The organism is Deinococcus sp. AJ005 (assembly GCF_009017495.1).
Taxonomy (GTDB): domain Bacteria; phylum Deinococcota; class Deinococci; order Deinococcales; family Deinococcaceae; genus Deinococcus.
Map to the genome: position 1 here is coordinate 205,001 of NZ_CP044990.1, position 55,737 is coordinate 260,737.

Genomic DNA, 55,737 nt, shown 5'->3' on the forward strand with positions numbered 1-55,737 from the left:
CCGATCCCTGGAAGCGCGGTGATCTGTCCAAGTCCCATGACTACCGCGCGCGTCCAAACGGCTTCTATCCAGTTCATGACCCTCAGCAGGACGTCTGGTACGCTCCCAATCCCAAGCGGGTCTGGGCTTTCGCCTCCGAGCAATTTGTAAAGCCGGGCCAGAAGCTGCGGCGTGAGACGATGGAGCAACTGATCCGCGAGGGACGGGTGATCTTCCCAAAAAAGGACCGCACCGCCTGTTACGCCACACTGGAGGAATTGCGCGCGGCCATCTACGAGGGACAGGCCCCGCACTTTCTGCAACTGGGTCTGTACAACACCCGTGAGGAAGAAAACGCCTATCTATCGCAGTACGTCGGTAAACGCATCGGCTACGGCACGCCCGGCTACAAGCGCTTCCGCTCGCAGATTAGACGGGCCGGCAAGCCGATTTCGAGCTGGATCGTAGGCCTCAAAGAGGATGACGGGGCAGAGGACCGAACCGTTTTACACAGTGGCCTGAATGCTGAGGGAACCACCCTGCTGGGGCAGATGCTGCAATCGGCGGGCGTGGGCTTCAGCTACCCCAAACCATTGTCGCTGGTGCAAACGCTGATCGCACAGGCCACCGGCCCGGACGACACTGTGCTGGACTTTTTTGCGGGGAGCGGGACCACTGCACACGCTGTCCTGGCACTGAACGCTGCTGACGAAACCTCGAATCGCCGCTTCATTCTGGCGTCTTCTACCGAGGCCACGCCGCAGGAACCGCAGAAAAATCTGTGCCAGTCGGTGACGCGCGAGCGGGTCAGCCGGGCCATCCAGGGCTACGGCCACCGCACGCGCTCCGGCCCGGTGCAGGTGCCTGGGCTGGGCGGAGACTTCGCTTATCTGCGTGCCACCCAACTTCCAGCAGGGGAGACGGCCCATGAACAGGTCTGGTTCGCCCTGCAACTACGTCATCTTCAGGCGTTGGGTGAATATCGCCCGGACTGCGACTTCCAGCAGCACTGGGCCGATGAGCTGGTCCTGTTCTATCTGACCGCAAGCAGCCCTGAAGTGCTGGATGAGGTTCGGCGGCTGACTGAGGCGGCGGGGCGGCCCGTCATCGTCTATAGCTGGTCATCGGTAGCAGTGGACTTCGAGTTGGAGAACGTGACCGTCTGCGCCGTCCCAGCAGAGCTTCGTGAAGCGTTTGGAGGAAAATGCCCCTGACCGCTGCAGATGCCATTCCTCTACGCGATCTGGTATCCGAAACGATGGTTCAGACGGCTGCCATCACCTGCGCGCGGCTGCTGCCGCATGTGCGGGACCGCGCCGACTTGCATGGCCGCGATCCGCTGGAGAAGTACCACAACCTGCTGATGGGCGAGATCGCCGAACTGGCGGTGATCGCGTACCTGACCGCGCAGGGTAAATATGCCGTCTCAGCCGTGGATAAAGAAGCTGCGACGCCCGACGCGGGCCACGACATTCTCGTGCGCCGCAGGGACGGCACCCCGGCGAAATGCTCGGTGAAGTCCTCGCTGTCGTATAGGCATGGTATTGGGGCGATTCCGGGGCAGTTCCGGCCCGCTTTCAACCGCCGGGAGCCGCGCGACATCAATATTCAGGTGTATTTCCATTACCGGCTGGAGGGTGAACCGAGAACCACTGTGGCTGCCTCGACCCACGCCTACATCATCGGCTGGGCCTCCGAAAAGAAATTGCTGGATTCGGGATTTATCGTCTATAACGGTGAGAAACGGCGGGTGGCAGACCTGAAGCTGGCCGATCTGTCACCGCTGGCCGAACTGCTGCCGCTGCTGTCGTAAAGACTTTGCCGTGGCCAGCCCCACATCCTGGCCCGGCTTTTCGCCGTAGCCTGGGGGGCATGGACAGGCCGTTGGTGTGTGTAGGGGCGTTGGTGTCGGATGGGGACGGGCGCGTGTTGCTGGCCCGAACGACGAAATGGCGCGGGCTATGGGGCGTGCCGGGCGGCAAGGTGGACTGGGGCGAGACTCTGCTGGACGCCGTGGCCCGCGAGTTCCGCGAGGAAACCGGGTTACTGCTGCGCGATATCGAATATGCCCAGACTCAGGAGGCAGTCCTCTCACCGGAGTTCCACAAGCCCAGCCACATGCTGCTGTTCGATTATTTTGCCCGGACGGACAGCACTAAAGTTGCGCCCAACGAGGAAATCGAGGAATGGGCCTGGGTGACACTGGAGGAGGCTACCTCTTACCCGCTCAACACCTACACGCAGACGCTGGTGGCCCTGGCGCAGCGCCGGACAGGATGAAGGGGACGGCGCTGGTCACCGGCTCGGCCCACGGCATCGGGCGGGCGCTGGCGCTGGCTCTGGCGCGCGAGGGCTACCACGTCGCCGTGCATTACCGGGGCAGCGCGGATCAGGCTGAGGAAACCGCGCAACGGTGCGAGGAGGCCGGGGTGCAGGCCGTGACCTTGCAGGCCGACGTGGCCGATCCCGTCCAAGCCCGCGAACTGGTGCGCCGGGCGCACGCTGCCTTTGCCGGATCGCCGCTGGCCGTGCTGGTCAACAACGTGGGGAACTACGTGAACAAACCGCTGCTGGACACAAGTGACGCCGAGTGGGCCGAGATGCTGGGCAGCAACCTCACCTCCACCTTTGCCACCTGCCAGGAGGCCGCACCGCTGATGCGCTCTGCGGGATTCGGGCGCATCGTCAATCTGGGCTATGCGGGCGCACACAACCTGACGGCGCGCCCCGGCATCGTGCCGTACGTGATCGCCAAGACCGGGGTGCTGCAACTGTCGCGCTCGCTGGCGGCTGTACTTGCAGGCAGCGGCGTCAGCGTGAACGTGGTCAGCCCCGGCGTGATCGAGACCAGCGTGTCACAGCCCCTGCGCGAGATTCCTGCTGGGCGTGCGGGAACGGTGGCCGAACTGGTGGACGCCGCGCTGTATTTCGTGCGCGCCAGCGACTATGTGACCGGGCAGGAGCTGGAAGTGGCCGGAGGCTGGAATCTGTAAATGGCGGTGCCCGACAGAGAAGAGGCCGGGACAGTCGCTTCCGGCCTCTTCTCATTACTCTGTGTCGCGGTTGCCCTGGCTCAGCGCACCGTCACGGGCACATTCAGTGTGACCCGCACGCCGTCCGGTAGCGCCGTATCCGTGCTGGAGTACAGCACCTTGCCGTTTTTGTCGGCAATGGTGGCCCGCACCGCGTACTTGTGCGCGGCGTTCAGGCGAACTGGGTTGTAGACCATCTGGTACGGCGTAGACAGCCGGGTGGTGCTGAATTTAATATCCACCAGCGATTTGGCGGCGGTCAGGTCCACCAGACGGACCATGATCTGGCTGCCAGCGGGCAAGCGCAGGCCCTCGCTGGGGCCGATCACTCGTCCCCTGACCTCGCGGTAGCCTTTGGGGATGGACTCGCGGTTGTAGTCGTCCTGGTTGCTGGTGGCTGGCGCGGTGGCCGCAGGCTTGATCGGGGTCAGGGTCACGCCGCCGATCTGGGTCTGGGCCAGGGCAGAGGGAGCCAGCAACATGCCACAAAGGCTGAGGCTGAGGGAAAAGGAAACAGGGCGGCTCATATCTTCATGGTGGGGGCTGGGGCTGATTTCTTTGTGATCGGATGTTGATTTGATCTTCAGAACCCGGCACGGCATCGCCGAAAAAGGTGGCCTGAGGCTATGCCGGCACACTTAGGGGCGTTATGCCAAAGCCGCTATGTGATGCTACGTATTTAGTTGTGGACATAATTGACCGAGTCTGTCACAATGGCAGTTATGTCTCATTCTTTTTCCGTGGATCTCGGCGGACTCATTGATCTGCTGAGCGAACACCTGTACAGCGGTCCCGAGGTGTATGTCCGCGAATTGATGCAAAACGGCATCGACGCCATCCGCGCCCGTCAGCAGGGGTTCGGCGAGGCGTTCTCGCCCGCGCTGGGCTTTGAGATCAGCAATGAGACCCTTACCTTCACCGACAATGGCGTGGGCCTGACCCCGGACGATATTCACACCTTTCTGGCGACCATCGGGCGCAGTTCCAAGCGCGGCAACATCGAGCTGATCGGGCAATTTGGTATCGGCCTGCTGGCATGCTTTCTGGTCAGCGAGGAGATTGAGCTGGTCAGCCGCAGCGCTTCCGGCACGCCGCCCCTGCGCTGGCTGGGCCGCGCCGACGGTTCCTACACCCTGGAAGACGGCCCCGCCGATACGCCCATCGGCACCCGCGTCACGCTGAGCGCCCGTGAGGGCCGCGCCGAATACCTGCTGCCAGAGCGGGTCTCGGAGTGGGCAGGCGATTTTGGCGGGCTGCTGCCCTTCCCCGTGGCGGTGAATGGTGTGGCGGTCAACGGGAAGGGCGCACCCTGGCTGGACACGTCGCACGGTGAGGAAGCGAGGCGCGCGGCGGTGATGGCCTACGGCGCGGAGCTGCTGGGCGTGCCGCCGCTGGATTTCGTGGATATCGACACCGGGGCCGGACAGGTGCGCGGGGTGGCCTTCATCCTGCCCTGGACGCCCACGCTGGAGCGGCGCGGGCAGCACCGCGTCTACGTGCGGCACATGCTGCTCTCGGACAGGGAAGAGGAATTGACGCCGCGCTGGGCTTTCTTTATCCGGGCAGTGCTGGATGGCCAGGGGCTGCGGCCCAACGCCGCCCGCGACGCCCTGCGCGACGACGGCGATCTGTGGGCCGCCCGCGAGGAAATCGCCGGGCAACTCCGCGCTTACCTGGTGGAGCTGGCCGCGCGTGACCCCGCCGCGCTACGCCGTCTGATCGAGCTGCATTTTCTGAGCATCAAGGCGCTGGCCGCCGAGGACGACGCCTTCTTGCAGCTCTTCATGCCCTGGTTGCCCTTCGAGACCAGTGCGGGTTCGCTGGCCCTGCCCGAATACCTGGCGCTGGGCAGCCAGGAGCATCCCGAAATTCGCTTCTCGGGCGATCTGAACCTGTACCGTCAGGCCGCGCAACTGGCCCTGCCTGGGCAAACGCCGATTGTCCGGGCCATCTACACCTACGACTCTGCGCTGCTCTCGCGCTACGCCGCGCTGAATCCGGGTGTGCGCCTCACGCAACTCAGCCCCAATGATCTGGTGCAGGAATTCAGCGCCCTGACCCCGCAGGAACTGACCCAGACGGCCACGCTGCGCGAGGTGGCCCGCGACACGCTGCTGCCGCTGGACGCCGAGGCCCGCGTGAGCCGCTTTGACCCTGCCGAATTGCCCGCGCTGGCCTTCGCGCGCCCACACCGCGAACTGGCCCGCACCCGCGAGAAGATGGGCGGCGCGGGTGGTGGCCTGTGGGCGGACCTGCTGGGCGACCTGGGGGCCGGGGGTCAGGAGGCGGCGATTGAGGTGCATTTCAACATTGCCCACCCCCTGATCCAGCAGGCCGCGCGCCTCCCCGACGCTCCTCTGCTGCGGCGGGTGCTGGGCATGCTGTATGTCCAGGCGCTGCTCCTCGGCCAGCACCCTCTGACCACCCGCGAGCTGGCCCTGCTCAACGGCGGCCTCGCCGATCTGATTGGCGACGCCCTGGCCGGGGCCGGGCTGGGCGAGCGGGAAAGCGTCTCGCGCCTGAACTGAGCGGGCGGCATCTGAAAGCACTCAGGCTGGATAGAAGCGACTTGACCCTGCCTGCCCCTCCTTTCATCTCTCCACCTGTGGGATGGGTACAGCCCGGCACGAGAGGGACGCTGCGAAGGCGGCGGGGGTAAGGCGGCCACCGGGCAGGCCACTCCCGCAAACAACTTGCAAGTACCTCATTTTCATCTCAGCTTCCATCCCCACCAAAAGGAAACTTCCCATGTCCCAACAACTTCAAGACCTGTATGACCGGATCGACGATTTGCCCCGCTGCCCGGAGGAACTGGCGCTGATCGAGGAAGCGTCGCGCCTGACCGATCTGATGCAGGACGAGGCCGAGGGCTACCGCGTCCGCCGCATGCTGATGGACAGCGCCCATGCGGTGGGCCAGAGCGAGAAGATGCTAGTGGCGTTCGGCTGGTGCCGCGATTACGCGGACCGTCACCCGGAGGCGCTGGACGAGGGCGAGCAGCAGGATTTGCTGTGGCACCACCGCTGGGTGGTCAACGCCGGGCGCACCTTTCCGCAGATTCCCACACCGCGTCTGATGGCGCTGTACGAGGACTACGCCCGCCGGATGCGTGATCTGGGCCTCAGCAGGCACAACGAGGCCTTTGTGGGGTTGCTGTACGCCATGCACACAGGTGACGGCGCGGCAGCCAGCGGGCATTTTGAACGGCTGACCAGCACCGTGCGCGACGAGCTGAGCGCCTGCCCAGCCTGCGAAGCCGAGATCGAGGCCGATTACCATCTGTTCTGCGGTAATGACGAGGCCGCGCTGGGGCAGATTCAGCACATTCTGGACAGGCGCATGACCTGTGCCCATATCCCCACCGGCACCCACGCCCTGGCCCTGGCCCCGCTGATACGCCTGGGCCGCTGGGACGAGGCCGGGGAGCATGCCGCCCGCAACCGTCAGAGCGTATCGGGCGATCCCGATCACCTGTGGGCGCAGGCGCGGCACCTGGAATACCTGGCGCTGACCAGCCCTAACGCGGCCCTGAAGTGGTACGCCCACCACGTCGCCTGGGCCGAGCAGACACGGGAACTCGGTGCGGCCCAGACCTTCCACGCCGCTGCCGCCGTGCTGTTTACTGTCCTCTGGAACGGCGATCAGACAAAGACCTACGCCATCAGGCTCGCGCCCACTGTCTCAGGTTATGCCGAGGACGGACAGTACAGCGCCGGGGAGCGTATGAATCACCATCTTGGTGAGGCGCAGCGCCTTGCCAGTCTGTTCGATGCCCGCAACGGCACCGCGCAGCAGCGGCGGGAAGTGGACATGGTGCTGGCGCTGGCGCGGATTGCACCACCAGCAAAAGCGTGAGCCGCAGATTGCCATTCAGAAGAGTCGGCTTTTGGCCCAGATTAGTAGCCCAAACCTGTAACGCAGTCTTCAAGGAGGCCCCACCATGACCGACCCCTACGAACTTCTGGAGCAGCAAGAGGACATGGACTACGGCCCGGAGCGGGTGGCCGCCGCCGAGGAAGCGGTGCGCCTGGCTGACCTGAGCGGCGACGGGGAGGCCAGCTATGACGCCCGTATCGCCCTAATCGAGGCGGCCACCATGTCGGGGCAGGCTGAGAAGATGTTCCCGGCCTTCGCGTGGTGCCAGCATTACGCGGCGCAGCACCCGGACGAGGTGGACGACTTTACGCTGGCCTGGGATCACAAGTGGGTGCTGAGCGCGGCGCAGCAGTTCCCGCAGTTTCCGCTGGGCCGTGTCCATGAGCTGCACGCCAGCTACGCGCAGTACGCCCGCAAGTTGGGAGCCGGGGCCAGCAGCATCCCGTATATGCAGATGCAACTGGCGATGCACACGGGCGATCACGCGGCGGCGCAGCGGGCCTTTACCGTGTGGCAGTTTGCCAAGGACGACCTGCTGAGCGACTGCTCGGCCTGCGAGGCACAGACCCACGCGGAATATCACCTGTTCATGGGCGATGACGCGGCCTGTCTCAAGCAGGGCCAGGCCATCCTGAAGAAGAGAATGAGCTGCGCGGAAATCCCGCACCTGACGTACGGCACGCTGCTTCAGCCCCTGCTGCGTCAGGGTGAACATGAACTCGCTCTTGGGTATGCGGTCAAGGGCCGCAAGATGGTGGAGGGGAACCCGGATTTTCTTCGCACCCAGGCCGAACATCTGGAATTTCTGGCCCTCACGGACACGTCTGCCGGGCTGGACTGGTACGCCCGCCATCTGCCCTGGGCCGAGCAGAGCCGCGAGTGGCTTTCGCAGATGAACTACCAGGCGGCGTCTGCATTGCTGTTCAGCAAGCTGGAGGGTGAGACGGTCACGCTGGCGCTTCCGCCTGAAGCCGAGGGCTGGCAGCAGGGCGGCGAGTACTCGGTCTCTGAGCGGCTGTTGTTGCATCTGAGCAAAGCATGCTCCCTGGCGGCGCAGTTCGACGGGCGCAACGGCACGCCCTATTACACCCAGAAGCTGGCGCAAACGATGGGTGAAGGCGCTTGAATACGGGCGTGCCCACTCCTGTGCCGCTGCTGCATCACGCCGACGCTGCCGCGCACCTGAGCGGCGATCCCACCATGCAGGAGCTGATCGCCCGCAACGGCGAATTGCCTGTGGTGACGCCCACGCCCGATCCCTTCAGCACCCTGATCCGCAGCGTCAACGGCCAGCAACTCAGCGTGAAGGCCGCCGCCAGCATCCATGCCCGTCTGCTGGAACGTCTGGGCACGCTGGACGCTGGAACACTGCTGCAAACCCCCGGCGACGATCTGCGCGCGGCGGGCCTGTCGTGGGCCAAGGTGCGAACCGTAACAGCGATTGCCGAGGCCGCCCAGACGGGCACGGTGGATTTCGCCCACATCGCCACGCTGCCCGACGAGGAAGTTATTGCCGCCCTGGTTCCGCTACCCGGCATTGGCCGCTGGACCGCTGAGATGTTTCTGATGTTCGCCCTGGCCCGCCCCGACGTGTTCAGCATCGGCGATCTGGCGCTGCGGCAGGGGCTGGCGCGGCTGTACCCGAATGCGCCAGCCGACGAGGTGCTGGCCGGGTGGACGCCGTACCGCACGCTGGCTGCCCGTTACCTATGGGCCGACAGCCACCGGGTCAAGGCGGGTGGGGAACCGATTGGCTGACACGAGGCGGCTCAGTCTTTAGAGCTTTCCTGTTCCTGCCACTGGGCATACGTCATCCGCCCAATCTCAAACACGTCGCGTGTGCGCGTGTAGCCGCCGCGTCCGCCCATGCGTCCGATCAGGTCCAGCGCTGCCGTATCCACATACTGCTGTGCCTCGTCCAGCACGGCGTCGGCGCGTAGGCTCAGGCCGATGACCTGGCCCAGCACGATGCGGGTGTTACCGATCTGTATCGTCTGGACTTCCAGGCATTCCAGCGTGACGGGGCTGGCCTGCACACGAGGGACCGCGATTTTGACGCCGGGTTCCATCTGGATGTCCAGCTTCGTCGTCTCGGCCACGCCGTGCGGGAAATCGGTGGCCGTGTCACTCATGACCTGCGCCAGGGCCGCGCTGACCAGATTCACGCTGAACTCGCCGCCGGGCTTGATGTTCAGCGCCGTGTCCTTGGGCGTGCCGTCTGCGCGGTTGCCAGGGGCGAAGGCCACGATGGGCGGATCGGACCCCATCAGGCCGAAGAAGCTGTAGGGGGCCAGATTGGGTGTGCCGTCCGCACCCAGTGTGCAGACCCACGCGATGGGCCGGGGAACGACGGTGGCCGTCAGCAGCTTGTAGCGGGCGGAGTTGGGGAGTTCGGTCAGGTCAAAATGTTTGAAACCAGTGGGCAGGGCCATTGCCCCACCCTAGCGGGCGCTAGCATGGCAGGCCATGAGCGCCGATACACAGACCTCCTACCGCGACGCCTATGCCCGCCTGTCGCGGATTGCCGCCGAGCTGGAAACGGGCGAGGCCGATCTGGACCGCGTGCTGCCGCTGCTGGAGGAGGCCCGCGAAGCCTACGCGCAGTGCCGGGAACGCATTGAAGCGGTGCGGGCCGTGCTGGCAGGTGATTGGGCGGATGGGGGAGAGCCGGAAGAAGACGAGGAGTAGACTTTCACCGCGCACTTTTCCCCCCGCCCAACACGTCTAAACTAGGCCCCGATGCTGCCCACCCGTTCCCCGTTCGCCCGCCTGGAGGGGTTTCTGCGCGACACCCTGGGCGGCGGCGCGACGCGGCTGCACGAGGAAGAGGCCGCCCCCGCCCGCACCGTGGGAGTGGACGAACTGGGCTGGTCTGCAGGCGTGGCGCGCGGCTTCGGCTTTGGTCAGGTCTACGCGCATCAGGCCGAGACGTACAAATTGATGCGCGAGGGCAAGCACGTCATCGTGACCACCCCAACGGCCAGCGGCAAGACCGGGGCCTTCTTTCCGGCGGTGTTTGATCGGCTGGAACGCGATCCACAAGCCACAGCCCTCTTCGTTTACCCACTCGTGGCGCTGGGCCAGGACCAGCGTGACAAGCTGCTGGCCTTCAAGGAAAAGGGCGGCTTCGGCTGGGATATCGGCGCGTTTCAGAGCAGCGCACAGGCCGCCGATGCCTTCGCGGATGGTGTCCGAATGGTCACTGCCACCCCGGACAAGCTGCACTGGTCCCTCACCCATCCGCGCGTGCGAGAGTTTCTCAAAAACCTATCCTTTATCGTGCTGGACGAGGCCCACACCTACCGGGGCGGCTTCGGTTCGGAGGTGGCCGGGATGCTGCGCCGCCTGCTGGAGCTGTCGCGGGCGCTGGGGGCCGATCCCCAGGTGGTGCTGAGTACCGCCACCATCGGCAACCCCGCCGAATTTGCCCGCGAACTGATCGGCGTGGACGCGGTAGAGGTCAGCGAATCGGGCGCGGCCAAGCCCGGCAAACGCTTTTATCTGGCGGATCACAGAGGGCAGCCTCGCCGTTTCTGGAATGCCGTGATGGAGGCGTCTCAGCGCTATGACCTGAAGGTGCTGGCCTTTTTCCGGGGCCGCAGTCGGGCCGCGCGGCTATACGGGACGTACCGAACGCAGCCCGCTTACGCTCGTCACGCCCACCTGTACATGGCCGGAACCAGTGACCGCGAGGGCCGCCTGACCGAGTTCCGCCGCACGAACAGTGGCGTGATGTTCGCCACCAACGCGCTGGAAGCCGGGGTAGACATCGGAGACTTGGAGGTGGTGATCATCGACGGCTATCCAGGTTCTCGCATGGCCTTCCGGCAGATGGCGGGCCGCGCCGGGCGAATCGCGCCGGGGCTGGTGCTGTATCTGCCCGCGCTGAACGAGCAGGGCGTGCCGCAGCCCGCAGACGCCTTTTACAGCAACTCTGGTAACTTTCTGGAATTGTTGACTGGCCCGATTGAAAAGGCGGTGGTGGAGTCGGCCAATCCGTATCTGTCACCCCGGCACCGCGCCCGCCAGAACGAGGAATATGGCGCGGCGGGGTTGCCGGGGCCGCATCTGGCCGCCGTGGAAACGCAGAAATACTGGAACCTGCGCGGCGAGGGCAGCCTGAAATACGCCGTGGTGGAGGCTGCCGACTGGGAAAAGTTGGGCGTGAAGGCGCTGGACGCCCCGCTGGAATCGCCCAGCCAGCATTACGCCCTGACCGAGAAGCACGAGGGCGCGGTGTTCACGCTGGACGGCCAGGGGTACAAGGTGCTGCGCTGGGAAAAACACCCCGTCGGAACCGCGATTGTGGTGGAGCGGTTCAGTGCCGAGAACCTATTCACGCGCGGGTTGTACAGCATTGAGGTCACGCCGGGCCAGATGACACCGTGGCAGCGGCGTGGGCCTCTGGCGTACCGGCACGGCGAGGTCAGCATCCGCCGCCGCTATACCGGGTATCAGATGCTGCGGCAGGTCTTCGAGCGCGTCTGCGTGGGCTGTGACCGCGATCCTGGCCCCGCCGAACGCACCTGCGTCCGCTGCGGGGGCCGCATTCAGGATCGGATGCAGGACCACAAGCTGTCCGAACACTTGTACGACGCGCCCACCGAGTTGCCACCCTTCCGCACCAGCGCGCTGGAAATCGGCCTTGACGCGCGCGCCACCGAGCGTCCCAGCGCGGTGGCCCATACCCTCAAGCACCTGTTACAAAAAGTCACGCCGGAGCGGGTGGCCTGCGATGAGAACGATCTGGCCGGAGCCTTCCGGGGCGGCCATGACGCCTACTTCTTTCTCTACGACGACTGGCTGGGTGGCCTGGGCGTCTCGCGCCGCGCCTACGAGCAACTAGACGATCTGCTGGTTCGTGCGCTGGCCCTGTGTTCTAAAACATGTTGCAAGAACGCGGAAGGCTGTTACGAGTGTATCGCCGTGTCGCGCTGCTACTCGCCGTATCTGCCCAGTGGAGAGCGACGCCCCACTGACAAGCACGCCACAAAGTTGTTTCTGGAGAACTTGCTGGGCGTGCAGCCTACACCGGAAGCAGAAGCCGCCACCCCCGAACCCGTTCCCGAACTGGCCCCGTCATGGCCCCTGCAAGCACGCGAGTTGCTGGACTTGCACGGCTTGTCTCTGCCCGAAGTCAGCGCCCGCCTAGGTATTCCCAGCCGCGAACTCCAGCGAGCGGTCAGCAGTACCCAGCCGCTGAGGTTGCATCACGCCAAGTTCGGCGATGGCGTGTTCATGGGCGGCTTCCATCAGGGCGAAAAGCGTGAGGTGCTGGTCTATTTCCCCGGCGTGGGGCAGAAGCGGTTGCTGCTGAAGTTTGCGGGGCTGAGCGTGATTGAGCGGGGGCCGGGAGTGGGGGCGGGGTAGTTTGCCGAGTTACTTTCCGCTGACAGCTATTTGATTCACTTCCATCCCCGCCAGCAGCCCTGCCGCCTGCACCAGAACCTCCGGCGGTTGCACCAGAGCAAAGCGCACAAAGCCCTCGCCGCGCGATCCGAAGGCACGTCCGGGGCTGACCACCACGCCGGATTCCTCGGCGGCACGCACGGCGTAGGCCACGCTGTCGGTCAGGCCCGGCACCCGCGCCCAGGCATACATGCTGGCCTGGGGCCACTGAACTTCCCAGCCCAGAGCGCGTAAGGCGGGAACCAGAGCGTCACGGCGGGCCTGGAAGATGGCGGCTCCGGTGCGGCCCACTTCATCCGGCAAGCCCAGGGCGAGGGCAGCGGCACGCTGAATCCCCAGGTAGGGGTGAAAGTCCACCGCGCCCTTGACGCGGGCCAGCGCGGCAATTGCTCCGGCGTCCCCGGCGGCGAAGCCCACCCGGAAGCCGCCCATATGGTGCGTCTTGCTTAGCGAATGCAGTTCCACCACGCCGTCCAATCCCGCTTCCAGGGCGCTGGGGGCGCGGTAATCGTCGTAAGTCAATTCAGCGTAGGGATGATCGTGAATCAGCAGGGTGCCGCGCGCCCGGCACCACGCAGCGGTCTCGGCAAAAAAGGCCGTATCTGCCACGGCTGAAGTCGGGTTGTTGGGATAATTCAGTAGCAGGGCGCGGGGCCGCAGATCGGCTGGAAGGGCATCCAGATCGGGGAGGAAACCGCGCTCGGGGAGCAGTGGCAGCGGCACGGTTTTCAATCCAGCCACCGCCGCCGCGCCCAGATACGGGGGATAGCCTGGATCGGGCAGCAGCAGCGTGTCACCGGGATCGGTCACGGCCAGCAGCAGGTGGGCCAGCCCTTCCTGCGCGCCGATCAGGGCCAGCACCTCGGTTTCGGGATTGACCCTGACTCCGAAGCGGCGCAGCAGATAGGCGGCGGCAGCCTCGCGCAGCGGCGCGGTGTCGCTGAACAGCGGGTAACGGTAGGTCAGCGGATCGCGGGTGGCCTCGCGCAATGCTTCCAGGACCACTTCGGGGGGCGACTGATCGCTGCTGCCGATGCTCAGGTCAACCACATTCAATCCACGCGTCCGCGCCCGGCTTTTCGCCGCGTCCATCAAAGCAAACACACTGCCTGGCACATCGGCGGCCCGTGATGACATCCACATGGGGGTAGGCTAGAGCATCCGGGCCATCAAGGTCAGGGCAACAGTATCGGCGGGCAGACAGTTCAGCCTGCCTCTAAAGAACGTCCTGCCCCGTCCTCACGCACTCCAGCCTGCCCAGCCGCTAGCGTGCAGCCATGCAAATTAGCCGCACGATGAGCCTGGACCCCATTCTGGAGCGCATGGGCCGCGAGGCCACCAGCCTGCGCGAGGCCGAGGCTATGCGCGAGGTTCTCTCTGAGCATTACGCGGGTCAGGACGTGACCGCCATCAACGAGAAAGACTGGCTGGAAGCGGTGGGCCGGATGGAGCTGATCAAGCAGACGGGCAACGCAGGTATGGAATAGGGGGGGAGTGCCTGCTCAGCCCTCGCGTTCAATCAGCGTTCCCTGCGTATCAATCGGAAAGTCCATGACCCGCCCGTCCAGGCCGTTTTTGTGCATCACGCTAGTTAAGTAGGTGTGCAGCGGCGCGGTGCTTTCGCGGGTGTCGTGAAAGCACAGCACGGTTGGCCCAGCGCCGGACAGCGCCGCCCCGAGTGCGCCGTGTCGCCACGCATCCTCCAGAATGTCGCTCAGCCCCGGCACCAGCGGCGCGCGCCAGATCTGGTGGATGTAGTCCTGCATGGCGTGCCGCAGCAGGTCCAGACGCCCCTGAGACAGTGCGGCGGCCAGCAGCGCAGAGTGAGACAGCGCGTGGACGGCATCAGCGCGGCTGTACTCGCGGGGCAGCACGGCGCGGGCCTTGCTGGTACTCAGCTCAAAATCGGGGATCAGCACCGTTACGCCCAGATTCGCGGGGGGGTCCAGCCGCACGTAATGCGTGCCCAGTTTGTCCAATGTCGCCACCACGATGCCGCCGAACAGCGCCGGGGCCACGTTGTCGGGGTGGCCTTCCTCGCGGGCGGCCACGTCCAGCACGGCGTCGGTGTCCAGCGGGCGGCCCAGCAGCTCGTTGGCGGCCACGATCCCGGCCACCAGGGCGGCGGCGCTGCTGCCCAGGCCGCGTGCCAGCGGGACTTCCGTGGTGATTTCCACGCGGGCAGGCGGCAGGGTCAGTCCTGTGCGCTTGGCCACCAGCAACATCGCCCGGTACACGTAATTGCTCTCGTCGGCGGGCGTGCCTTCCAGCTCTGGGCCGTGCGGGACCACCTCGGTTACGTCGCCCGGCGTCACCTTCACGGTGGTATACAGCGGCACGCTCAGGCCCAGGCTGTCGAAACCCGGTCCCAGGTTGGCGCTGCTGGCCGGGGCGCGCACGGTAAAGGCGGTCATGATGGACGGTCAGGGCTGAGGGGTGCGGGCATAGCGGTGGGGGCCTCCAGAAAAAGTCGCGGGGCCACGCTGGGCCGGGCGGATGTGTGCGCCCATGCTAGCCGTCCCCGGCAGACAGGTGGACGCAGAGGTAAGACAAATGCCTGTGCCCCTCCTATACGACACACTGAGCGGGACTCGCAGGGCTGCACCACAGAGGGGTGACGTTCTCATGGGGGCTTGTTGACGGGTCCGGGCAGCTCACGGCAAGAGGGTGGCTGGCAGACCACCGATTGCCGACAGGACAAACCGCCGCTGGTTTTTTTCGACAGCGCTTGGCATCAAAGCAGGACGGTCTTGACCCCCGTAGCCGATCCCCTGAAACGTCAAGGCAACATCAGAAATGAGCGGCGCATGACTGATATCTGAGAAGACAGCTTAAGCGGACTTGAATAGTCAGGCGTTTCACCTTTTCGGCACCTTCAGAATGTATGACCAGATTCAATTGGGCTTTCCATACAGTTTCATGCTTCAGCCACAACGAGCGTTTCACGTTGGAAATCTAACGACTTTAACAGGAGGTCACGAACATGGGTTGGATCATCACTATTCTGGTAGGTGCGCTCTGCGGTTGGCTGGCAAGCATGATCATGAACACCAACGCGCAACAGGGCGCAATCGCCAATATCCTGATCGGGATCGTCGGCGCAGTGCTGGCCCAGTGGATCTTCGCTGGCCTGCTGAACATCGGCGGCGCAAATGCGGCGGGCGGCGGCTTTAGCTTCTGGAGCATTATCTGGGGCGTGGTCGGCAGCGTTATTCTGATCGCCATCCTCAAGGCCGTCAAGGTTCTGCGCTAAGCCTTCACTCCAATTGACCGGACATCCAAGTGGTGTCCGGTTTTTTTATGCCTCCATCTCCTCAATTCAAAAAAGCTTTCGCAGATCATTCCCATCGGTTCTTAAAGGGGACACCTGCCTTCCGTAGAAATGTCAGAATTAGTACGGACAGGGAGGATCATCATGCTTCATGAACAGATCTGTACCACTCAGGCCGCCGCCATCCCACCGCCGCGCTATCTGTTGCGCTCGCTGGGAAACGCCGATGTGATCGTGGACGGCGTGAGCGTGGTGTGGCCTGCCCGCAGCGCCGAGGAATTGCTGTGGTATCTGCATGCCTATCCGCAGGGGCGCTACCGCCACGACATCCTGGCCGAACTGTGGGATCTGGAGGACACCCCCGCCGCCGCCAACCGCTTCCGGGTGGCGCTGCATCGCCTGCGCACCGCGCTGGGCCGCCCCGACGCCGTGGTGGACGAGCGGGGCCGTTACACCCTGCACGCGGAGTTGATGGCTGCCAGCGATACCCATGCCCTGCATCACGCGCTGGAGGCCTCCAGAACCAGCGCCGAGCCGCGCCAGCAGGAGGAATTGCTTCGGCAGGCCCTGGCCAGTGCCGACGGCGAATACCTGCCGCATCTTCAGGGCGAGTGGGTGGAAGCCGCCCGCAGCCAGCACCGCGCCGCTGTCGTGGAGGGCCACCTGACCCTTTCGATGCTGCACTGCGCCGCGCGTGAATGTCCGCTGGCCGCCCTCTCGCTGGTCCGCGCTGCCGAGACGGACCCGCTGATCGGTGAGGACCACCACCAGCGTCTGATGGTCTGCCTGACCATGAACCGGGATAAATACGCCGGCATCGAGCATTACCGCCGTTACCGCCACTATCTGGCCGAGGAAGTCGGCGACACCCCCATGCAGGACACTGTGGATCTGGCCGAACGGCTGAAAGCTGGTGAGCGTCCCTGCGATCACGGGCCGTACCTGCTGACCGGGAAATAGTTCTAAATTTTCCATTGCCGGGCGCTGCTAAACTCATGGGTACATGTCAGGCGTTCAGGAAAGGATTCGGGAGGCGGTAGAGGCCATCCAAGGCTGGTTGGCGGACGCCACCAAGCCTGGCGAGGCCGTGGTACGTCAGGCCATCGTCTTGCGTCTGCTCCATGCTGCCGGATTCGACATCTGGAACCCGGCGGAAGTGGTGCCGGAGGAAACCAACGGTAACGGCAATCGTTCGGATTTCCTGATCCGTGCAGGTAAGGGAAAGTTTGCACTGGAGTTGAAGGGTGCGGGCATCTCACTGAAAGGCAAGCCCTATGAGCAAGTGGTGACTTACGCTGCTGGCGAGGGAACTCGCTGGGCGATGCTGACCAACGGCAGGGTTTGGGTGGTATTAGACCGGATGCATAATCCAGGCGGCACATTTGAGGATCATGAGGTGCTGAAACTGGAACTGGATCAAAAATGGCAGACTTTCGCCGATGATCTGGTTGCGCTGCTGGACGCAGAGATGTGGCGTGCAGATGCTTTCGCTGAGGCCGTTCAGGGCATTAAAAACCGTCAGCAGCAACGGCTGGACGAGGCGCGCATTCTGAAGGAGAAAACGCCGCTGATTCAGATCTTTCAAAAAGAACACGATATGGGTTCGTTTGAGAGTGCCGTCAAATTTGCCAAACAACTTGGCCTCATTACAGAGACTGAGCGGGACGTGCTGCTGGGGATTGCCGTGCAGAAAGCGGAGTCAACAAACTCTTGCAAGCTGCTCAAGCCCCAGCCATTACAGAAAGCTCAGCCATCAGCTACTGATGCCGGAGAAATCCACTTCACCTACTGCCTTCTTGGGGCCGAAGCCCACGCTGTCTATAAGCCCGCCGATGGAAGTTGGACTGTTAAGGCGGGAAGTACGGCTCTAAACCGCGTGCTGGGCGAAAACGGAACTAATGCGAAGGGCATTCAAGGCCGCAGGCAAAGCAGCCTGGAGGCTGGACAACTCGTTGAGAAAAACGCTGAACTGCTGGAATACGTGAAGGATGTGGTTTATGGGAGTGCCAGCATTTCAGCCGTGGATATTGCCGGAGCTTCTCGTAATGGTTGGGACTGCTGGAAAGACGCCCAGGGCCGCCCAGCCCAGGATTACCGTCCCAAACCCGTTTAAGCCTCCCGCACCCGCCTCGAAACTGTGCCCGTAAACAGCGCCAGCACATCGCCCTCCTCGCCTCGCCGCACCTCCACGCGGTAGGTGGCCAGGGTGCGGCCCACGCGCTCCGGGGTGGCGACGGCCACCAGTTCGTCGCCCACTTTCGCGGCGCGGAAAAAGCTCAGGTGGGTGTCCACCGCTACCGCCTGCGCCTCCAGATTGCTGATCACCGCGAACGCCTCGTCCGCCAGACTGAAGATCAGGCCGCCGTGCGCGGTACCGTGCATGTTCAGGCCCGCAGCAGTCACAGATGCGCGCACGCGGGTGCGCTGTGGCGTGGCCTCCAGCACGCTCAGTCCCAGCAGATCGGCGTAGTTCATATGGGTTGGCTCATGCAGGCAGGCTAGAGCATGGCGCGTTACCCTGGGCGGCATGAAACGGCCTCTGAAATTCCTGCTGGCGCTGCTGCCCTTTTTACTGGTGTCGGGCGCGGCGCGTCCTCTCAAGCGCACAGGGGTTGACCGTGCGGAGTAAAACAGACGTGCTGATCGTCGGTGCGGGGCTGGCGGGGCTGGCGCTGGCCCACGAGTTGCAGGGCCGGGGCCTGGGCGTGCGGGTGCTGGACAAGTCGCGCGGGGTGTCGGGCCGCGCAGCCACCCGCCGGACCTCGTCGCCCGAGGCCCAGTTTTCAGAGGCCCGGCTGGACCACGGCGCACGCTATTTCACCGCCCGTCATCCCCGCGCCGTGGCCCTGGCTGAGGGCGGCGTGGAGGCAGGCTGGAACCGTGTCTGGGCGCGGGGCTTCGCAGCCTGGGAGGATGGCCAGACCACGCCCCCGCCGCAGGACGGCCACCCCCGCTACGCCCCGCCTGCTGGAATGAGTACGCTGGGTCGGGAGCTGGCGCGCGGGCTGGACGTGCAGACCGGGCTGGAGGTCAGCAGTCTGGAACGCCTGCCCGGCGGCTGGCGCGTGCATTCACGCGACGGCGTAGCAGGGGAGGCCGCGCGGCTGGTGCTGAACCTGCCTGCCCCGCAGGTGCTGGCGTTGCTGGAACCGCTGCTGCTGGGCGGCGCGGACGATCTGGAGGAATTGAAGACGGCTGCCGAGAAGATGCGCCGCGTGGCCTACGCCCCATGCTGGGTGGCAGGGATGGTGCTGGAGCAGGAGACTAAAGCCGACTGGCCTGCCCTGAGTCTCAAAAACCATCCTGTACTGGAGTGGATCGCCCGCGAAGACACCAAGCGTGCCGCAGGCCACCCGCCCGCGCTGATGCTGCAAGCTTCGGCGGCGTGGTCCCGCGCCAATCTGGAACGCCGTCCCGAAGAAGTCCTGCCCGAACTGCTGGCAGCGGCGGCGGACGTGCTGGGCGAGGAAATCAAGATGGCCCATGCCTTTGCCCACCGCTGGCGCTACGCCACCCCCGAACGCCGTGCCTCTGGTCCCTGCTTCTGGGACGCCCCACATGGCCTGGGTCTGTGCGGTGACGGCTTCACCCCCGACGATCACGGCCCGCGCGTGGAAGCGGCATTGCTGAGCGGCTGGGCACTGGCGGCGCGCATGAACGGCGATGCTTAAACCGTTTCGTTCCATGCTGTATGTACCGGGCGACAAACCCCGCGCCATCGAAAAAGCCCGCACCCTGGCCGCCGACGCCGTGATTCTGGATCTGGAAGACGCCGTGGCCCCAGAACACAAGGCCGAGGCCCATGCGAACGTGCGTGCGGCCTTGCTGGCGGGCGGCTGGCGTGTTCCCGTGCTGGTGCGGGTCAACGGCCTGGGAACCCAGTGGGAACATGAGGACCGTGAAATGGCGCTGCTGTCGGGCGCGTCTGGTCTGGTGCTGCCCAAGGTGGAGGACGCCCGCGCCGCGCAAGAACTGTCACTGGGCAGGCCGCTGTGGGCCATGATCGAGACCCCACTGGGCGTGCTGAACGCCCCGGCCATCGCCGCCGTGCCGGGGGTGGCGGGCCTGCTGGTGGGCGCAAACGATCTGGCCCGCGCGTTGCGAACTGGCCCACACCCGGAGCGTTTGCCCCTGCTGCACGCCCTCTCGGCGGTGGTGCTGGCGGCCCGCGCCCACGGCAAACTGCCGCTGGACGCCGTCTTCAACGATGTGCGTGACCCGGCGGGTTTTGCCCGCGAATGCGAACAGGGCCGCGCGCTGGGCTTCGCTGGAAAAACCGTGATCCATCCGGACCAGATTGCCCCCGCCAATGCCGCTTATGGCGTCACCGACGAGCAGGCGCAGCAGGCCCGCGCGTTGCTGGACGCCTGGGAAGAGGGACGGACTGCTGGCAAAAGCGTCGTGACTTACGACGGCTCACTTGTTGAGCAGATGCACGCCGATGAGGCCAGAGAGATTCTGGCGCTGTGGGCAGGCAACCAGGACAGCGCATCAGGAACGGGTCATTGACCGTTCAGACCACCAGCACTGACAATTCCAGACATATTTGAACTGCGTCCAACACCACCAAGCCTGTCCGCAGGAGGCGTAGGCTAGTTCTATGAAGCGTCTGACCTTCGCCCCGCGTGAACCCGTCAACGCCCTGACCCACTGGGGCGGCGCGCTGGCCGCGTTGATCGTGCTGGGGCCGCTGCTGTGGTGGGCACACTCGCGCGGGCTGGCGCTGTGGCCCTTCGTGGTGTTCGGGGTCAGCATGGTGGCGCTGTACTCGGCCAGTGCCAGTTACCACTCCTTTGGCCGCAGCGAACGCAGCATGCTGTGGCTGAGAAAGCTGGACCACGCGGGCATCTTTTTGCTGATCGCGGGCAGTTACACGCCGCTGGCGTATTTCGGGCTGCATGGCGTGTGGCAAAGCGTGGTGCTGTGGGTGGTCTGGGGCATTGCCCTGACCGGTATTGCGCTGAAGCTGGTCACCATGCGCCTGCCGCGCTGGGTCAGCACGATGCTGTACCTGGTCATGGGCTGGCTGGCCGTGATCTTCCTGCCGCAACTGGTCCACAATCTGCCCCCCCCCGCGATCTTCTGGCTGGCGACTGGAGGCGTCCTCTATACGCTGGGCGCGCTGGTCTACGGGACCAAGCTGATCAAGCCGCGCGAGAAGGGCTTTATGCGGTACTGGGGCTTCCACGAGGTCTGGCACCTGTTCGTGCTGGGCGGCACCACAGCGCATGTGGCGATGATGTTCAGCCTGCGGTAAGCGTGAATTCCCCGCCAAGTTCTCTCCTGAGTGAGAGGGCTTTTTGCTGAAATCGAACCAGCAGAGGGGTCAGGCGTGGGGGCATCCCCCTAATCTCCCCACCTCCAACGCAACCCGCCTCACATCCCCCCGCTCCTGCCCCTGTTAACCTGTTTTGTTCGAGTGGGGCCGCCCTTTGTCGTGTCGAAACAGGTGTCCCTCAGCAGCAGGCCAGCTTTTATACAGGCCAGAGGGGTGATTTTCTTTGACCATACCAGTGACCGCACAAGCGAAACAACCCATGCCAGACGTTTTTCCCGCGCCTATCAAGTCCGTCGAGGCAGGCAGCGCCGCCGCAAAGGCAGGCGTGCGCCCCGGTGACGTGCTGATGCGCGTGAATGGCGAGGCCGTGACCGACGTGCTGGCCTACCGCCACCTGCTTTCACAGGGGAAAGCGACGCTGGAAATTGCCCGCCCCAAAGAAGCTCCACGCGCCATGACTGGTGTTGCCAGCACCACGCAGGACCACCACCGCCTGCAACTGAGCGCGCCGCCCAGCCTGGAAGACACCTTCACCTTCGACGTGGAATGGGAAGACCCCGGCCTGGAATTTGAAGAAGTCCTGTTTGACGGCATTCACCTGTGCGCCAACAAGTGCGATTTCTGTTACGTGCATCAGATGCCGCGCGGCTTTCGCAAGAGCCTGTACATCATGGACGACGACTACCGTCTGTCGTTCCTGTACGGCTCGTTCGTCACGCTGACCAACCTGTCCGAGGGCGACATTAACCGGATTCTGGATGAAAACCTCTCGCCGCTGTACGTGTCGGTCCACACCGCCAATCAGGACCTGCGCAAGGACATGATGAAGTGGTGGAAGCTGAAGGTGAAAGACGAGAAGGCCGTGCAGATTCGCGGCATGATCGAGCGTCTGGAAAGCATCGACCTGTACACCCAGATCGTGCTGGTGCCGGAGCGCAACGACGGCGAGAATCTGGACGACACCGTGGACTACCTGAGCAGCCGCCCCAACGTGATCAGCGCGGCGGTGGTGCCCATCGGTCTGACCTCGCACCGGACCAACCTGCCAGACGTTCGGACCTTTAATAAGGAAGAGGCCCGCGACAGCCTGCGCCGCCTGAACATCTGGCGCAAGAAATTCCTGACCGAGCGCGGCACCCGCTTTGTGTTCCCCTCCGACGAGCTATATCTGCTGGCCGGGGAGCCGTTGCCCAGCGAGGAAGAATACGAGGGCTTCCCCATGCTGGAAAACGGCGTGGGCATGATCCGCGACTTTCTGACCGAGGCACTGCCCGAACTCCCCGCCGCCCTGCCCGAACCGCGCCGGGTGATTCTGGCAACGGGAACGCTGTTTGCCGAGTCGCTGGACCTCGCTGTGGAACCTTTGCGGGCCATTGAGGGGCTGACGCTGGAAGTCCGCTCCATCACCAACAAGACCTTTGGCCCGGCCACCACCGTGGCGGGTCTGCTGACCGGGCGCTGTTTCCGGCACGCCATCAAAACCGGCGAGGCGGACCTGCTGATCGTTCCGCCCACCACCCTGCGTTACGGCACCGAGCTGATGCTGGACGACGTGAGCCTGGGCGAATTGCGCCAGGAATTCCGTATGGACGTGCGCGCGGGCGGCGCGACGCTGGGCGAACTGGCCCGCGTGATCCTGGACGGCGCGCAGAGCAGCGGCCACCAGTGGGGCATGAGCGCCCATGCCGTCAAGGACAGCGGCCACACCCCGCTGGAAATCGAAGTGGCCGAGCGGGGAATGCGGGGACAGGCGTAAGGGCTGTCAAACCGTTTATAAGGTCTAACCGTCCAACCGCTGGCGCAGGGCATTCATCCGCTCTGTTCTGGCGGTTAGACCATTTGTGTCAATCCTCCTGCCCTGTGCTGACGCTTCACCTCGCAGTCACGTCAATCCTCTGCGCGGTCACGCCGGGACCCAGGTCGAAAAAGAGCAATAGCGCCGGTTTGCTCATGCTCTGTGAATCTGAATCGGCGCTGCCTTCGTGGTAGAGGCTGCCAGGACTGGGGGCACTGCGGACGGCACTGGCAATGTTGGAGCGAATCTCGTGGGGCGGTCAGATGGCGGGTGGTGGTGTCCAGCGGGGGGTCTCTCCAGTGTGCCCGCGCCCGCCGTGCTAGCCTGCGTCCATCGCGCCATGATTTCGGCTCAGCAGAGCTGGAGACGGGCGACACAACCGCAGCAGTTGAGAGAGACCCTTCCTGACTGCCTCCAGGCCGCATTTTCTGGGCCACCGCTGCATTCAATATGACTGGCTCCCTTCCGGGCCGCATCACACGGAGATTTTCAAATGACCCAACCAGACGACACCAAGACCCCCCACTTGGAAGTAATTCCCCTCGGTGGGATGGGCGAGATTGGCAAGAACATCACCGCCTACCGCTACGAAGACGAGATCATGGTGGTGGACGCCGGACTGGCTTTTCCCGATTCGCACCAGATGGGCATCGACCTGATCATCCCGCGCATCGATTACCTTCAGCAGCACGCCGGAATGATCAAGGGCTGGATTCTGACCCACGGCCACGAAGATCACATTGGCGGCCTGCCGTACATCTTGCCCCGTTTGCCCAAAGTTCCGGTCTACGGTGCGCCGCTCACGCTGGGCCTGGTGCGCGAGAAGCTGTCCGAATTTGGCATCAAGGACCACGAAACCGATCTGCGCGAGGTGGACCTGAACGCCAAGTTCAAGATCGGCAAGCACTTTGAGATCGAGTACTTCCGCATGACGCACTCGATTCCCGACAACGCCGGGTACATCCTGACCACTCCTGCGGGCCGCGTGCTGCACACCGGGGATTTCAAGCTGGACGAGCATCCTGCCGACGGCAAACTGAGTGACCTGGGCCGCATCGAGCAGGCGGGCAAGGACGGCGTGCTGCTGCTGATCAGCGATTCCACCAACGCCGAGCGTCCGGGCCGTACCCCCAGCGAGGCCGAGATCGCCGTCAATCTGGAAGACGTGATTGCCAACTGCAAGGGCCGCGTGTTCCTGACCACCTTCGCGTCGCAGGTCAACCGGATTCAGAACATCCTGAACATCGCCCACCGCCAGAGCCGCCGCGTGATCATGGAAGGCCGCAGCATGCTGAAATACGCGCAGGTGGCGCAGGCCGTGGGTCACATGACCGCCCCCGATCCCTTCCTGACCAACGATGAAGTGGCCGGGATGCAGGACCAGCAGGTGCTGTACATCTGCACCGGGTCACAGGGCCAGCCCATGAGCGTGCTGAGCCGTCTGGCCTTCGGCAACCACGCCAAGATCGCCCTGCGCCGGGGCGACAGCGTGATCCTGTCCAGCAACCCCATTCCCGGCAACGAGGAAGCGGTCAATCTGGTCATCAACCGCCTGTACGAGATCGGTGTAGACGTGTATTACCCACCCGCCTACAAGATTCACGCCTCCGGCCACGGCAGCCAGGAAGAACTGGCCACCATTCTGAATCTGGCGCGGCCCAAGTTCTTCCTGCCCTGGCACGGCGAACCCCGCCACCAGATCAACCACGCCAAGCTGGCGCAGACGCTGCCCCGTCCGCCCAAGCGCACGCTGATCGCCAAGAACGGCGACGTGATCCAACTGAGCGCGGACGAGTTCAAGGTGACTGGCACCGTTCCCGCTGGGGCTGTGTACGTGGACGGTCTGGGTGTGGGCGATATCGGCGACGACGTGTTGCTTGACCGCGTGAACATGAGCCAGGAAGGCATCCTGATCATGACCGCCGTGCTGCATCCCACGCCGCATGTGGAAGTCGTCTCACGCGGCTTCGTGCGCGCCAACCGTGATCTGGACAACCAGATTCGCAAGGTGGCCCTGGAAGCCATTGAGCAGGGCGTGCGCGACAAGAAGCGCCTGGAAGACGTGCGCGACGATATGTATGGGGCCGTCCGGCGCTTTGTGCGGAAGGTGACGGGACGTAATCCGGTTTTGATTCCTTTGATTGTGGATTGAGGAAAGAAGTATCGGAGTGGGGCCAGTCGCGTGCTGGCCTCATTCTTTTTTGGTGTGGCGCGTGCGGGAAGTGCTGGCGGTGGTGGGGATGACGAGGTGTGAACAGTAGAGCGGCAAAAAGAAACCCCTCAGTCAGCTTCGCTGCCAGCTCCCCTCAAAAGGGAGCCAAGGAACGCGACTGACACAGCGATTCCGCAATCCTTGCCTCCCTTCTAAGGGGAGGTGCCCCGAAGGGGCGGAGGGGTCAAGCGGGCCGGGCAACCCCAGAATCAGACTTCTCAAAAGCCCTCTCCACCCCCGCATCCCCCACGTTTCCCCGCCCCATCCGCCCTATAATCGCGCGTATGGGCATCATTCCTTACGTGATCGAGCAGACTGGGCGCGGCGAGCGCAGCTATGACATTTACTCGCGCCTCCTCAAAGACCGGATTATTTTTGTGGGAACGCCCATCGAGTCGCAGATGGCGAACAGCATCGTGGCGCAATTGCTGCTGCTGGACAGCCAGAACCCCGAGCAGGAAATCCAGATGTACATCAATTGCCCCGGCGGCGAGGTCTACGCCGGGCTGGCGATTTACGACACCATGCGCTACATCAAAGCGCCCGTCTCCACCATCTGCGTCGGCATTGCCATGAGCATGGGCAGCGTGCTGCTGATGGCCGGGGATAAGGGCAAACGCATGGCGCTGCCCAACAGCCGGATCATGATCCATCAGGGTTCGGCGGGCTTCCGGGGCAACACCCCCGATCTGGAGGTGCAGGCCAAGGAAGTGCTGCATCTGCGCGACCGTCTGGTCAGCATCTACAACAAGCACACCGATCTGCCGCATGAAAAGCTGCTGCGTGACATGGAGCGCGATTACTTCATGTCGGCGGAAGAGGCCATGAAGTACGGCCTGATCGACAGCGTGATCGAGAACACCCGCCAGATCGAAGAGGTGGGCGCGTGACCACCAAAGCTGGCACCGGGGACCGCTGCTCGTTCTGCGGGCGGCAACACCCCCAGATCGCGCAACTGATCGAGGCTCCGGGCCGCGCGGCGTTCATCTGCAACGAATGCACGGACCGCGCCGCCGAACTGGTCAAGCAGAACAAGAAGGCGGGCAGCGAGTTCGTGCTGGAAGAACTGCCCAGCCCCAAGGAAATCAAGGCGTATCTGGATGAGTTCGTGATCGGTCAGGACGAGGCGAAGAAGGCGCTGGCGGTGGCGGTGGTCAGCCACTATCAACGTCTGGCGCACCCGGAAGTCAACCTCCAGAAGAGCAACATCTTGCTGGTCGGCCCCACTGGGACGGGCAAGACCCTGCTGGCGCAGTCGCTGGCCGAGATGCTGGAAGTGCCGTTCGCCATCGCCGATGCCACCACACTGACCGAAGCCGGGTACGTGGGCGACGACGTGGAGAACGTGATCGTGCGTCTGTTGCAGGCTGCCGAATACGATGTGGCGGCAGCCGAGCGCGGCATCATCTACATCGACGAGATCGACAAGATCGCCCGCAAGTCCGAGGGCACCAGCATCACTCGCGACGTGTCCGGCGAGGGCGTGCAGCAGGCCCTGCTCAAGATCATCGAGGGGACCGTGGCGCAGGTGCCGCCGCAGGGGGGCCGCAAGCACCCGCAGCAGGAGCTGGTGCAGGTCAACACCAAGAATATCCTGTTCATCGTGGGCGGAGCCTTCGAGAGCATGTCTGAGATTGCGCGCAGCCGTACCAACGTGCGCGCGGTGGGCTTCGGCGCAGAACACAAGGGCGAGGAGAAGGCCGAGTTGCGCTTCCTGCCCGAGGACCTTGTGAAGTACGGCCTGATCCCGGAGTTCGTGGGCCGCCTGCCGCTGGTGGTGCAGCTTCAGGATCTGGACGAGGACGCCCTCATCCGCATCCTGACCGAGCCGCAGGGCGCGATCATCCGGCAGTATCAGGCGCTGTTCGGCTTTCAGGACGTGGACCTGAGCTTCACTGAATCTGCTCTGAAAGAAGTCGCCCACCGCGCAAAAGAGCGCAAGACTGGGGCGCGTGGTCTGCGGGCGGTGCTAGAGAAAGCCATGACCGATCTGCTGTTCGAGCTGCCCTTTCCGGGCCTGAAAGAGCTGCGCTTCGATGGTGAGAATATCGATGCTCCGCTGGAATTACTTGAGTCGAAGGGACTCAAGAAGTCTGCGTAGAAAAGGCAACGAAGCTTACAGCATCCCCGCGCGGTGACTCCTAGAATCCTGGGACACCCTGCGGGGGTGTCGTTTTCTGAGGTGGCCCCGCGTTAAGCTGATCTATTCATCTGTCCCGCCACGGCGGTGGCAGTTCCAAGGAGCAAAAATGATCTGGGAACTTCCCGTAGTTGCACTGAGAAACATCGTGATCCTGCCCGGCGTCACCATGAACGTGGACGTGGGCCGTCCCAAGAGCAAGCGCGCCGTGGATGAAGCCCAGGCATCGGATCGCCGCGTGCTGCTGCTGACCCAGCGTGACGCCCGCACCGACGATCCCACCAAGGCTGAGCTGTATGACATGGGCGTGCTGGCCGTGGTCAAGCAGGTCGTCCGCATGCCCGACAACACCTATCAGGTGCTGATCGAGGCCCAGGAACGCGCTGCCGTGCAGGACGAGGTGAATGCCCCCTATATGCGGGTGCGCGCCGAAACCCAGCCCACCCCCGAAGACGACAGCCGCGAAGCCGTGGTGCTGACCACCGAGGTCAAGTCGGCCTTCGAGGAGTACCAGCGCCAGAACAAGAATCTGCGCCTGGACAACTACCAGCTTGAGGGCATGAAGGCCCTGACCGACGGGGGCGCGCTGTCCGATCAGGTCGCGCACCACGCCACCTGGACGCCCGAGGAAAAGCAGGAAATCCTGGAGTCCGTGACCCTGCGTGCCCGCCTGGAAGCCACCCTCAAGCTCCTGACCCGCGATACCGAGCGCTTCAATATGGACAAGAAGATCGCCGGACGCGTCAAGGAGCAGATGGACGCCAACCAGCGCGAGTACTACCTGCGCGAGCAGATGAAGGCGATTGGCAAGGAGCTGGGCGGCGGCGAGGACGGCCCTGCCGAAGTCGAGGCCCTGCGCGAGAAGATTGAAGAGGCTGGAATGCCCGAATCGGTCAAGGAAAAGGCCCTCAAGGAACTGCTGCGCCTGGAACGCACTCCTGGCGGCAGCCCCGAAAGCACCGTGGTCCGCAACTACATCGACTGGCTGGTGGACGTGCCGTGGAGCAAGCGCGACGAGGAAGTGCTGGACATCGCCCGCACACGCGGCATTCTGGACGATGACCACTACGCGCTGGACGACGTCAAGGACCGCATCCTGGAATTCCTGGCCGTGCGTCAGCTCACCCACAAGGAAGGCGAGAGCGAGGAACAACGCAAGGAACGCACCGCCGAGGAGCGCACCGACGACGCCGAGCTACGCGCGCCGATCCTGTGTCTGGTCGGCCCTCCCGGCGTGGGCAAGACCTCGCTGGGCAAGAGCATCGCCCGCAGCCTCAACCGCAAATTCGTCCGCATGAGCTTGGGCGGCGTGCGCGACGAGTCCGAAGTGCGCGGCCACCGCCGCACCTACATTGGCTCAATGCCGGGCCGGATCATCCAGTCGATGAAGAACGCGGGTGTGACCAACCCGGTGATCCTGCTGGACGAGATCGACAAGATGAGCAGCGACTGGCGCGGCGATCCCAGCAGCGCCATGCTGGAAGTGCTCGACCCGGAACAGAACCACACCTTTCAGGACCACTACCTGGAAGTCCCCTACGACCTGTCACAGGTGATGTTCATCACGACGGCCAACACCCTCCAGACCATTCCCCGCCCACTGCTGGACCGCATGGAAATCATCCAGATTCCCGGTTACACCCAGCCGGAAAAGGTGGAAATCGCCCGCCGTTACCGTGTGCCGCGCCAGATCAAGAGCCACGGCCTTCTGGGTAAGCTGGAGATCACCGATGCCGCGCTGAACCGGATCGTCGAGGAATACACCGCCGAGAGTGGAGTCCGCAACCTGGACCGCCAGATCAGCAAGCTGGCCCGTAAGTCGGCCCGCGAGCTGCTGGAGAAAGCCTGGGACGGCGTGAAGATCATCGACGCCGCGCAGGTCTCCGATTACCTGGGTGTGCCGCTGCACCGCCCCGACAAGATGGAGAAAGAACCGCAGGTGGGCGTGGCACAGGGTCTGGCCTGGACCAGCGTGGGCGGCACCATGTTGCTCGTTGAGGCTCTGGCCACCCCCGGCAGCGGCAAGATCAGCATGACCGGCTCGCTGGGCGACGTGATGAAGGAAAGTGTGGGGGCGGCGGTCGCCTACCTGCGCGCCCACGCCGCCGAGTACGGCGCAGACCCCGACTTCCACAAGAACATGGATTTGCACGTCCACTTCCCCGATGGTGCGACGCCCAAGGACGGCCCCAGCGCGGGCATCACGATTGCCACCGCTGTGATCAGCGCCATCACGGGCCGCCCGGTTCGCATGGACGTGGCGATGACCGGCGAGATCAGCCTGCGCGGGCGGGTGCTGCCCATCGGCGGCCTCAAGGAAAAACTGCTGGCCGCGCACCAGGGCGGAATCCGCGAGGTCATCTTCCCCAAGGACAACGAACCCAACCTTCAGGACGTGCCGGAAAGCATTCGCGGCGACCTGAAGCTGCACCCCGCCGAACGCGTGGGCGAGGTGCTGAAGCTGTTGCTGCTGCCCAAACCGGAAGGCACTCAGCCCACCATGCCCCCCTCTCAGAGTAAGACCGTGACCCAGCCGGGGGCATAAGTCAGAACAGTTAAAAGCCGCCTCACCAGTTTGTTGGCGAGGCGGCTTTTCTGTGCTTTGTCGGGGATCAGCGCTTGCTTCTGCCCAGACTGGCCGCGCCGCCGTAGCTTCCGGTTTCTGGCGTGCTGGTGGCTGCGGCCCTTCCCGGCTCGGCCCAGTTGGTACTTTTGCCCGTTGCAGACGAGACAGGCGGCGGGCTGTAGCCAGCCTGTGGCTGGTTCCCGGCGGAAGCCCCCCCGGCGTCGTTGGCAAGGCGGGCAAATTCCTTGGGATCGACGGAACGTGAGGCCCCCACATCGAAGGTGATCATACGGCGGCGGTACAGGTTGGCCAGAAAGGCGTCCATCGTCACCATGCCCTCGCGTGCGCCAGTCTGCATCACGCTGGTGATCTGGTACGTTTTGCCCTCGCGGATCAGGGCGCGCACGGCGGGATTGGCGATCAGCAGCTCGTAGGCCAGGATACGGCCCTGCCCGTCCAGACGCGGCAGCAACTGCTGGGTCATCACCGCCACCAGGTTGTTGGCGAGCTGCACCCGGATCTGTTCCTGCTGCTCTTCGGGGAACACGTCCACGATTCGGTCGATGGATTCCGGGGCACTGTTGGTGTGCAGCGTGCCCATCACCAGATGCCCGGTTTCGGCAGCGGTCACGGCGGCCTTGATCGTCTCGTGGTCACGCATTTCCCCCACCAGGATCACGTCGGGGGCCTGACGCAGCGCCGCGCGCAGGGCATTTTCAAAGCTCATGGTGTCCGAGCCGACCTCGCGCTGGTTGACGATGCTCTGCTTGTGTGAGTGCATGAACTCGATGGGGTCTTCGATGGTCACGATATGCAGTTTCTTGTTGGCGTTGATGTAATCCAGCATGGCCGCCAGCGTGGTGCTTTTCCCCGAACCCGTCGGCCCGGTGACCAGCACCAGCCCGCGCGGCGCGTTGGCGATATCGACGACGCTCTGTGGCAGTCCCATCTCGGCGGCGCTCTTGATCTTGGTGGGAATCAGGCGCATCACGCCGCCCACGTTGCCGCGCTGCATGAAGCAGTTGACGCGGAAGCGGGCGCGGTCCCCCAGCGCGAAAGAAAAGTCCAGCTCGCGGCGTTCCTCGAAGGTGCGCTGCTGTTTCTCGTTCATCATCGAGTACATCAGCTTGCGGGTCTCGGTGGGCACCAGATCGGCGAAACCTTGCGGGCCGTACACGCCGTCGATCTTGAACTGCGGGGCCATGCCCACGGTCAGGATCACGTCGGACGCGCCCTTCTCGGCGGCGGTTCGCAGGATGTCGGTGATGTCGGCGGAGGGCTGGGTCATGGATTGCTCCTTCGGAGGGTCAAAAGGTCTGAGGGTCTGGAAGTCGAAGAGTCAAGCGGAAGATCTGGGGCTAATTGCTGGTCACAGCCAGCACTTCTTCCAGGGTGGTGATGCCCTTGAGGGCCTTCTCGATCCCGTCCTGGCGCAGGGTTTTCATGCCGCTCTTCTCCAGGGCCACGTCGCGGATTTCGGTGGCAGGCTTGCCTGTCCCGATGGCCACACGCAGCGGTTCGTCCACCACCATCAGCTCGTGGATGCCCATGCGGCCCTTGTAGCCGGTGCCGCCGCAACGCGCACAGCCCGCGCCGCGCATCAGTTGTGCGCCGCGCAGGTCGCGGTCGGTGATGCCCAGTCGGCGCAGCACGTCCGGGTCCGCGTTGGTGGGGGCCTTACAGTCGGGGCAGACCTTGCGGACCAGGCGCTGGGCCAGCACGCCCACCACCGAGGCGCTGATATTGAACGGCTCCACGCCCATTTCCTCCAGGCGCACGATGGCACCGGGTGCGTCGTTGGTGTGCAGCGTCGCCAACACCAGGTGACCAGTCAGGGCGGCTTCCACGGCAATCTTGGCCGTTTCGGTGTCCCGGATTTCCCCCACGAAGATAATGTCGGGGTCCTGCCGCAAAAAGGCGCGCAGGGCGCGGGCAAACGTCAGGCCCGCCACCGGGTTGACCTGGGTCTGGATGATGCCGGGAATCTCGTATTCCACCGGGTCCTCGATGGTGGTGGTGTTCTTCTCGGGCTTGGCGATGCGCTTGAGGGTGGAAAAACTGGTAAACGACTTGCCCGAACCCGTCGGCCCGGTGATCAGGAAGATGCCGTTGGGCTTGTCGATCACGTCCAGGTAGCGCTGGAAGTTGTGGTCGCTGAAGCCCAGTTGTTCGACTTCGGGGATGTTGCTGGCCTTCTGGAGCAGTCGCATCACGGCTTTCTCGCCGTAGACAGTGGGCAGGGTGGACAGACGCAGATCGATGTCGATGCTGCCCTTCTTGAAACGCACGCGTCCGTCCTGCGGCACCCGCCGCTCGGAAATGTCGAGGTTACCCATGATCTTGATGCGTGCCAGGATGCTCTGTGCGGCCCCCTTGGGCAGCTCGTTCTGCTCGCGCAGGATGCCGTCCACGCGGTAGCGGATACGCAGGCTGAATTCGGTGGGTTCGATGTGGATGTCGCTGGCTTCCTGCAAGGCCGCCTCGCGGATTAGGCCGTCCACCACCTTGACCACGGCGTTGTCGTCGAATCCGGCGTTCACGTCGACGTCGTTGCCGCGTTTGGCATCCTTCTCGCGTTGCAGGGACTCGGTCTGGAGGCGCTGGTTCAGGTCCGCCATGCCCTGGTTGCCGAAGTAGCGCTCGATCAGCCGGATGATGTCCTTTTCCGCCATCACGGCGGGAATGATGTCGCGCCCGGTGATCAATTTCAGATCGTCCAGCGCAAACACGTTGCGCGGGTCCTTCATGGCGATGACCAGCGACTCGCCCTGCAACCGGACCGGCACCACGCCGTAGCGCCGTGCGGTGGGTTCAGGGATCAGCAGGGCCACCTTGGCGTCTGGGGGATTCTGGACTGGATCAAGGAATTCGTAGCCCAGTTGCGCGGCCAGCGAGCGCGCCAGCATCTCCGGCGACAGTTTGCCCGACTGCACCAGGGTGTCTTCCAGGCGTCCTCCGCCCACGTTCTGCTTTTGCAGGGCGCTGTCGATCGCGCTGGCGTCGGCAAAGCCCAGGTCCAGAATGACCTCGCCCAGCGGCTTGACCTTGCCCGCGCGGGCCTGCACCTGCAACGCCTCACGCAGTTGCTGGCGCGACAGGGTGCCTTCCTGCACCATCTGCTCGCCCAGACGGCCACGCTGAGGGTAAAAGCGCTCGGTCAGGAATTCCAGATCGCGGGGCCGCGCTAAGATGAGCTGGATGGGCCGCCCGATCAGCGCGGCGATGTCATCACGCTTGCGCGGGTCACTGGTGACCACCACCACATGTTCATCGGTCTCGTCGACGGGCACGGCGGACAGGCGCAGAGCGTCGGCCCGCAGCATGCTGCCCAGCACGTCCTCTGCGGGCTGGAAGTCGCGCGGATTTTTCAGGTAGATGACGTCGCTTTGCTCGGCCAGCAGTTCATAGAGCTGGTCTTCCGTAATGGCCTTCTGGGCCACCAGCGTGTTGCCCAGCGCCTCGCCAGTCTGCTGCTGGGCGTCCAGGGCCACCTGAAGCTGCGCGTCGGTGACCAGCCCGCGTGCGATCAGTGCCTGCCCCAGTTGCCCGCCCGGCCCTTCCTCGCCAAAATCGGCGGGCGCGACGGGGGTCAGTCCCAGTTCTGGGTAGTGTGTGGCCACCGCCCACAGTACCTGCTCGCGCAGCGCCTGATACGGCTCGATGGGCAGGTTGCTGTCGTCCTCCAGCGTTTCCAGCGCCAGACTGGACAGCGGGTCGACCAGGGCCACACGCAGCACGCCGTTTTCCAGTGCAAACGGGATGGCCTGCAAATTCAGCGCCGTCTGGGCCGGGATCGCCGCCACCGCTGCCGGGTCCGGCGTGATCGCCAGCAGGTTGACCAGCGGAATGCCCAGCGCTTCCTCGATGGCCCGCGCAATGCGTTTTTCCCCCACCAGCCCGGTGTCGATTAAAATCTCAGCCAGCCGTCCGCCGACTTCGGAGTGGCGGACCAGCGCCTTTTGCAGATCGCCGTCGTTGACGTAGCCCTGTTCGAGCAGAATCGCGCCCAGTCGGCGGTCACCGATAGAAAGTGCCATGTCGTTCCTCCTTGCCGTGCAGATTGAAGCGGTTGAGACTGAAGTCGTGTGGTGGGTGGTCGGGTGCTGTGTAAGTGGCGATGTGAGGGGAAAGATGCGGCTCAGGTCTTCCAGTCATGCCCGTACCTCCGCAGGACCACCCGTTCGAGTTGCCGTGCCACCCGCGTGTGCGGCAGCGAATTGCTGACGATGGGCCGCACCAGAATGGTGTGCATGCCGCTGAGATTGCCGCCCAGCACGTCGGTGAACAGTTGATCGCCCACCATGCCGGTCTGGTGCGCGGGCAGGCCCAGCTCGGCCAGCGCGCGGCGGTAAGCGCGGGGATGCGGTTTGCCCGCCAGCCCCACCCCCGAAAAGCCCAGCCGCTCCAGCCAGAAGGCGGCGCGGCGTCCGGTGGCGTTGCTCAGCAGGTACAGGCCAATCCCTGAATCGCGCAATTCGCGTGCCCAGCGGAACATCCCGGCGGCGGCGGCTTCCTCGTAGCTGCCGTAGGGAACGAGCGTGTTGTCGAGGTCCAGCAGCAAGCCGCGCAGCCCCCGCCGCGCCAGAAACTCGGGGGTGAGGCTCTGAATGTCGTCGATCAGGTCATCGGGGCGCAGCAGACTCATGCCTGTCCCCCAGTTTGCAGGCCGATGACTGCCCACATCCGCCCGGTTTTCCCGGCGTCGCGGCGGTACGAGTAGAAGTCGGTTTCGGTAGAGCAGCGCCCACTGAGCCAGATGTTTTCTTCCGAAATTCCGGCCTCCAGCAACACGGCCCGGTTTGCGCCCGCCAGATCGAGATGGGGTTGTTCCCCTCGTGTCAGCACGAACTCCCCCAGCCCTGCCGCCGCAAATTTCGCCGCCACATCCGCCCCTACGCCGTAACGTTCTTCGCAGATGCCGGGGCCGACGGCGGCGCGAATACGTTCAGGCCGTGCGCCCAGCTCGCACATCGCCTGCACCGTCTTCTCCGCAATGCGTCCCAGCGTACCCTTCCAGCCCGCGTGGGCCGCGCCGATCACGCCTGCCTCCAAATCTTCGAGCAGCAGCGGATAGCAGTCCGCCGTGCCAATCGCCAGCAGCACGCTGGGGGTGGCACTCACCAGCGCGTCGCCGATCCAGTCGCCTGGGCCATCCACCACGATCACGTCCGTTCCATGCACCTGATCCAGCCGCGCAAACTGCGCCGCGTCAAAGCCCAGCGCGGTGGCCAGACGGCGGCGGTTCTCGGCCACCATTTCCGCGTCGTCCTCACGCTCATCCAGGTTCAGACCTCCACCTGTTCCGGCACCGTATGGACCCACCGAAACGCCGCCAGCACGCGTGGAAAAGGCGTGTGGTGTTTGCAGATGTGGTGCGGTCAACAGCATCAGTTGCTCAGTATCCCCTTGCATGTCTCACTGGATTCTGACGGTTTGTGCCCCCATCCGGGGGAAGGCAGGGCGCAATCGCCGGGAAGCCACGCTGCGCCCTGCTTGCACCCACTCCAACCTCTGCCCGCCCAGCGGCGCTAAAGTCCTGTGGATGAGCGTGCAAATTGATCTGAGCAACAAGACGGCCCTGGTAATGGGCGTGGCGAACGGGCGCAGCCTGGGCTGGGCGATTGCCGAGCAACTGCTCTTGGCAGGCTGCCGGGTGGGGTTTTCCTACCAGGGCGAGCGCCTCAAGGGCGAGCTGGACAAGCTGCTGAAGGACAGAGAGGGCGTGTGGACTCAGCAGGCCGACGCGACTTCCGAGGAAGACCTGAGCGCCCTGTTCGCCCGCACAAAAGAAGAATTCGGCGGGCTGGATTATCTGGTCCACGCCATCGCCTACGCGCCGCGTAACGCGATGGAAGGCCGCTTTGTGGACACCACGCCGGAAGACTGGAACACTTCCCTGCACGTCAGCGCCTACTCGCTGGTGGCCATCTGCCGCCACGCCGAACCCCTGTTCCGCGAGGGCAGCAGCGTGGTCAGCCTGACCTACCACGCCTCGCAACAGGTGGTTCCCAAGTACAACGTGATGGGCGTGGCCAAGGCGGCGCTGGAGGCCGCCACCCGCTATCTGGCCGCCGACTTCGGTTCCCGCGAGATTCGGATCAACACCATCAGCGCCGGGCCGATGCGGACCATCGCTGCTCGCAGCATCCCCGGTTTTGGCGGGCTATATGACAAGGGCGCACGCAACGCCGCCTTTGGGCGCAACGCCACGTCTCAGGAAGTTGGCAAGCTGGCCCTGTTCCTGCTTTCCGATCTGGGCAGCGGCGTGACGGGTCAGACCATGTACGTGGACGCGGGTCTGAGCATCATGACGGTGAAGGAAGACTGATCCGGGGACTCTGAAGCGTTCTCGGCACTCAGATCAAGGGCTTCTGCCCAGCGCTCAGGTTATCGGTCAGATGAGCCTGGGATGGGCTGAATCCAGGCAGAGCTAGGCAGAGACCACTGGCTGGCGGCGGTTGAAAGCTTGCGGTACAGACACTCTGAGGTGGAAACTCGCTGCACCGCTTCAGTCTGCGCCCTGCCATCATCATGCAGATCGCGGTTGAAACTCTGAATTGAATCCGATTGGAAACTACCGCGCTGCGTCTCCAGGAGGATTCCCTCGCCCATCTGGACCCGCTGGATCCCGATGCTAGAAGTTCAGGGCCAGAAGCGGGGCGGGGCCTGTGGGCGTCCCTCCTGTGGTGGCCCAGGGTTCAACTCCTCCTCAGATGGGATTAAGGCGTATTATGAAGATGTGACCTCCCCCTGCATTCTGATCATCGAAGACGATCTGGACATCGCCAACGTCCTGAAAATGGACCTGACCGACGCCGGGTTCGAGGTCGAGCATGCCGATTCGGCCATGAACGGGCTGATCAAGGCCCGCGAAGAGCATCCCGCGCTGATTCTGCTGGACCTGGGTCTGCCCGACTTTGACGGCGGCGACGTGGTGCAGCGCCTGCGTAAAAACAGTGCGGTGCCGATCATCGTTTTAACCGCCCGTGACACTGTGGACGAGAAGGTGCGGCTGCTGGGCCTAGGCGCGGACGACTACCTGATCAAGCCCTTCCACCCCGACGAATTGCTGGCCCGCGTCAAGGTGCAACTGCGCCAGCGCACCACCGAGAGCCTGAGCATGGGCGACCTGACCCTGGACCCGCAGAAGCGGCTGGTGACCTACAAGGCCGAGGAACTGCGCCTGTCGCCCAAGGAATTCGACATCCTGGCGCTGCTGATCCGCCAGCCGGGCCGGGTGTACTCGCGCCAGGAGATCGGTCAGGAAATCTGGCAGGGCCGCTTGCCGGAAGGCAGCAACGTGGTGGACGTGCATATGGCCAACTTGCGGGCCAAGCTGCGCGATCTGGACGGCTACGGCCTGCTGCGGACCGTGCGCGGTGTGGGCTACGCCCTGCGCGGCTAGAGGTTTGAGTCCGAGAACCGTGGATTCTAAAACTGTGGGTGTAACAACGGCCTTTCATGTCAAACGCTGTCCGAGTAGGAAGAGGGTAGGCAGTCTGCGTGCGTCCGGCAAGTTCTTCAGCTCTGCCCGGAGTGACACTCTTTTGATAACTACCCCTCTAGGCTGCCTCACCTGATATGAATACCGCCACTGGTTCCGCCGCCGCTGCCGCCCCCTTTTCCGGGGTAGACGCCGCCGCGCTGCTGTCGGCCCTGCCCGATCCCACCGTCTGGGTGAGCGCGGGCGGCGAGTTTGTACTGAACGCTGCCGCGCGTGAACGCCTGGGGGCGGTGGATGGGCAGACCCAGAACTGGACCGCCCTGTTTCTGCCCGACGCTGCCCAGGCCCTGCGGGACGCGACGGCGCTGGCGGTAATGGGCACGCCGTCGCGCCTGTCGGTGACCATGCCCGGCGCGGTGGCCCCGGCGCTGGCCACCGTGACCCCCGCTGGGCCGGGGGCGGCGCTGCTGCATTTCCGGGAGTCGCACGATCCGCTGGAAGTCGCGCTGGACATCATGGACCGCATGGGGCTGGGCATGACTGTGCAGGGGGCAGACACCCAGATCCTGCACGCCAATGCCGCGGCGGCGACTATTCTGGGTCTCAGCCCTGATCAACTGACCGGGCGCGATTCGCTGGATCCGCGCTGGCGGGCCATCCACCCGAACGGCAAGTCCTTTCCCGGCGAGACCCATCCGGCCATCGTGGCGCTGAAAACCGGGCAGCCCCTGCTGGACGTGCCGATGGGCGTCTATCATCCTGCCGCCGAGCAGTGGCGCTGGCTGAAGGTCACGGCCATTCCGCGCCGCGCGCCGGGCCTGGCCCAGCCCGAACAGGTCACCACCATTTTCGCCGATGTCACCGCCCAGCGCCATACCAGCGAGGAGTTGAGCCGCAGTGAGCAACGTTTCCGCTCGTTGGTGGAGGCTACCGCGCAGATCGTGTTCACGACGGATAAGCTGGGCAACTTCTCTGGACCGCAACCCGACTGGGAGGCTTTTACCGGACAGGACGCCGAACAGGCCCTGAATCCGGCGGTGGCCATCGAGGCGATTCACCCTGAAGACCGTGACCAGACCCTGCGGGGGTGGGCAGAGGCGCTGAAAAGCGGGCAGCCCCACGACATCGAACATCGCCTGCGCCGCAGGGACGGCGTCTATGTGCCCATGCAGATTCGCGCGGTGCCGCTGCGCAGTGCCGACGGCAGCGTGCGCGAGTGGATCGGGGCCTATACCGATGTCAGCGCCATGCGGGGGGCCGAGGCTGCCCTGAGAGCTTTGAACGCCGAACTGGAAGGCCGCGTGGCGGTCCGCACCCAGGAACTGGCCGAGGTCACGCGCTTTTCCACGCTGCTGCTCACTGCTGCGGGCGAGGGCGTGTTTGGGCTGGACGCCTCGGGCCGCACCACCTTCGCCAACCCAGCGGCGGCGCGGCTGCTGGGCTACAGCGTCGAGCGCCTGATCGGCAGCCAGCAGCACGCGCTGATCCACCACAGCCGCGCCGACGGCACGCCGTATCCGGTGGAGGAATGTCCGGTTCACCAGACCCTGCGCGACGGCCAGACCCGCCGTCTGGACCACGATGTGCTGTGGCACGCCCAGGGGCACGCGGTCCCGGTGGCAAGCGTGGTCACGCCGCTGTTCTCGGCGGCAGGCACGGTGACGGGCGCGGTGCTGATGGTGCAGGACATCGCCGAGAGATTGCGTGCCCAGAGCCAGTTGCAGGAGGCCATCGAGGATCTGGAGCGCAGCAACACCGATCTGGAACAGTTCGCCTATGTCGCCAGCCATGACCTGCAAGAGCCGCTGCGGACGCTGGGCAGCTACGCCGAGCTGCTGGGCCGGCGCTACGAGGGCCAGCTCGATGACCGCGCGGACCGCTATCTGGGGTTCATGCAGGACGCGGTGGGCCGGATGCGTGGTCTGATCCAGGATCTGCTGGAATTCTCGCGGGTGGGCCGGGGCGAGAGCGTGCCCACAGCGCTGAATCTGGACGATGCCATGCGGGCTGCCGCCGACAGTGTGGGGGCCGCCCTGCACAGCAACATAGACGAGAACGACGAGGAAGGTGGGGACAGCCTGAGCTGGGACACTCCCGACACCGTGCTGGCCCACGCGCCGCTGATTGCTCCGCTATTGACCAACCTGATCGGCAACGCCCTGAAGTTCACCGCGCCAGGCCAGCCTGCGCGCGTGCGGGTGGAGTCGCGCCAAGACGGCGAGATGGTGTATATCACCGTGCAGGACAACGGCATCGGCATTGCGCTGGAGTATCAGGAACGGGTGTTCGATATCTTCCAGCGGCTGCACCGCCGCGAGGATTACGCCGGGAACGGAATGGGGCTGGCAATTTGTCGTAAGATCGTGGAGCATCACGGGGGAACGCTGTGGCTGGAATCCACGCCGCTGCCTGCCCCGGACCACGGCACCACCTTTCATTTCACGCTGCCCGCCGCCGCGCAGTCTTTAGATTCCCACCCGCCAGATCCAGATTCCCACCCATCAGATGCAGGACCCGCACCGACCACAGACCCCCACCATGCCTGAAACTGCCCCTGCCCCCTACATGCGCCCGGTCGAGATTCTTCTCGTCGAGGACAGCGAACCCGACATCCTGCTGACCCTGGAAGCCTTCGAGGAAGCCCGCGTGCCCAACCGGCTGCATGTGGCCCGCGACGGCGTGGAGGCGCTGCGTTTTCTGCGCGGAGAGGGCGAGTACGCCGGCTCTCCGCGCCCGGACCTGATCCTGATGGACATCAACATGCCGCGCAAGAACGGCCTGGAAGTGCTGCGCGAGATCAAGACCGACGCCGGACTGGGCAGCATCCCGGTGCTGATGCTCACCACCAGTCAGGCCGATGAGGACGTTCGCAGTTCTTACGAGCGCCACGCCAGCGGCTATATGGTCAAGCCGGTGGGCTTTGAGAACTTCCTGCACGCCGTCCGCGCCTTCGAGAACTTCTGGTTGACCTTCGTGCGCTTTCCGCCGCGCCTGTAGAAAATCACTTTCCCAGCCCCCTTCAGACTGACGGGGGCTTCTTTGTGTCTATACCGCTGGCGCTTCTGGCATCTCCCGCATCGCCGCCAGCACGTTTTCCATGTGTGCGTCCAGTTCTACACCCAGTTCGCGCGCGCCCTGTTCCACCTCGTCGCGGTTGACCCCCGCTGCGAAGGCGCGGTTCTTGAAGCGTTTTTTCAGGCTTTTCAGCTCCACCTGCCGCACGTCGCCGTCCGGGCGGACCAGTGCCGACGCCTGCACCAATCCGGTCAGCTCGTCCACCGCGAACAGCGTCTGGGACAGCCGGGTGGTGCGCGGCGTGTTCGTGTAGGCCGCGTGGCCCATGATCGCGTCCAGCACCTCGGGCGCCGCGTCAGTGTTGGCACGTAGATACTCCACGCCCCACGTCGGATGATTGGCAGGGTGCAGTTCGTAGTCGAAGTCGTGCAGCAGCCCGGTTACGGCGTACTGCTCCTCGTCCTCCTGCCAGTGGCGGGCGTACCAGCGCATGGCAGCCTCCACATTCAGCATGTGCCGCCGCAGCGACGCCGAGGGGGTGTGTTCCAGCATGAGGGCGTAAGCCTGGGCGCGGTTCATGCCGTAGAGTCTAGAGAAATCAGAGGGTCTGGAGAAAGAGGACGCCCACACGCTTGCGGACGCCCTCTTCTTTCCCGGCCTTCAGATGCTCAGAACTGTTCAGCGGATATACGTGGCCCACTCCGGCTGCCAGTGGGCAAATTGTCCGTGCGCGTAGACGCCGAAGGTGGGGGCATGCGGGCGCGTCCGCAGGGGCATGGCCGCCTCGTCGGGGGTGCGGTCCCCCTTGCGCTGGTTGCAGGCGCGGCAGGCGGTGACCACGTTGTCCCAGTTGTGCCGCCCACCGCGCGAACGGGGCATCACATGGTCCATGGTCAGTTCCTCGGACGCGCCGCAATACTGGCAGGCGAAGGTGTCGCGCCGTAGCACGTTGCGGCGGTTGAACGGCACCGGATGCACGCGCGGGCGGCGCACGTAGCGGCGCAGACGGATCACGCTGGGGACAATCAGAGTGGTGCTGGGTGAGCGGATCACGTCGTCGCTGTCTTCCAGCACCTCGGCCACGCCGTATTGCAGCAGCGTGATGGCCCGTTTGGTGCTGGTGACGTGCAGCGGTTCGTAGGACGCGTTCAGCACCAGCACGCGCGGCGCGTTCAGGTCCGGCACCACGCGCGCGCTGAGGTTGTCATCAGCCGCCGTGATGCCGTGAGATGGTCGCCCGAGTTCTTCCACCCTGCCCTTGACTGTCATGCCCCGCATTCTACGGCGTGGGGGTCAGAATCATGTTGTGCCTGGACGCCTATTGATGGGGGCGCGGAAGTAAGCGCAATGGCTCAGAAGGGTGGTGGACAAGGCCCGTGAGCCTCCATTTCACCGCTTATCCTCATCCCGTCCGCAGCCCGCCGCGTAGCAGTTCCAGCACGCCATCGGCGATGTACTGCACGGCCAGCGCGCCCAGCAGCACGCCCAGCACGCGGGTGACCACATGTACGCCGGTCACGCCGATCACGCGGGCAATCTGGCCGCTCAGGCGCAGGGCCAGATAACACAGCGCCAGCACGAAGGCGGTCACGAGAAACACCACTGCCAGCAGCAACGGATTGCCGTGCGCGGTGTTGGCCTGAATCATGATCGAGGCCAGCGTACCGGGACCGGCGATCAGCGGAATCGCCAGCGGAAACACGCTGATGTCTTGGCGCTCCTGGGCCTCCGCGCCTTCCTCGGCGGTTTCCTTGCTGCCGCTTGGCCGGGCAAAGACCATATCCAGCGCGATCAGAAATAGCAGCACGCCCCCCGCCACCCGGAAGGCGCTGAGGCTGATGCCCAGGTTTTCCAGCAGGGCGCGGCCCACCAGCCCGAACACCAGGATGATGCCCCCGGCCACCAGCGCGGCTTTCAGGGCCACCTTGCGCCGCTCGAAGCTGGGCCGGTTGCCTGCCAGCCCGATAAAAATGGGCGCGAGGCCAATCGGGTCCATGACCACCAGCATCGTCAAAAATGTTTGCAGGGCGATGCTGGAAACCTCGGTCACGTTCACGCGGCTTAACGTAACACTCCGGGAGCGCGGGGCGTGTGATCTGTGGCGGGCGGTGCGGGGAAAGAACCCGCGTGCCTATTGCCCCACGGCGGGCCGCACGTTCAGTTCCAGAGAGCCGTCCGCGCTGACGGTCCGCCCATTCTTGACCAGGGTGCCCTGCACGCCCGCCGTATAGGTGTTGATGCCGGTGCCGGGCTGGATGGTGATGGTGATGGGAAAGACCTCTCCGGCCTCCACAGCGGTTTTGGGCAACGTGACCACGACGCCAGCGGCGCTGCCTTGACCGTTGAGTTTGAACTGGCCGGGATGGTTCTGGGTGTTGAAGCCGCCGATACGCCCGGTCAGCTCCCGAGTCTCGCCCACCCGCAACGTCAGGCTGGAAATGGATTCTCCGTCCGTCTGGGCCAGTACGACGTAGCCGCCCGCGCAGCCGCTGCCGCGCAGGGCCGAGATGTCACGCGCGCCCACATACAATGCAGGCAGCAATGAAGACACCACCAGCCCCAGCCCCAGCGCCGCCCGTGGAGCGCTGCGCCAGTTGACCGCCGTGAACCCCAGCCCACCCGGCCCCAGCAGCAGCGGCACGATCAGAGCCAGGACCGTGCGGCCCTCGCAGGGGGTGGTCAGCAGCGCGTCGGCCAGGGCGCGCACGCCGAAGGTGATCAGCACGCCGAGACCCCAGCCCAGCAAAAAGGACGGCAGGAATTCCTGAGCGCGGTAGGTCGGGAATTCCTGCGGGGTGGGCTGCGGCTCGGTCATAACGGGAGCCAGCGTAGCGCGCGGGGGGCGGGACGGATGCCGGAGGGGTGCGGGACGTGCTGGGTTGTGGCCTCAGGCCAGCGGTTCTCCGGGGAGCTTCTCCTGCGGCGCGGTGATCGGGGCTGCCGGGCGCGGGGCCAGAATCGCCACCGCCAGCAGGCTCAGGCCCGTGACCAGCACGGCGATGCCCAGACCCGCCGAGGCATTGGGGAAGTATGGGGCGTCCAGCACTGCGCCCTTGATCCCAGCCCCTGCGATCAGCACCAGCCCAGCCGTCCACAGCGTTCTGGCCCAAGAGGTTGCCCCTGCCCGGTGCGCCTGAACCGCCGTGACCAGCCCCACCGCCAGCAGCGCCAGACTGGACGCGATCAGCCAGGGCCGCAGGTCAGCGGTTTGCGGGCTGAAGCGTACCCCCAGGGCCAGTGGCACCAGCAGGGTCCAGCCTCCCAGCCACAGGGCCTGAGCGACGTGCGGCTGCGCTTCGGCAGTGAGCGGGAGTCCTCCAAACGGGCGGGCCAAGCCAGCGAGAAGCGTTAGCCCCCCTGCCGTGCGTGTCAGCCACCACCCGGCAGCCAGGACCAGCCCGCCTGACGCCGCCACATCAATCCGGTTCAGGTCTGCTCCGTATCCACCCGGCCAGCCGGCCATGAGCAGGCTCAGCAGAATCAGGCCGCCCAGGCCCAGCAACGTGTCCATGCGGCCCCCCCAGCTCAGGGTCAGTTTCAGCGGCGCGGTCAGCAGGGCCAGCAGCGCCAGTGCGCCGGGAATGCCCAGCGCGGGCCACCATTGCTGCGTGGCGCGGCCCAGCGCCAGGGCCAGCAGGACCAGCGCCACGCCCTCAGTAAGCTGGCGCGGCGCGACTTCGGTAAAGGTGCGTGGCGTGGCCCGCAGCAGCGCTGCACCTGCCAGCAGGGCCACCACGACGCCCAGAACCAGCAGCGCCGGCGTCTGAGGGACGTCCGTGTTGAAGACCAGCAACAGGCTGCCCAGCGTGACTAGGGGCGCGGCCATCCAGAAGGGGACTGTGTTTCCTGTCCCGCCTGCCCTGCGTGTCCACAGCAGCGCCGCCGCCAGCAGCACTCCGCCCGCCAGCACTCCTATTCCGGCAGCCAGCAGGGCCAGGACCAGCACGGCGCTGCACAGCGCAGCCAGCAGGGTCGGCGTCCGGTGGGGACGGAGGCGGCGGACCTCGCCCTTTTCCTGCGCTGCCCCGCTGACCTGTTTCGGTGGGCGGGCTGCGGTGACCCAGGCGTCCCGGCCCAGTCGCCACGCGGCCAGCAGACCCAGTGCGGCGGGGGCAGCTCCCAGCAGCGCTCTACCCAGATCATCTGGGCGGGCGAGATACACCATTTCTCCTAGCGAGAGGCCCAGCGTCAGGCCCATGCCCCACAGCGCCGTGATTCCCAGGCCCAGCGCCCCCACCCGTAGCCAGAAACGGCTGCGCCCGTACAGGCCCACCAGCAGCAGGGCCGCCGCCACGCTTGCCAGCGCCACAGGCTCAGTGCGCGCGCCCAGCACGCTCAGCGCCAGCGCCCCGGCCACCCCTGTCGCCCCGGCGGTCAGGCTGCCAGCCACCGCGCCTGCCAGTGGCGAGTCCTGTGCTGTTCGGCGGCTCCAGGCCAGTCGGGCCGCCACCAGCAGTGCGGCCAGGATGATCAGAGAGAGGGCCAGCGCTCCTGCCTTCAGTCCATTTTCTCCTGCTACCGCACCCACTGCCGCCGCCACCAGCACCTGCGGGGTCAATACTGCCCACGCCGCGCCCAGGGCCACACCATCGGCGCGGTCTGCTCCTGCGTCCCTGTCCGAATCCTGGCGCAACCGGGTGAGCAATGCCAGCGGCACACTCAGGGCCAGCAGACCGAAGGCCAGCCAGGGCAGTAGGCTCAGGGGTCCGTCGGTAAGTTGCAGCGCGGACGCCAGTTCCTGCGTTCTGGAAGGTAGATTGTCCGCCACATGGCTCTGCGAGGCCACGAACCAACCCACGGGGACCGCGCCTGCTGCTGCAAGCGTGAGGGTCAGGGCCGCGCGGCGGGAGGCGGGAGCGTCAGGGCTGACTTCTCCATCCTGTGCCTTTTCAAAATTTGCCTCTTCAACAGCGGCGTCCTGACCCGCGCGGCCCTGCCAGACCGCCACCGCCGCGAGCAACAGGACTGCGCCCGCCGCCGGGATGGACCAGCGGCCCAGATCGTCGGTGAGCATCCAGGTACTCAGGGCCGCGCCGCCTACCGCCAGCGCCCCCAGAAGCAGTTCGCGGCGGCGCAGGGCGTCCAGCAGCAGCGCCGCGCTCAGACCCAGCAGGCCCAGCATCACCGCTCCCGGTCCCCAGTCGCCGGGCAACCGCTGGGACAGGCTGCCCACGCCCAGCGCCGCCACGCCGTAGCCCAGCCCGCGCAGGGCACCGGACACCGGCCACGGCACCCGCCGCGCGTTGAAGTACAGCAGCCCGCCGAAGGCGAAGACCGCCACCAGCAGCGTCCACGCTGGAGCGCCCAGCGCCCGCAGCGTAAAGGCCAGGCCGCCCAGCACCAGCACCCCGCCGATCAGGCTGATGCGCGCCCGGCTGAATTGCGGCCCCCACAGCGACGGCCCGCGCGGTCTGGGCGGTGCTGGCGGCGTGGCAAGTGGCGGGGCTGGAATTGCTGGTGTGGGTTGATCTTCCGGCCAGATGGGCGCGGCAACCTGGGGAACAGATGTGGCGTGTGGCGTGTGGTTGGCAGCAACCTCTGTCTCTGTTTCAGTCGGCGCTGGAGACGTTTGGAAGCGCGAGGTCCGCAACTCGGTTTCCAGCACTTCCAGGCGCTGGGCCAGGAACCGGGTCTGCTGTCGCGCCTTCCCCGCGCGGGACAGGGCCACGAACGACAAGATCAGCGCCAGAACGGCCAGCAGTTCAAACATGCTCCAGCTTACGCGCCAGTCCGGGGCGTAACAGCGCAATTGGAAGCGGGTTCAAAACAGTTCTTCCCGAACGCAGTTGTGCCGCTCTAAAGCAGTTGTCATTAAAAGACCATCTTAATGACCGAGCGGAGCGAGTGGCTTTTACTCAGCAGGACACAGAATGGAGTCGCCGGAAGGCTTTTGTTCCGGCGACGTAATTCGGGGAACTGCTCTAGCTGACTTTTTCGGGCTGACAGTCCGGGCAAACCCCGATAAATTCCAGCCGCACGTCGGTCACCTGAAACCCGGCGGGCAGCGCGGCGGCAGGCAGTTGGGGCAGTTCGCCTGCGTCCACATCAAAGACCGCGCCGCAGCCCCGGCAAACGGCGTGGTGGTGGTCCTCGCCTGCGCGCTTGTAGTCGTAACGGGTGGCCTGTCCGGCGCGTTCTAGCGTGACCACCACGCCGCCCGCAACCAGGGAGTCCAGCGTGCGGTACACGGTTCCCAGGCTCAGGCTGGGCAGGCTCTGGCGCACCTGTGCGTGAATCCAGGCCGCGTCCGGGTGAGACCGCGCCGCCCGCAGCACCTCAATCACTGCCGCCCGCTGCTTGGTCTGCCGCACCATCGTCATGTAGGCAGTCTAGCAAAGGTGTTCTAGGTAAAAATGGAAGCTTGGGCGGCGCGGCGTTCCTATTCCTCTGGCTACCCCCTTGCATTTCGTTCACCCAAACCCGTAGAACACTGAACGAGATGTCATCTGCCTCAACTTCTGGCCGCCTGCTGGACCTCCTGACCGACACCCCCCAGTCCGGGGAGATGCTGGCCGGGCGGCTGGGCGTGGGCCGCGTGACCGTGAACACGCTGGCCCACGGGTTGCAGGAGGACGGCATTCCGTTGCAGATCACCCGTGCCGGATATGCCCTGACCCCTGGCACGCCCGCGTCGGGGCTGGTGCGCCGGACCGGGACTCTAGGCATGGCCCTGCGTTACCGGGGAACCGTGGGTAGCACCCAGGATGAGGCCCGCGCCTGGGCTGATGACGCGGCGGACCCCGCCCCGCACGGCGCGGTGGTGGTGGCTGAGCGCCAGACCGGCGGGCGCGGACGGCGCGGGCGTGCGTGGACCCCCATCCCCGGAGGCCTGACCTTCAGCGTGCTGCTGGGCGGCGGGGGAGAGGACGGCTGGCCTCCGCTGACCCTGCCCGAACTGGCGTTAATGCCGCTGGCGGCGGGTGTGGCGGTGCAGGCGGCCTGCGGGGTTGGCGGCCTGAAATGGCCCAATGATCTGCTTGCGCCGGATGGTCGCAAACTGGCCGGAATTCTGCTGGAGGCCGATCTGCGCGGCGAGGAAGCCCGGCGCGCGGTGCTGGGCATCGGCCTGAACGTCTCTGATGCCCCGGCTGGTGCGGCCCACTTGAGCGAACTGCGCCCCGAGGTGACCCGAGCGGGGGTGCTGGGTGACATCCTTTCCCAGCTTGATCACTGGCTGCGCGCCCCGCCCGCCGAGATTCTGGACGCCTGGGCGCGGGTCAGCGTGACCCTGGGCCGCCCGGTGCGCGTGCAGACGCCGCGCGGCCCGCTGGAGGGCGTGGCCGAACGCCTGGATGCGGGCGGCAGCCTGATCGTCCAGACCCCGGACGGCCCGCACACCGTCAGCGCCGGGGACGTGGAACTGATCGGCGCACTGAACGGTGGCCCTGCCCCGTAATCCTTCCGATCCCTGAACATTGCCCCCGCCCCCTCTCAAGGAGATCCTATGACCCAGATCACCCACCCCACCCTCGCCCGTACCCTGGCCCCCGCCCCCAGCCTGACCCGTGACCTGCTGCTGATCGCGGGGGGCGCGGCCCTGATCGCCTTGCTGGCACAGGCCGAACTGCCCCTCAAGCCCGTGCCCGTGACCCTGCAAACGCTGGGCGTGTTGCTCGTGGGCGCGGCGCTGGGTTGGAAGCGGGCCTTCGCGGCGCTGGCGCTGTATCTGGCGGTAGGAGCAGTGGGCCTGCCCGTGTTCGCGGGAGGCGTCGGCAGCGTTGCCAAGTTCGTCGGACCCACGGGCGGCTTTCTGCTGGCCTTCCCCTTTGCCGCTGCGCTAGTGGGTTTTCTGGTGGAACGCTTCGCGCTGGACCGCCGCCCCGCTGGCACCGTGCTGGCGATGCTGGCGGGCAGCGCTGTGATCTACGCGCTGGGCCTCCTGTGGCTGGGCGTGGTCACGGGCCTGAGCGGGCAGCCGCTGCTGGGCGCAGGTCTGCTGCCCTTCCTGCCCGGCGACGCCCTGAAGCTGGGGCTGGCCGCGCTGCTGCTGCCGGGAGCCTGGGCGCTGGTGGGCCGCCGCTAAACGCCGGGACCTCTTTTTCAGGCGTGTGCCACTGGAGAGCCTCTGCTCCGGTGGCACACGCTCTTTTTGCGTTGGTTTTCGCCGTGACTGGAAGCTGGCCGTAACAGCATTCATGAAGTCTTTCCCGCCTCATCCAGCCGCGCTATGCTGCGCCGCAGTCATGATTGAACGAAAGCCTCTGGTGTCGCTGGGCGACCTGAACTGGGATGTGCTGGCCAAGCCCGACACCATGCTGCTCTCCGGCGGCGACACCACCGGGCGGCTGGAACTGTCGGGCGGCGGCAGCGCGGCCAATCTGGCGGTGTGGGCGCGGCGGTGCGGCTATCCGTCCACCTTCGTGGGCAAGATTGGCCGGGACCGCTTCGGCGAACTGGCCACTGCCGAGCTTCAGGCCGAGGGTGTGGAGACCGAGCTGATCCTCAGCACCGAGCATCCCACCGGGGTGGTGCTGGCCCTGATTGACCGCCGGGGCCAGCGGGCCATGCTGACCGGGCAGGGGGCGGACTGGGAACTGCTGCCCGCCGAATTGCCGGAGGGTGTGCTGCGGGCGGCGGGTCACCTGCACCTCACCGCCTGGAGCCTGTTCCGCGATCCTCCGCGCGCCGCAGCGCTGGCGGCAGCTCTGCTGTCCAAGTCCTCCAGAACGGGGGAGGGCAACGCCACCCTGAGCCTGGACCCTGGCAGCTTCCAGATGATCCAGCAGATGGGCCGCGAGAACTTCCTGGACATCGTGGACCATGTGCCCTTTGACCTGCTGTTCCCCAACGATGACGAGGCCCGCGCCATGAGCGGCTGCGCCCACTCCGCCGACGCGCTGAGCTGGCTGCGCGAGCGTTACCCACACGCGCTGGTGGTCCTGAAGATGGACGCAGACGGCGCACTCATTGAAGGACCGGACCAGCCCCGCGTGGCGGTGGCCGCCACCCCCGACACCCTGATTGACGCCACCGGGGCTGGGGACGCTTTCGGCGGCGCATTCCTGGCGGGCTGGCTGGCCCACCGCAACGCAGAAAAGGCTGCTCGACTGGCCGTCGAGGTGGGCGGCTGGGTGGTCTCCCGCTTCGGGGCACGCCCCCCCGCCGACGCTGAACTGGCGGCCCGGCTGGCCCGGCATCCGCTAGAGGCCGCGCCTCCTCAGTCCGCGCGGGCCGGGGCGAGCCTGTGACCCGGCTGCGTGGGGGCCGTGCCCCAGTCTGGACCAGGGTTCTGCTGATTCTGCTGGTGTTGCTACTGCTGGCGGCGCTGGGCGCGTTTCTGTATGTCCGTAACCTGACTGCGCCTGCCGGGGGCGCGGCCTACACGCTGGAGGTCAAACCCGGCGACACGCTGGCGGCGGTGGCCCGTGAATTGCAAGGGAAGAAGATCATCAAGAGTGCCGACGCCCTGCGCTTCGTGATGCGCCAGAACGGTACGGCGGGCAGTCTCAAGGAAGGGATGTACGATCTGGACGGCTCCCTGAGCGTGCAGGGGGTGGCCGAGAAGCTGGCGGGTCAGGCGCGCATTCCGGTGATCAACGTGACCGTCCCCGAGGGCAAGCGCATCAAGGATCTCCCGGCCATCTTCCAGAAGGCGGGCTATGACGGCGCGGCCATTCTGGCGGCCCTCAAAGACCCCAGTCTGAGCAAGTACGCCGCCGATACGCAGAAGAATCTGGAAGGGTTCGTCTTCCCGGCCACCTACGAATTCCGGCCCAAAGAAACGCCCCGCAAGATCGTGGAAACGATGGTGGCCCGCATGAACGACGAGTTCACGCCCGAACGGATTGCCAAAGCAAAGGCGCTGGACCTGAGCGTGCGCGACTGGGTAATCCTGGCCAGCATGGTGCAGGCCGAGGCTGCCAACGATCTGGAAATGCCCATCGTGGCCGGGGTGTTCCTCAACCGCATCAAGGACGGGATTGCGCTGGGCAGCGATCCCACCGTGGCTTACGGGCTGGGCAAGGACCTGCCGGACCTGGACCGTTCGGCGGGGGATTTCACCACGGACACGCCGTACAGCACCTATACCCGTATGGGCCTGCCCGCCGGACCCATCAACAATCCCGGTCAGGCCGCCTTGCAAAGTGTCCTGAACGCCAACCTCAAGCTGGCCGATGGACGTGACGCGCTGTACTTTCTGCATGCGCCGAACGGCAAGATTTACGTGAACCACACCTATGCTGAACACCTGCGTGACAACGAGCGGTATCGGTGAAGCAGTGGGCTGGGGCGGCGTCTAGAAAATCTGAAGGTCAACTGGTCAGTATTGGGGTTAAACAACTCTGATCAACAGTTCGGGCAGTTGCTGAAGCCGGGCGAGGATCACGTAGCAGACGCGGTGGTTTCAACTTTTCCCCTTGAGTGGGAAGACAGGGCAGGGGCGAAAAGAACCGCCATTCCAGGGTTACTTCTCGGGTGCTGCTTTACTTTCTGGCACTCCGGGAAGGTGCTGGAGTGTTCATCCATATCGCGAAACCCATAGAGACTGGATTCGTCCCAGTCGTCACACAAAAAGTAGCCGATCAGTATTTTTCAGGCGGAAAGCGAAGCCGCGCCGAGAGGGCAATTCCGCGTTTTGGAGGGTTTCTATCTCCCTCCCTCGCGCGTCAACCACAGGGGCGTTCATGGGTCGTTCAGGGGTGGGCTGTCATGCTCTGTTCAGCTTCAACCTGAACCACCAACGGCGCGTCGTTTGTCCTCCCGCCTCACTTCTGCTTCTGGAGGTTGACCATGTACAGGAACCGTCTTTCTGTGGGCCTCGGCATTCTTCTCTCGGCGGCGCTGCTGGGCTGTGGCAACCACAATATCGGCACGCCCACCCCCACCCCCACCAACGTCGCGCCCGTGGCGGCCTTTGCCCTGACCGGCGATGCTTTCACGGCCAGTGGGGCCTCCGCCTTCAAGACCGTGAAACTGGACGCCACCACCTCCAGCGATCCCAACGGCGACGCCCTGACCTACCGCTGGGATCTGGGAGACGGCAACACGGCCACTGGCCCGGTCGTTTCCACCAGTTACCCGGGCGGGGCGTTCACGGTGAAGCTCACGGTGACGGACCCCGGCGGCCTGAGCAACGCGGCCACCCAGACCCGGACCTACACCCAGGCCGCCGCGACAGGCAGCGCTGATGTGAAAGTCAAGGTCGTGGACACGGGCGGAACCCCCCTGAGCGGCGTGGTCGTCACGCTGTCGGGCAACGTGGGCACCACCGACGCGCTGGGGGTCGCGCAGGTCAGCGGCGATACGGGCCGCCTCAGCCTGCTGAAAGTGGCGCGGGCCGGATTCATGACGCAGACGGTTCAGACCGAACTGAAGACTGGAGCGGCGAACGCCACCATCCAGGTCACTCTGCGCCCCCTGGAAACGGTTCAGACCCTGAACGCAGCCACGGGCGGAACCCTCAGCGCCGGGAGTGGCGCAAGCGTCACCGTGCCTGCCAACGCGTTCGTGGACAGCAGCGGCAACGCGGTCACAGGAATGGTTCAGGCCATGCTGACGCCCATCACAGGCGCAGATGTGACCTTCCCCGGCCACGGTGAGGCCCTGTCGGCGGCGGGAACGCGTGCCAACCTCTTTAGCTACGGCATGCTGGACGTGCAGTTTGCCCAGGGAACGCAGAAGCTTCAGCTTGCGCCGGGCAAGACCGCGCAGTTGCTGCTGGACCTGAATGCCAGCAAGCACCCGGACGGCAGCCCCATTAACGTGGGTGACAGCATTCCGACATGGTGGTTTAACGGTCAGGTAGGGCTGTGGATAGAGGAAAGTGCGGGTCAGGTGATAGCCAGCGCGACTGCGGCCAGCGGCAAGGCCCTGAAGATGACCGTCAACCACTTCACCACCTGGAACTGGGACGCCGTGTACAACGGAAGCAGCACGACCCTAGCCGTGAAATGCATGCACCTGGATGGCGGCGGCAACCCCACGGTGGCGCTGGCGGTGGGGGAGACGTGCCACCTGACCGGATTCATTCAACTGCCGGGCAGCAATGGGATGGCGCAGGTCTGGCACGACAGTTATATCGACTCCACTGGCGTCACCGCCATGGGCATCCCCACCGGAATGGTGGTCACGCTGACGGGAACGGCGAATGGCATGAGTGGCGCGGCCACCACCACCACGGGCAGCTTTCCCACGCTGGCCAGCCCCCTGATCATTCCGCTCAATACCGTGTTTATCGCGCCGCCGCCCAGTAACACGCTCGCCTTCCTGACCCCCGTTGTCAGCGTCACCGACAGCACTGGCGCATTGATGGTCAACGCAGACAACACCCTCACAGTTCCTCCCGGCAGCACGCCGACGTTCACCCTCACCAAGAGCGGCATCCCGCAACCCTTTAGCCCCTGCAATTTCGCCAGCCTCGTGCTGCCCTGCTTGCAGAGTGCTACAGAGACCACGCTTGGGCAGATGCACGTTTCCGTGGTCCTGAGCGGCAATCCCGCCACCTACGCGCTGACCGCCACGCTCGGCGCGCAAACGGCCAGTTACACCATCAGCGTTTACTGAAGCAGGGGGTTCCAATTCTACCCTGAAAGCCGTTCCAGACCGCCTGGATATCTTCGCCCTCCTGCAAAACTGCGGCTATAGCGCCCCCTGACGTTGTGGCCGCGATTTGCCGTCTCGCATACCTGGAAATGGGTGCTGGACGTGGGCCAGACGGCCATCCGTATCGGCACGCCAGCAACTCTCACCCAAATTGACAAGATCGTCTGAAATGCAGAGACTGTTGCGCCGCCTACACTCTGGGCTATGTCCTCCAGCCAGTTCCTGAAACGGCGAAATGCCCTGTGGCAGCGATTGCGCGAGCTGTTGGCGGAGGATGACTCTGCAAATTCCCCGGAGTTTGAGGCGGCCCTGCTTGAACTCTCCGAACTGATCGGCTGGGAGCGGACGCGGGTGCTGGCGGGCCTGGGTTTGACTGAGATGGAGTTGCTGGAGGACCAGCCTTGAGCGGCCCCGAAATCATCCCCTTTGACTGGCAGCGCATCTGGCTGGGCGACGCGCCGCCGCTGTTCCTGCTGGAAATCGTCTTCCGTACCGCCGTGATCTTTCTGTGGTTGCTGTTCCTGTTGCGGCTGACGGGTAAACGTGGGCTGGCCCAGCTCAGCGCGCTGGAACTGGTGATCGTGATTGCGCTGGGTTCGGCGGCGGGCGATCCACTGTTTTACCCGGAAGTGCCACTGCTTCACGCTATGCTGGCTCTGGCCCTGGTGGTGGGCTTTCAGCGGGTGCTGTCGCGGCTGGTGGTGCGCTCCGAGACTGTAGAGAGTTTCATGGAGGGCCAGCCGGTGGAACTGGTGCGCGACGGCGTGTTTGACGTTCGGGTGCTGGAAGGAGCCAACCTCAGTCGCGAAGATTTATTTGAGAAACTGCGCGCCCAGAGCGTCATGCAACTGGGCGAGGTCCGCCGCGCCTACTTTGAGCAGGACGGCACCCTGACCGTGTTCAGCCACGACAAAAATTCGCTGCCCGGCCTGCCCGTGGTGCCGCCGTGGGATTTAGAGAAGCCTGTGGTTCTGAATCCCGATGAGCCGCAGCAGGGCCGTGTGGCCTGTCTGGATTGCGGGCGCGTAGTGCAGGTCAGCGGGTTGCTGGGTGCCTGTGCGTGCGGCGGCAAGGATGGCTGGATGGTGGCCGTGGTTGATCCGCTGGCAGGCCCTTCGGGTGTCTAACTGTCTAACCGCCAGAAGATTTTTTGCGGTTAGACAGTTTGACAGCCTCTACTCCTGCGCCACCAGCAGCAAAGCCCGCCCGTCGTGGTCCCCCGTCGTCTCGGTGGGCGTGTCAAGGGCCGAATCCAGATTCAGATAGCCCTGCGGCTTGAAGATCGTCTTCGCAGCCAGTTGCTTGCTCAGGTCCTCGCGGGCCACCTGAAACGAGCTGTACGGGTGGCCGGGCGTGGGCAGCCAGCGGAAGTTCTCGCGGCTGAACGAGGCGATAAAAATGGTCTTGCCGCTCATGTCAAACGGCCCGAACACGCGCCCGTGGTTGTTGGCGTCGTACCACGGACCATCGCTGAAGGCCAGTCCCTTGCCCTGCGGAAACTGACCCTTCAATTGTCCGTTCAGGAGGCCGTAATAGCCGTCGCTGTGCATGTTCTTGGGACCGTAGCCCGCCTTGTTCATGGCGTCCAGCATCCGCCGGGTAGCGTCCTCGGGCGTCTTCGCAATGGGGTCAACCATGACCACGTTGATCGGCTCGCGCAGGGTGCGGCCCCCTACCTTCTCGCCCAGCCAGGTGGCGTTTTCCAGATTTTTGGTGATCATCCAGCGGCCCAGATCGCCCACGCCGTCAATCTTTTGCACCACGTCGTCGGGTGCGGCGCGGAAGCTGGCGGGATCAGGCAGCGGGCCGGTCTGGGCGGGGGCGCAGGCGGCCAGGGTCAGGGTGAGGGCGCAGAGAGAGAGAAGTGGCAGGGAACGCTTGAACATGGGTGGACCTCCAGGGAAAAGAACAGCAGTGATTTCGCGCAGAATAGGGCATTTTTTACCTTCTCTGCCGTGCAAAAAGGGGGACACTCGCACTTGAATGAATTCGCCTTAAGCGCGATTCTGAAGCAACGAAACGGGCAGATCAGCCCCGGCACAGTTCACTGCCGAAATGCAGGCAACCTCTTAAACTAGGAGCCAGATGACCACCAAAAGCAGCATTAAAAAAGGAAATCTCATGACGACGTTGCTGGGCGGGGCCACCGTGGTCACGCTGGCGGTGGCGATTGTGCTGGGTCTGGCCGCGCCGTTGGACGTGAATCAGGGTTCGCTGGTGCGCCTGATGTTCGTGCATGTGCCGAGCGCGTGGCTCAGTTATCTGGCCTATGGCGGCACGGGTCTGTTCGGCCTGCTGTATCTGATCCAGCGCCAGCGACGCTGGGACCGTCTGGCCCTGGCCAGCGCAGAGATCGGCGTGCTGTTCACGGTGGTCACGATTGTCGGCGGGATGCTGTGGGCCAAACCCACCTGGGGAACGTACTGGGTCTGGGACGCCCGCCTGACCACCACGGCGCTGAGTCTGGTGGTCTACGGCGGCTACCTGCTGATCCGCACTTTAATTGACGATCCCGAACGTCGCGCCCGCGTGTCGGCAGTGGTGGGCATCGTGGGAACGCTGTACGTGCCCGTCAATTACATGGCGGTGGAGTGGTGGCGCGGCGTTCACCAGACCCAGACCCTCAAACTGCTGGGCAAGGTGCGGTTTGACGCCGCCCCGGTGTACGGCTGGGTGCTGCTGATGGCTGTCGTCGCCTTCACCTTCCTGTACCTGTACCTTCTGCGCGTGCGTGGAACATTGGCCGCCCGCGAGGAAGCCCGCGAGGAGCGCGAACTGATGGAAGACTTGGGCACGCCGGGTCAGATGGGGGCGTCTCATGGATAAATACAGCGTTTATGTGATCGTCGTGTACGCCGTAACTTTTGTGCTGTTGCTGGGGTATCTGGTGTGGCTGTGGGCGCGCCTGCGCGCGGTGAAGGATGAGACAGGTGAGGTTCCGAGATGAGCAGTCCCACGCCTAAGCCGCTGCCCCGCGCACGCCAGCGCCGCCGCAATCCGTTGCCCATCGTGCTGGGCGTCACCGCTCTGGTGGGCCTGACTGCCTTTATCGCCTTCGGGAATCTGAACAAGAGCCTGGAATACTTCGTGACCCCCACCGAGTATTCGCAGCAAAAGGCCGAGCTGGAAGGCCGCCCCATTCGCATCGGTGGGCTGGTGCGGGCGGTCAATTATGAC

52 protein-coding genes (2 of these 52 only partly in view) are annotated in these 55,737 nt (G+C 64.8%); 36 read left to right on the forward strand and 16 right to left on the reverse strand.

Annotated elements, in window-relative coordinates; genetic code table 11:
• The 4 genes in view from DAAJ005_RS03045 to tmpR are tightly spaced (at most 59 nt apart) and all read left to right on the forward strand, a layout consistent with a single transcriptional unit that may run on beyond the window.
• A protein-coding gene (locus DAAJ005_RS03045) for a site-specific DNA-methyltransferase (RefSeq protein WP_192930836.1) crosses the window boundary here: on the forward strand, positions 1–1,193 show its 3' portion. It extends 649 nt beyond the left edge of the window; only the last 1,193 of its 1,842 coding nucleotides appear in the window; its start codon lies beyond the left edge, outside the window; its stop codon occupies positions 1,191–1,193.
• The gene (locus tag DAAJ005_RS03050; RefSeq protein ID WP_151845825.1) at positions 1,184–1,792 is read left to right on the forward strand and encodes a hypothetical protein; all 609 of its coding nucleotides are present in this window, start codon (positions 1,184–1,186) and stop codon (positions 1,790–1,792) included. Before DAAJ005_RS03045 ends, DAAJ005_RS03050 begins: the two co-directional genes overlap by 10 nt.
• Before the next feature lie 59 nt (positions 1,793–1,851).
• Positions 1,852–2,259 carry an NUDIX domain-containing protein gene (locus tag DAAJ005_RS03055; RefSeq protein ID WP_151845826.1) on the forward strand — a complete coding sequence of 136 codons (408 nt, stop codon included), beginning with the start codon at positions 1,852–1,854 and terminating at the stop codon, positions 2,257–2,259.
• Positions 2,256–2,972 carry a bifunctional dihydropteridine reductase/dihydrofolate reductase TmpR gene (gene tmpR, locus DAAJ005_RS03060; RefSeq protein ID WP_151845827.1) on the forward strand — a complete coding sequence of 239 codons (717 nt, stop codon included), beginning with the start codon at positions 2,256–2,258 and terminating at the stop codon, positions 2,970–2,972. The genes DAAJ005_RS03055 and tmpR overlap by 4 nt, the downstream gene beginning before the upstream one ends.
• An 80-nt stretch (positions 2,973–3,052) precedes the next feature.
• Here the strand turns inward: tmpR and DAAJ005_RS03065 are convergent, their stop codons facing one another.
• Complete coding sequence (locus DAAJ005_RS03065; protein ID WP_192930837.1) at positions 3,053–3,493, reverse strand: YbaY family lipoprotein; 441 nt, start codon at positions 3,491–3,493, stop codon at positions 3,053–3,055.
• Positions 3,494–3,733: 240 nt separating this feature from the next.
• Between DAAJ005_RS03065 and DAAJ005_RS03070 the strand changes: the two genes are divergently transcribed.
• The 4 genes from DAAJ005_RS03070 (at position 3,734) to DAAJ005_RS03085 (ending at position 8,645) form a co-directional block, all read left to right on the forward strand.
• Positions 3,734–5,539, forward strand: a complete 1,806-nt coding sequence (locus DAAJ005_RS03070; RefSeq protein WP_192930838.1) for an HSP90 family protein — start codon at positions 3,734–3,736, stop codon at positions 5,537–5,539.
• A 220-nt stretch (positions 5,540–5,759) separates the two neighbouring features.
• On the forward strand, positions 5,760–6,866 hold the full coding sequence (locus DAAJ005_RS03075; protein WP_151845830.1) for a hypothetical protein: 1,107 nt from the start codon (positions 5,760–5,762) through the stop codon (positions 6,864–6,866).
• An 85-nt stretch (positions 6,867–6,951) separates the two neighbouring features.
• Positions 6,952–8,013 (forward strand): hypothetical protein, encoded by a 1,062-nt coding sequence (locus DAAJ005_RS03080; RefSeq protein ID WP_151845831.1) that lies wholly within the window; start codon positions 6,952–6,954, stop codon positions 8,011–8,013.
• Between the two features lie 8 nt (positions 8,014–8,021).
• Positions 8,022–8,645, forward strand: a complete 624-nt coding sequence (locus DAAJ005_RS03085) for a DNA-3-methyladenine glycosylase (protein WP_370519753.1) — start codon at positions 8,022–8,024, stop codon at positions 8,643–8,645.
• 11 nt (positions 8,646–8,656) lie between these two features.
• On the opposite strand, the gene DAAJ005_RS03090 is transcribed toward DAAJ005_RS03085, so the two are convergent.
• Positions 8,657–9,319, reverse strand: a complete 663-nt coding sequence (locus DAAJ005_RS03090; RefSeq protein WP_151845832.1) for a flavin reductase family protein — start codon at positions 9,317–9,319, stop codon at positions 8,657–8,659.
• Between the two features lie 34 nt (positions 9,320–9,353).
• Between DAAJ005_RS03090 and xseB the strand changes: the two genes are divergently transcribed.
• Together xseB and DAAJ005_RS03100 are read left to right on the forward strand one after the other, a co-directional pair.
• Complete coding sequence (gene xseB / locus DAAJ005_RS03095) at positions 9,354–9,575, forward strand: exodeoxyribonuclease VII small subunit (protein ID WP_151845833.1); 222 nt, start codon at positions 9,354–9,356, stop codon at positions 9,573–9,575.
• A gap of 51 nt (positions 9,576–9,626) precedes the next feature.
• Positions 9,627–12,257: a DEAD/DEAH box helicase gene (locus DAAJ005_RS03100; protein ID WP_151845834.1), complete on the forward strand. Its 2,631-nt coding sequence runs from the start codon at positions 9,627–9,629 to the stop codon at positions 12,255–12,257.
• 9 nt (positions 12,258–12,266) lie between these two features.
• Here the strand turns inward: DAAJ005_RS03100 and DAAJ005_RS03105 are convergent, their stop codons facing one another.
• Entirely contained in the window at positions 12,267–13,439 is a 1,173-nt protein-coding gene (locus DAAJ005_RS03105; protein ID WP_151845835.1) for an aminotransferase class I/II-fold pyridoxal phosphate-dependent enzyme, read from the reverse strand.
• Positions 13,440–13,573: 134 nt separating this feature from the next.
• Between DAAJ005_RS03105 and DAAJ005_RS03110 the strand changes: the two genes are divergently transcribed.
• The gene (locus DAAJ005_RS03110; protein WP_151845836.1) at positions 13,574–13,783 is read left to right on the forward strand and encodes a hypothetical protein; all 210 of its coding nucleotides are present in this window, start codon (positions 13,574–13,576) and stop codon (positions 13,781–13,783) included.
• A 15-nt stretch (positions 13,784–13,798) separates the two neighbouring features.
• On the opposite strand, the gene thrB is transcribed toward DAAJ005_RS03110, so the two are convergent.
• Positions 13,799–14,710: a homoserine kinase gene (gene thrB, locus DAAJ005_RS03115; protein ID WP_151845837.1), complete on the reverse strand. Its 912-nt coding sequence runs from the start codon at positions 14,708–14,710 to the stop codon at positions 13,799–13,801.
• A gap of 569 nt (positions 14,711–15,279) precedes the next feature.
• Between thrB and DAAJ005_RS03120 the strand changes: the two genes are divergently transcribed.
• The 3 genes from DAAJ005_RS03120 (at position 15,280) to DAAJ005_RS03130 (ending at position 17,680) form a co-directional block, all read left to right on the forward strand.
• On the forward strand, positions 15,280–15,549 hold the full coding sequence (locus DAAJ005_RS03120; protein ID WP_151845838.1) for a GlsB/YeaQ/YmgE family stress response membrane protein: 270 nt from the start codon (positions 15,280–15,282) through the stop codon (positions 15,547–15,549).
• 162 nt (positions 15,550–15,711) lie between these two features.
• Complete coding sequence (locus DAAJ005_RS03125) at positions 15,712–16,527, forward strand: BTAD domain-containing putative transcriptional regulator (RefSeq protein WP_151845839.1); 816 nt, start codon at positions 15,712–15,714, stop codon at positions 16,525–16,527.
• 43 nt (positions 16,528–16,570) lie between these two features.
• Positions 16,571–17,680 (forward strand): DUF4357 domain-containing protein, encoded by a 1,110-nt coding sequence (locus tag DAAJ005_RS03130; RefSeq protein ID WP_151845840.1) that lies wholly within the window; start codon positions 16,571–16,573, stop codon positions 17,678–17,680.
• Here DAAJ005_RS03130 and paaI read toward each other — a convergent pair.
• Positions 17,677–18,042, reverse strand: a complete 366-nt coding sequence (paaI, locus tag DAAJ005_RS03135) for a hydroxyphenylacetyl-CoA thioesterase PaaI (RefSeq protein ID WP_192930839.1) — start codon at positions 18,040–18,042, stop codon at positions 17,677–17,679. The two genes, DAAJ005_RS03130 and paaI, sit on opposite strands and share 4 nt — an antisense overlap.
• A gap of 143 nt (positions 18,043–18,185) precedes the next feature.
• Between paaI and DAAJ005_RS03140 the strand changes: the two genes are divergently transcribed.
• The 8 genes from DAAJ005_RS03140 (at position 18,186) to lon (ending at position 29,537) form a co-directional block, all read left to right on the forward strand.
• A complete protein-coding gene (locus DAAJ005_RS03140; protein WP_226342542.1) occupies positions 18,186–19,238 on the forward strand; it encodes an NAD(P)/FAD-dependent oxidoreductase in 1,053 nt (350 codons plus the stop codon).
• On the forward strand, positions 19,231–20,076 hold the full coding sequence (locus DAAJ005_RS03145) for a CoA ester lyase (protein WP_151845843.1): 846 nt from the start codon (positions 19,231–19,233) through the stop codon (positions 20,074–20,076). Before DAAJ005_RS03140 ends, DAAJ005_RS03145 begins: the two co-directional genes overlap by 8 nt.
• 91 nt (positions 20,077–20,167) lie before the next feature.
• Positions 20,168–20,824 carry a hemolysin III family protein gene (locus DAAJ005_RS03150; RefSeq protein WP_151845844.1) on the forward strand — a complete coding sequence of 219 codons (657 nt, stop codon included), beginning with the start codon at positions 20,168–20,170 and terminating at the stop codon, positions 20,822–20,824.
• 280 nt (positions 20,825–21,104) lie between these two features.
• Complete coding sequence (locus tag DAAJ005_RS03155) at positions 21,105–22,601, forward strand: DUF512 domain-containing protein (RefSeq protein WP_151845845.1); 1,497 nt, start codon at positions 21,105–21,107, stop codon at positions 22,599–22,601.
• A 532-nt stretch (positions 22,602–23,133) separates the two neighbouring features.
• A complete protein-coding gene (locus DAAJ005_RS03160; RefSeq protein WP_151845846.1) occupies positions 23,134–24,792 on the forward strand; it encodes a ribonuclease J in 1,659 nt (552 codons plus the stop codon).
• Between the two features lie 344 nt (positions 24,793–25,136).
• Positions 25,137–25,742 (forward strand): ATP-dependent Clp protease proteolytic subunit, encoded by a 606-nt coding sequence (gene clpP / locus DAAJ005_RS03165; protein ID WP_188971500.1) that lies wholly within the window; start codon positions 25,137–25,139, stop codon positions 25,740–25,742.
• Positions 25,739–26,953, forward strand: coding sequence for an ATP-dependent Clp protease ATP-binding subunit ClpX (clpX, locus tag DAAJ005_RS03170; protein ID WP_151845848.1), 1,215 nt, complete (start codon positions 25,739–25,741; stop codon positions 26,951–26,953). The genes clpP and clpX overlap by 4 nt, the downstream gene beginning before the upstream one ends.
• 148 nt (positions 26,954–27,101) lie before the next feature.
• Positions 27,102–29,537 (forward strand): endopeptidase La, encoded by a 2,436-nt coding sequence (lon, locus tag DAAJ005_RS03175; RefSeq protein WP_151845849.1) that lies wholly within the window; start codon positions 27,102–27,104, stop codon positions 29,535–29,537.
• A gap of 67 nt (positions 29,538–29,604) precedes the next feature.
• On the opposite strand, the gene DAAJ005_RS03180 is transcribed toward lon, so the two are convergent.
• From DAAJ005_RS03180 to pgeF, 4 genes are all read right to left on the reverse strand, one after another.
• On the reverse strand, positions 29,605–30,846 hold the full coding sequence (locus DAAJ005_RS03180) for a type IV pilus twitching motility protein PilT (RefSeq protein ID WP_151845850.1): 1,242 nt from the start codon (positions 30,844–30,846) through the stop codon (positions 29,605–29,607).
• A 70-nt stretch (positions 30,847–30,916) separates the two neighbouring features.
• A complete protein-coding gene (locus DAAJ005_RS03185) occupies positions 30,917–33,595 on the reverse strand; it encodes a type II/IV secretion system protein (RefSeq protein ID WP_151845851.1) in 2,679 nt (892 codons plus the stop codon).
• 101 nt (positions 33,596–33,696) lie between these two features.
• Positions 33,697–34,203, reverse strand: coding sequence for a YqeG family HAD IIIA-type phosphatase (locus tag DAAJ005_RS03190; protein ID WP_151845852.1), 507 nt, complete (start codon positions 34,201–34,203; stop codon positions 33,697–33,699).
• On the reverse strand, positions 34,200–34,970 hold the full coding sequence (pgeF, locus tag DAAJ005_RS03195; protein ID WP_151845853.1) for a peptidoglycan editing factor PgeF: 771 nt from the start codon (positions 34,968–34,970) through the stop codon (positions 34,200–34,202). Before pgeF ends, DAAJ005_RS03190 begins: the two co-directional genes overlap by 4 nt.
• Before the next feature lie 130 nt (positions 34,971–35,100).
• On the opposite strand from pgeF, the gene DAAJ005_RS03200 reads away from it, so the two are divergent.
• The 4 genes from DAAJ005_RS03200 (at position 35,101) to DAAJ005_RS03215 (ending at position 39,999) form a co-directional block, all read left to right on the forward strand.
• Positions 35,101–35,886: an enoyl-ACP reductase gene (locus DAAJ005_RS03200; protein ID WP_151845854.1), complete on the forward strand. Its 786-nt coding sequence runs from the start codon at positions 35,101–35,103 to the stop codon at positions 35,884–35,886.
• A 471-nt stretch (positions 35,887–36,357) separates the two neighbouring features.
• Positions 36,358–36,963 carry a response regulator transcription factor gene (locus DAAJ005_RS03205; RefSeq protein ID WP_051655150.1) on the forward strand — a complete coding sequence of 202 codons (606 nt, stop codon included), beginning with the start codon at positions 36,358–36,360 and terminating at the stop codon, positions 36,961–36,963.
• A gap of 176 nt (positions 36,964–37,139) precedes the next feature.
• Complete coding sequence (locus DAAJ005_RS03210; RefSeq protein ID WP_151845855.1) at positions 37,140–39,548, forward strand: PAS domain S-box protein; 2,409 nt, start codon at positions 37,140–37,142, stop codon at positions 39,546–39,548.
• The gene (locus DAAJ005_RS03215) at positions 39,541–39,999 is read left to right on the forward strand and encodes a response regulator (protein WP_192930840.1); all 459 of its coding nucleotides are present in this window, start codon (positions 39,541–39,543) and stop codon (positions 39,997–39,999) included. Before DAAJ005_RS03210 ends, DAAJ005_RS03215 begins: the two co-directional genes overlap by 8 nt.
• 48 nt (positions 40,000–40,047) lie before the next feature.
• Here the strand turns inward: DAAJ005_RS03215 and DAAJ005_RS03220 are convergent, their stop codons facing one another.
• The 6 genes from DAAJ005_RS03220 to DAAJ005_RS03245 all read right to left on the reverse strand — a co-directional run bounded on the left by DAAJ005_RS03220 (position 40,048) and on the right by DAAJ005_RS03245 (position 46,337).
• Positions 40,048–40,596 carry an HD domain-containing protein gene (locus DAAJ005_RS03220; RefSeq protein ID WP_151845856.1) on the reverse strand — a complete coding sequence of 183 codons (549 nt, stop codon included), beginning with the start codon at positions 40,594–40,596 and terminating at the stop codon, positions 40,048–40,050.
• A gap of 99 nt (positions 40,597–40,695) precedes the next feature.
• The gene (locus DAAJ005_RS03225; RefSeq protein WP_151845857.1) at positions 40,696–41,286 is read right to left on the reverse strand and encodes an HNH endonuclease; all 591 of its coding nucleotides are present in this window, start codon (positions 41,284–41,286) and stop codon (positions 40,696–40,698) included.
• A gap of 133 nt (positions 41,287–41,419) precedes the next feature.
• A complete protein-coding gene (locus tag DAAJ005_RS03230) occupies positions 41,420–42,073 on the reverse strand; it encodes a MarC family protein (RefSeq protein ID WP_151845858.1) in 654 nt (217 codons plus the stop codon).
• Positions 42,074–42,148: 75 nt separating this feature from the next.
• Positions 42,149–42,832, reverse strand: a complete 684-nt coding sequence (locus tag DAAJ005_RS03235) for a hypothetical protein (RefSeq protein ID WP_192930841.1) — start codon at positions 42,830–42,832, stop codon at positions 42,149–42,151.
• A gap of 72 nt (positions 42,833–42,904) precedes the next feature.
• On the reverse strand, positions 42,905–45,727 hold the full coding sequence (locus DAAJ005_RS18845) for a hypothetical protein (RefSeq protein ID WP_192930842.1): 2,823 nt from the start codon (positions 45,725–45,727) through the stop codon (positions 42,905–42,907).
• A 211-nt stretch (positions 45,728–45,938) separates the two neighbouring features.
• Complete coding sequence (locus DAAJ005_RS03245) at positions 45,939–46,337, reverse strand: Fur family transcriptional regulator (RefSeq protein WP_151845859.1); 399 nt, start codon at positions 46,335–46,337, stop codon at positions 45,939–45,941.
• A 119-nt stretch (positions 46,338–46,456) separates the two neighbouring features.
• Between DAAJ005_RS03245 and DAAJ005_RS03250 the strand changes: the two genes are divergently transcribed.
• The 7 genes from DAAJ005_RS03250 (at position 46,457) to DAAJ005_RS03280 (ending at position 53,687) form a co-directional block, all read left to right on the forward strand.
• The gene (locus DAAJ005_RS03250; RefSeq protein WP_151845860.1) at positions 46,457–47,413 is read left to right on the forward strand and encodes a biotin--[acetyl-CoA-carboxylase] ligase; all 957 of its coding nucleotides are present in this window, start codon (positions 46,457–46,459) and stop codon (positions 47,411–47,413) included.
• A gap of 48 nt (positions 47,414–47,461) precedes the next feature.
• A complete protein-coding gene (locus DAAJ005_RS03255; RefSeq protein WP_151845861.1) occupies positions 47,462–48,040 on the forward strand; it encodes a biotin transporter BioY in 579 nt (192 codons plus the stop codon).
• 160 nt (positions 48,041–48,200) lie between these two features.
• Positions 48,201–49,205, forward strand: a complete 1,005-nt coding sequence (locus DAAJ005_RS03260) for a carbohydrate kinase family protein (protein WP_151845862.1) — start codon at positions 48,201–48,203, stop codon at positions 49,203–49,205.
• Complete coding sequence (mltG, locus tag DAAJ005_RS03265) at positions 49,202–50,233, forward strand: endolytic transglycosylase MltG (RefSeq protein ID WP_151845863.1); 1,032 nt, start codon at positions 49,202–49,204, stop codon at positions 50,231–50,233. The genes DAAJ005_RS03260 and mltG overlap by 4 nt, the downstream gene beginning before the upstream one ends.
• Before the next feature lie 515 nt (positions 50,234–50,748).
• Positions 50,749–52,521 (forward strand): PKD domain-containing protein, encoded by a 1,773-nt coding sequence (locus DAAJ005_RS03270; RefSeq protein ID WP_151845864.1) that lies wholly within the window; start codon positions 50,749–50,751, stop codon positions 52,519–52,521.
• Between the two features lie 243 nt (positions 52,522–52,764).
• The gene (locus DAAJ005_RS03275) at positions 52,765–52,965 is read left to right on the forward strand and encodes a hypothetical protein (protein WP_151845865.1); all 201 of its coding nucleotides are present in this window, start codon (positions 52,765–52,767) and stop codon (positions 52,963–52,965) included.
• Positions 52,962–53,687, forward strand: coding sequence for a DUF421 domain-containing protein (locus tag DAAJ005_RS03280; protein ID WP_151845866.1), 726 nt, complete (start codon positions 52,962–52,964; stop codon positions 53,685–53,687). The genes DAAJ005_RS03275 and DAAJ005_RS03280 overlap by 4 nt, the downstream gene beginning before the upstream one ends.
• 48 nt (positions 53,688–53,735) lie before the next feature.
• On the opposite strand, the gene DAAJ005_RS03285 is transcribed toward DAAJ005_RS03280, so the two are convergent.
• Positions 53,736–54,446, reverse strand: coding sequence for a hypothetical protein (locus DAAJ005_RS03285; RefSeq protein ID WP_151845867.1), 711 nt, complete (start codon positions 54,444–54,446; stop codon positions 53,736–53,738).
• A 199-nt stretch (positions 54,447–54,645) separates the two neighbouring features.
• Here DAAJ005_RS03285 and ccsA point away from each other — a divergent pair, with 199 nt between their 5' ends.
• The 3 genes in view from ccsA to ccmE are tightly spaced (each overlapping or abutting the next) and all read left to right on the forward strand, a layout consistent with a single transcriptional unit that may run on beyond the window.
• Positions 54,646–55,386, forward strand: coding sequence for a cytochrome c biogenesis protein CcsA (gene ccsA / locus DAAJ005_RS03290; RefSeq protein WP_226342543.1), 741 nt, complete (start codon positions 54,646–54,648; stop codon positions 55,384–55,386).
• The gene (ccmD, locus tag DAAJ005_RS03295) at positions 55,379–55,507 is read left to right on the forward strand and encodes a heme exporter protein CcmD (RefSeq protein WP_075833737.1); all 129 of its coding nucleotides are present in this window, start codon (positions 55,379–55,381) and stop codon (positions 55,505–55,507) included. The genes ccsA and ccmD overlap by 8 nt, the downstream gene beginning before the upstream one ends.
• Positions 55,504–55,737: the 5' portion of a cytochrome c maturation protein CcmE gene (gene ccmE / locus DAAJ005_RS03300; RefSeq protein WP_151845868.1), read on the forward strand. Its footprint extends 231 nt past the window's final position; 234 of the gene's 465 nt are visible here — the first part of the coding sequence; the start codon lies at positions 55,504–55,506; the stop codon falls past the right edge of the window. The genes ccmD and ccmE overlap by 4 nt, the downstream gene beginning before the upstream one ends.

Excerpts from the sequence above, each read along its gene's own strand:
- DAAJ005_RS03050 (WP_151845825.1), top strand. The coding sequence starts at position 1,184 with ATGCCCCTGACCGCTGCAGATGCCATTCCTCTACGCGATCTGGTATCC.
- DAAJ005_RS03055 (WP_151845826.1), top strand. The coding sequence starts at position 1,852 with ATGGACAGGCCGTTGGTGTGTGTAGGGGCGTTGGTGTCGGATGGGGAC.
- tmpR (WP_151845827.1), top strand. The coding sequence starts at position 2,256 with ATGAAGGGGACGGCGCTGGTCACCGGCTCGGCCCACGGCATCGGGCGG.
- DAAJ005_RS03065 (WP_192930837.1), bottom strand. The coding sequence starts at position 3,493 with ATGTTGCTGGCTCCCTCTGCCCTGGCCCAGACCCAGATCGGCGGCGTG.
- DAAJ005_RS03070 (WP_192930838.1), top strand. The coding sequence starts at position 3,734 with ATGTCTCATTCTTTTTCCGTGGATCTCGGCGGACTCATTGATCTGCTG.
- DAAJ005_RS03075 (WP_151845830.1), top strand. The coding sequence starts at position 5,760 with ATGTCCCAACAACTTCAAGACCTGTATGACCGGATCGACGATTTGCCC.
- DAAJ005_RS03080 (WP_151845831.1), top strand. The coding sequence starts at position 6,952 with ATGACCGACCCCTACGAACTTCTGGAGCAGCAAGAGGACATGGACTAC.
- DAAJ005_RS03090 (WP_151845832.1), bottom strand. The coding sequence starts at position 9,319 with ATGGCCCTGCCCACTGGTTTCAAACATTTTGACCTGACCGAACTCCCC.
- xseB (WP_151845833.1), top strand. The coding sequence starts at position 9,354 with ATGAGCGCCGATACACAGACCTCCTACCGCGACGCCTATGCCCGCCTG.
- DAAJ005_RS03100 (WP_151845834.1), top strand. The coding sequence starts at position 9,627 with ATGCTGCCCACCCGTTCCCCGTTCGCCCGCCTGGAGGGGTTTCTGCGC.
- DAAJ005_RS03105 (WP_151845835.1), bottom strand. The coding sequence starts at position 13,439 with ATGTGGATGTCATCACGGGCCGCCGATGTGCCAGGCAGTGTGTTTGCT.
- DAAJ005_RS03110 (WP_151845836.1), top strand. The coding sequence starts at position 13,574 with ATGCAAATTAGCCGCACGATGAGCCTGGACCCCATTCTGGAGCGCATG.
- thrB (WP_151845837.1), bottom strand. The coding sequence starts at position 14,710 with ATGACCGCCTTTACCGTGCGCGCCCCGGCCAGCAGCGCCAACCTGGGA.
- DAAJ005_RS03120 (WP_151845838.1), top strand. The coding sequence starts at position 15,280 with ATGGGTTGGATCATCACTATTCTGGTAGGTGCGCTCTGCGGTTGGCTG.
- DAAJ005_RS03125 (WP_151845839.1), top strand. The coding sequence starts at position 15,712 with ATGCTTCATGAACAGATCTGTACCACTCAGGCCGCCGCCATCCCACCG.
- DAAJ005_RS03130 (WP_151845840.1), top strand. The coding sequence starts at position 16,571 with ATGTCAGGCGTTCAGGAAAGGATTCGGGAGGCGGTAGAGGCCATCCAA.
- paaI (WP_192930839.1), bottom strand. The coding sequence starts at position 18,042 with ATGAACTACGCCGATCTGCTGGGACTGAGCGTGCTGGAGGCCACGCCA.
- DAAJ005_RS03145 (WP_151845843.1), top strand. The coding sequence starts at position 19,231 with ATGCTTAAACCGTTTCGTTCCATGCTGTATGTACCGGGCGACAAACCC.
- DAAJ005_RS03150 (WP_151845844.1), top strand. The coding sequence starts at position 20,168 with ATGAAGCGTCTGACCTTCGCCCCGCGTGAACCCGTCAACGCCCTGACC.
- DAAJ005_RS03155 (WP_151845845.1), top strand. The coding sequence starts at position 21,105 with ATGCCAGACGTTTTTCCCGCGCCTATCAAGTCCGTCGAGGCAGGCAGC.
- DAAJ005_RS03160 (WP_151845846.1), top strand. The coding sequence starts at position 23,134 with ATGACCCAACCAGACGACACCAAGACCCCCCACTTGGAAGTAATTCCC.
- clpP (WP_188971500.1), top strand. The coding sequence starts at position 25,137 with ATGGGCATCATTCCTTACGTGATCGAGCAGACTGGGCGCGGCGAGCGC.
- lon (WP_151845849.1), top strand. The coding sequence starts at position 27,102 with ATGATCTGGGAACTTCCCGTAGTTGCACTGAGAAACATCGTGATCCTG.
- DAAJ005_RS03180 (WP_151845850.1), bottom strand. The coding sequence starts at position 30,846 with ATGACCCAGCCCTCCGCCGACATCACCGACATCCTGCGAACCGCCGCC.
- DAAJ005_RS03185 (WP_151845851.1), bottom strand. The coding sequence starts at position 33,595 with ATGGCACTTTCTATCGGTGACCGCCGACTGGGCGCGATTCTGCTCGAA.
- DAAJ005_RS03190 (WP_151845852.1), bottom strand. The coding sequence starts at position 34,203 with ATGAGTCTGCTGCGCCCCGATGACCTGATCGACGACATTCAGAGCCTC.
- pgeF (WP_151845853.1), bottom strand. The coding sequence starts at position 34,970 with ATGCAAGGGGATACTGAGCAACTGATGCTGTTGACCGCACCACATCTG.
- DAAJ005_RS03200 (WP_151845854.1), top strand. The coding sequence starts at position 35,101 with ATGAGCGTGCAAATTGATCTGAGCAACAAGACGGCCCTGGTAATGGGC.
- DAAJ005_RS03205 (WP_051655150.1), top strand. The coding sequence starts at position 36,358 with ATGGACCTGACCGACGCCGGGTTCGAGGTCGAGCATGCCGATTCGGCC.
- DAAJ005_RS03210 (WP_151845855.1), top strand. The coding sequence starts at position 37,140 with ATGAATACCGCCACTGGTTCCGCCGCCGCTGCCGCCCCCTTTTCCGGG.
- DAAJ005_RS03215 (WP_192930840.1), top strand. The coding sequence starts at position 39,541 with ATGCCTGAAACTGCCCCTGCCCCCTACATGCGCCCGGTCGAGATTCTT.
- DAAJ005_RS03220 (WP_151845856.1), bottom strand. The coding sequence starts at position 40,596 with ATGAACCGCGCCCAGGCTTACGCCCTCATGCTGGAACACACCCCCTCG.
- DAAJ005_RS03225 (WP_151845857.1), bottom strand. The coding sequence starts at position 41,286 with ATGACAGTCAAGGGCAGGGTGGAAGAACTCGGGCGACCATCTCACGGC.
- DAAJ005_RS03235 (WP_192930841.1), bottom strand. The coding sequence starts at position 42,832 with ATGACCGAGCCGCAGCCCACCCCGCAGGAATTCCCGACCTACCGCGCT.
- DAAJ005_RS18845 (WP_192930842.1), bottom strand. The coding sequence starts at position 45,727 with ATGTTTGAACTGCTGGCCGTTCTGGCGCTGATCTTGTCGTTCGTGGCC.
- DAAJ005_RS03245 (WP_151845859.1), bottom strand. The coding sequence starts at position 46,337 with ATGACGATGGTGCGGCAGACCAAGCAGCGGGCGGCAGTGATTGAGGTG.
- DAAJ005_RS03250 (WP_151845860.1), top strand. The coding sequence starts at position 46,457 with ATGTCATCTGCCTCAACTTCTGGCCGCCTGCTGGACCTCCTGACCGAC.
- DAAJ005_RS03255 (WP_151845861.1), top strand. The coding sequence starts at position 47,462 with ATGACCCAGATCACCCACCCCACCCTCGCCCGTACCCTGGCCCCCGCC.
- DAAJ005_RS03260 (WP_151845862.1), top strand. The coding sequence starts at position 48,201 with ATGATTGAACGAAAGCCTCTGGTGTCGCTGGGCGACCTGAACTGGGAT.
- DAAJ005_RS03270 (WP_151845864.1), top strand. The coding sequence starts at position 50,749 with ATGTACAGGAACCGTCTTTCTGTGGGCCTCGGCATTCTTCTCTCGGCG.
- DAAJ005_RS03275 (WP_151845865.1), top strand. The coding sequence starts at position 52,765 with ATGTCCTCCAGCCAGTTCCTGAAACGGCGAAATGCCCTGTGGCAGCGA.
- DAAJ005_RS03285 (WP_151845867.1), bottom strand. The coding sequence starts at position 54,446 with ATGTTCAAGCGTTCCCTGCCACTTCTCTCTCTCTGCGCCCTCACCCTG.
- ccsA (WP_226342543.1), top strand. The coding sequence starts at position 54,646 with ATGACCACCAAAAGCAGCATTAAAAAAGGAAATCTCATGACGACGTTG.
- ccmD (WP_075833737.1), top strand. The coding sequence starts at position 55,379 with ATGGATAAATACAGCGTTTATGTGATCGTCGTGTACGCCGTAACTTTT.